Raw genomic sequence first — 57,671 nt, 5'->3', positions numbered from 1 at the left:
CCACTGCTCAGGAAAAGCGTGCCCAGACAGCGGGCTCTGCCGCGACCCAGGCGGAGATCAACCTGCTGGACCGGGAGTTTGGCGTGCAGAATATCAGCGGGCTGGTGCAGCGGAAGCCGGAACAGTTTCTCCTTGCGCTTGAGGCCAGCGGTTTTTTCACCTCAAATGCCGCATTGGTTCCCGGCCCGGAAAGTTCGGACTGGGTGAGCCGCACGGGCCTGCGCGGAGCGTGGTTTCCGAAGCTGACAGAGCGCATCAACCTGCTTGCCATGTCGTACTACTCGCTTTGGCGCTATGCAAATCTTCAGCAGCTCGATTTCGATGATTTTGGCGGCCAGTTTGGCTTGCAGTATCAGGTAGGGCGCGGAGAGCTTGCTGGGGGAAACTCCCGTTTCAGCGCATGGGGCCAGTACCGCTATCAGCGCCTGAGTTCACCTTGGAACTGGGGAAACCGCCTTTATGAAAACCATTTTCTGGAGGTCGGCTTGCGCAAAGGCTGGCGGCTCAGCCCGGATATCAGCGTCTGGCTGGGCGGCAATGCTGCCGTAAGTGTGTCTGGTGCGCCTGATTTTTTCCGACGCAGCGAATACAGCGCCCAGGCCGGGGCTGCATGGCAGGTGATGCCAAAGCTGACGCTCACCACCCTCTACCGCTTTGCATGGTTTGATTACGTCAATGTTAGCCGGAATGATCTGAATCACCTGCTGTTTATGGGGCTGGGCTACCAATTGACCAGCAACCTCATGACGCAGGTTTACGTCAGCGGCGTTTTCAACCACTCCGATGTCAACGCCTTCGACTACAAGGTGCTGAATACCGGCATGGGGGTGGTGTTCGCTTATGCCTGGTGACGCCAGGCTGCACCTTTCACCGTTTTTTGGCAGTGTCCGTTCCAATACCTGAAATAAAAAGACTCCCATGAAGCAACCAGTCCTCTTACTGTCTCTGATGGCAGTGGTGCAAACCACGGCTCTTACCGCAGGGTCCATCACGCTTTCAAGCGGCAGCGTGAAAACGGCAGGCAACCAGGTGACGACGGGGGGTGATGCCCGCGCTCAAGCCACAGTGGATCAGCGCGGCAGTGTCGTCCGGCTTGGTTCCAACACCTCCGCTCAGGTGGGTGACCGGGGTGATGTTTCGCTTTCCAAAGGAGTGCTGCTGATCTCCTCCGGGGATGGCTTTCTGCGCCGTCCGGCGGTGCACGTGACGACGCCGCAAGGTGAGGTCACGGTGCGTGGCTCCGCCATCGTGGCGGTCCTACCGGATGGGTCGGTCAAAATGACCTGTTTGGAAGGCGGTGTGCGTGGGGACTTGGGCGGCCAGAGCATGGCCTTGAATCCTGGCCACCTGATCGTTCAGCGTCCCGAAGGCACGCGCGACACCGTTCAGGTAAATCTCAACACGCTTACTCATTCCAGCCTGCTGCTGGACAACGCCAGCTTCAGGCAACCCTTGGCCGCAGCACCGGAAATCCGTCAGGAAGTGGCGCATCAGGCTCAGCTGTTTGCGGGCACGCTGACGCTTGCCCGCAGTGACAGCAGCGGGGGCAGCACCCAGAAAATCACCCAAGCTGCCGCCGGCGAATACAAGGCGGCTCAGGCGAAAAGTGACAGTCCGGGGCTGCTGACGCGCATTTTCGGCATTGGGGCCTCGAACAGCAGCGCTGGCAATGGCACTGATGCCTCCGCATCAACGGAGCAGGGGGGGAATCCACCACAGACACAAACGGGCAACTTTTTGTCTGTGTCCCCGGGCGGCACCAATCTGCTGCGGGTCTCTGGAGAAGTTTCTGGCAGCAATGTATTTCTCGTCAGCTCGGGTTCTTCCGGCAGCCTGGCGACGGGGTCGCTCTCCATATCTGCTGCGGATAACCAGACCCAGCGCATCCTCACGGTCAGTCCCAACGCGACCACCACGCTCTCCAATCAATCCGCCCCGCATCTGGTGCTGGCCAACGGCAGCACCCAGCAGCTTGTCACCCAGTCCTCTTTGACCTTTTCCGGAAATGCCACTGTGCTGTCAGGAGCCACTCTGACCAAAGCGGGGACCGGCACTCTCACGCTCGGCAATTCTGTGCAGGGGGCCACAGGGGTCACTGTAAGCAGTGGCAGTCTTGTGCTGCAGGGCCCGGCTGCCCAGCAGTACCTCAGTGGCAATCTGACCGTCACAGGCCCCGGGGGGGCTGCGATTACTCCCACGGGTGGCGGCGGCGGGGTTCTCACCTTCCAGCCCACCACGACCAGCACCACTTCGGGAAGCGGCACGCCTTGATTTCAGCTCCGGACAGAGAAGCAGGCTTGCGCTATTCCCGCACACCGCTACTCTCGCCGCCCTTATGCTCAGAGCCGGAATCGTAGGCCTCCCTAATGTAGGCAAATCCACCCTTTTCAACGCCGTCACCCGCACCCGCAAGGCGGAGGCGGCCAACTATCCTTTCTGCACCATCGAGCCCAACACAGGCGTGGTGACCGTGCCGGACGAGCGTCTGGCAGCGCTCTCCAAGCTCTCCGGCTCCCACAAGCTGGTGCCTGCCGCGATCGAGTTCGTCGACATCGCCGGTCTGGTGAAGGGTGCCGCCCAGGGCGAGGGGCTCGGAAACAAGTTCCTGAGCCACATCCGCGAGGTGGACGCCATCGTGCACGTCGTGCGCTGCTTCGAGAATGGAGACATCACCCACGTGAGCGGCACCATCGACCCCGTGACCGACATCGAGGTCATCAATACTGAACTCATCCTCGCCGACATGGAAGCCGTGCAGCGCCGCAAGGAAAAGGGCGAGAAGAAGGCCAAGAGCGGAGACAAGGAGGCAAAGGCCGAGATCGCCCTGTGTGAGAAGCTCATCCCCCACTTTGATGCCGGCAAACCAGCCGTGACGCTGGAGTGCACGGATGACGAGCGCAAGCTGCTGAAGTCATTCTTCCTGATCACCTCCAAGCCCTGCATCTTTGCCTGCAACGTGGCAGAGGACGAACTGGCCAGCGCCTCAAACGATCCGGACAACCATCCCTTCGTGGGCAAGGTGCGCGAGTATGTGCGCCATGCACATGAGGCCACTGCCGTGGTCGTTAGCGCCGCCATCGAGAGCGAACTGATCGACCTGAGCGAGGAAGAGGCCAAGGCCTACCTGGCGGACATCGGAGTGACGGACAGCGGTGTTTCACGCCTCATCAAAGGCGCGTATGATCTGCTGGGACTGCAGACCTATCTGACCACGGGCGAGAAAGAAACCCGCGCTTGGACGATTACCAAGGGCATGAAAGCTCCGCAGGCTGCGGGTGTGATCCATGGCGACTTTGAACGTGGCTTTATCGCGGGCGAGATCGTGCATTTCAATGACCTCATCGAGCTCGGCTCCACCGCCAAGGCCAAGGAGAAAGGCAAGTGGCGCATCGAAGGCAAGGAGTATGTCATGCGCGACGGAGACGTCGTGGAATGGCGCTTCAACGTGTGATGCCGCGGGGCGGGTGTTTCAGCCCGCCGCCGCTTTTCCATCGAAGCGCAGGTTCCGCATCACGGGTTTTCTCTCCAGATGCGTCCCTGGCCCGTGCGGAAGCTGCGTTCCAGGCTTCCATAGAGTGAATTGAGCCGGGTTTCTTCCTTGATCACAAATTCTACCGTGTGGGCATGGGTGGAAGCCGGATAATTTTTGACCACCTTGGGATTGGTCAGATCAGGTGACACGCGGCCCGCCGCCTGTTCGAAAAGCCCCTTGGCCCGATCCAGGGCCTGGGTGCCTGCGCCCACGGTGCTGCTGCCTGTTTCAGGCTTGTAGGGCTCCAAAAAATAGAAACGGATGATCTGAGCGGAGTTGAGCGTCAGGTTCACCTCGACCACCCGGGCGACGCCATCTGAAATATACTCGTGTTTGGACAGAGCAATGATCGCATTGCAGCGGACGAGGTAGTTGCCGCCCTGCAGGCGGGCATCCCAGAGGCCGTCACGCGTCACATCGTCCTGGGCTGTCGGAGTTGCAGGACTCTGCGCTTGAAGAGAAATCGTCAAAAACAACGAGAGGATAATGAGGAGAGTTTTCATGGGCTGAGTAGGAGGAAGACTAGCACTAAGGTGGCATGAAAGGACAACCCTTTATTTGGGGGAATGTTTCCGCCGAAAGAAAAAGGAGGCCGGAAAGGCCCATCTTCAAAAGTGGCATCATCCATTCAGTTTCCTGGCCGGAGCGCGTACTTTAAACCCAGACAACCCCTCACGCGCACCATGTTCAAGTTCTCCGGCCAAGGCTCCATCACCAATTGCGACGGCATCACGCGTCGTGACTTCTTGCAGGCAGGCGCGCTCGGCGCCATCGGGCTGACGATGCCTGGCTTTGCCAAACTGAAGGCGGAAGGGCGGGTGGACGCGAAGAAGAGCAACAAAGCCTGCATCATGATCTTCAACCTAGGGGCACCGAGCCAGCAGGACCTGTGGGACATGAAGCCGGATGCGCCGAGCGAGATCCGCGGGCCCTTCAAGCCGATCCGCACCAAGAGCGATGCGTTTGAGATTTCGGAAATCCTGCCGCTGCACGCAAAGATCGCGGACAAGTTCAGCCTCGTCCGCTCCTGCTACCATACTGCCGCCGCAGTGCATGACACGGGGCACCAGATGATGCAGACGGGCCGGCTTTTCACCGGCGGTGTGAACACGCCGCATGTGGGCAGCGCGCTGGAGTTTCTGCAAGGCCGCCGCAGTGACCTGCCCGCCCATGTGATCCTGCCGGAGTCGATGGGACCCACGGGCGGCAACATGCCGCACGGCCAGGACGCCGGATTCCTTGGAAAGTCTTACGACCCCTTTGTGCTGAACGCAGACCCTGCGGTGAAGGATTTCAAGGTGCCGGATCTGCTGCCGCCGAAGGAGATCGGCGAGGTGCGCCTGGAGCGCCGCCGTGAGCTGCGGGAGCTTGTGGACAGCAGCGTGCGCAATTTTGAATACAGCGAGCAGGCAAAGCTGATGGATTCCAACTTTGAGTCCGCCTACCGCATCATGACGAGCTCGCAGGCGCGTGAGGCCTTTGACCTGACCAAGGAGCCGATGAAGGTGCGCGAGCGTTACGGCCTGAACCGCTTTGGCCAGAGCTGCCTGCTGGCGCGTCGTCTGGTGGAGCGCGGCGTGCGTTTCGTGACGGTGAACACGTTTATCACCGTGTTTGGCGAGATCACCTGGGACATCCACGGCTCGAAGCCTTTCACCAGCATCGAGGGCATGCGCGACATCGTGGCCCCGATGTATGACCAGGGTTACAGCGCGCTGATCGAGGATCTCTTTCAGCGCGGCATGCTGGATGACACGATGGTCACCTGCCTCGCCGAATTTGGCCGCACCCCCAAGATCAATCCTGCCGGCGGCCGCGACCACTGGCCGAACTGCTGGACGGTGAATTTTGCCGGTGGCGGCGTGAAAGGCGGCCACGTGGTGGGCAAGAGCGACGACATCGGTGGCTACCCCACCGAACGCCCTGTGGCGCCAAAGGAGATCGTTGCCACGATTTATCAGGCCATGGGAATCGACCTCACCACCGAGTTGCCCGGGCCGCAGGGCAGGCCGTACCCGGTCGTGGATTTTGGAACGCAGGCGATCAAGGAGCTGTTTGCGTAACACGAGCCTTCGGACTCCCAACTTCATCACGTCTCACTCATGATGTTTCGTTCCTTCATTGTCCTTGCGGTTCTTGCGTCGGCAAGTGCGGCTGAAGTCCCGTCCTTCCGCAACACGATCCAGCCGATCCTCACACGCTATGGATGCGCCATGGGTGCGTGCCATGGTGCGGCTGCGGGGCAGGGTGGTTTTCGCCTGTCGCTGCGCGGGTTTGATGATGAGGGGGACTGGATCTCCATCACCCGCAGTGCCAATGGGCGCAGGCTCACGCTGGAAGATCCGGCGCGCAGTTTGTTTCTGCTGAAGGCGGTGAAAGCGGTGCCGCACAAGGGGGACAAGCGCTTTGAGGTGAACTCACCGGAGTACAAAGCGATCGCCGACTGGATCGCTGCGGGTGCGCCGGGGCCGAAGGCGGATGATCCACGCATCATCGCGCTGGAGGTGGAGCCGAAGCAACTGGTGACAAAGCCGGGCCTGACGCTGCCGCTCAAGGTGACCGCAAAGTTCAGTGACGGGCACAGCGAAGACGTGACCCGCTGGACCAAGTACAACGGCGTGAACGCCAGTGTGGCCGCCGTAGACGAGCAGGGCGTGGTGAAAACGACCGGGCGGGGAGAGACCGCCATCAGCGCGTGGTATCTGAGCCGCCTGGCGGTCTCGACGATCATAGTGCCGAATGACGGCAGGGTGGATGAGCCTGCGTTTGCGCAGATGAAGCCGCGCAATTTCATCGACGAGCAGGTGCTGACCAAGCTGCGCGCGCTGAACATCCCGCCGTCCGGACGTGCAGAGGATCATGAGTTTTTGCGGCGTGCGTTTCTGGACACCATCGGTGTTTTGCCCTCGCTCGAGGAAACGCGCGCCTTTCTGGCCGACAAGAGTGCTGACAAGCGTGACCGGCTGATCGAGGCGCTGCTGCAGCGGCCTGAGTTTGTGGATTACTGGTCGCACCGCTGGAGCGATCTGCTGCTGGTGAACGGCGACAAGCTGATGCCGCAGGCCATGTGGTCCTACTACAACTGGATCCGCCGCAACGTGGCCGCCAACACGCCCTGGGATATGATGGTGCGCGACCTGCTGACTGCCACCGGCAGCACGCTGGAAAATGGCGCGGGCAATTTCTTCATCCTGAACGACGAGCCGACCAAGTGTGCTGAAACGATCAGCGTGGCCTTCCTCGGCACGTCCATCGCCTGCGCGAAGTGTCACAACCACCCGATGGAGAAGTGGACGAACAATGAGTACTTTGCCTTTGCCAACATGCTCTCCCGTGTGCGCACCAAGAACGGCACGCAGGCCGATGAGCGGGTGCTTTTTTCCTCTGATGATGGCGAATTGGTGCAGCCGCTCACCGGCAAGCCGCAGCCTCCGCACCCGCTGGATGTGACCACGCCGGTCTCGATGACCTCGACTGAAGACCGCCGGGTGCCGCTGGCGAAATGGCTGACCGGCGCGGACAACAAGCTTTTCCAGCGCGCCATTGTGAACCGCGTGTGGGCCAATTTCTTCGGCTCCGGACTGGTGGAAGCCGTGGACGATCTGCGTGTGACGAATCCCGCCAGCAACGAGCCCTTGTTTGCGGCTGCCTGCGACCACCTTGTGCAGCACAAGTTTGATCTGAAGGTCCTCATGCGGACCATTTTGCAAAGCGAGACCTACCAGCGCAGCAGCGTCACGCAGCCGGAGAATATCACGGATCTTCGCTATGGCTCGCACTACGTGCCGCGCCGTCTGAAGGCAGAGGTGCTGCTGGACACGGTGTCCCAGGTGACCGCCGCGCCCACCACCTTCAAGATCGACAAGCGCAACGCCAACCGCGGCACCAGCGAGAGCTACCCCATGGGCTTCCGGGCGCTGCAATTGCCAGACAGCAACATCGCCAGCTACTTCCTCAAGAGCTTTGGCCGCGCCGACCGCGTGGCCACCTGCGAATGTGAACGCACCAACGAGCCCAGCATGGCACAGGCGCTGCACATCGCGAACGGGGACACGCTCAACCAAAAGCTCGCTCAAAAAGACAACCGCCTGGACGCGCTACTGGCTGCCAAGCTGAGCAACGAAAAGATCATCGAGGAGGCCTATCTCATCGCACTGACGCGCCTGCCCACCGAGCGTGAGGCTGCCAAGGCGGCTGACATGCTGGCCAAAGCCTCAGCCGATGACCGCCGCACCACTTTGGAAGACATATTCTGGGGGCTGATGAGCTCGAAGGAGTTTTTGTTTAATCACTAATAGGAGTGTTTCATGAGTTTTACGCGTTTCATTTTTCTCCTGTCGGTTTCCATGACGGCAGCCCGCGCCCAGACAGTGGACTACACCAAGCAGATCGTTCCGCTTTGGGAGACCTACTGCATCGACTGTCATGACGACACGGATGCAGACGGAGAGTTTCGGCTGGACACTTTTGCCAACCTGATGAAGGGCGGCAAGGAAGGGAAGGCGATCGTGGCGGGCAAGGCGGCTGAGTCGATGCTGGTGAAGTTTCTCGAAGGGCATTCGGGGCGCGGAGGCAAGAATGAATTCATGCCTCCGGGCAAGCGTGAAAAGCTCAAAGCGGAGGAGATTGCAGTGATCAAAACTTGGATCGACGCGGGGGCCAAAGGCCCTGAGGTGGCCGAGGCAAAGCCGATGCCGCGCGAGGTGATCACGCCGCAGATCAAACCGACGGTGCCGCCCAAGCATGCGGTGCAAGCGGTGGCGTTTTCGCCTAAGGTGCAGTTCATCGCCGTGGGTCGCTACGGAGAGGTGGAGCTGATCAATCCGGTGACACGGGTGGTGGTGCGCAAGCTCATGGGCTTCAAAGGGAAAGCCAACGCGGTCGCGTTCTCCCCAGATGGGGCGACGGTTTATGCTGCTGGTGGTGAGGCGGGCATCGTAGGTATGGTGAAGAGCTGGAAGACGAGCGATGGCACGGCTCTGCAGTCCTTTGAAGGACATCTGGATGCTGCGTATGCGCTGGCGGTTTCGCCCGATGGGAAGATGATCGCCACGGGGGCGTATGATCAGAAGATCCGGCTCTGGGACACGGCCACGGGCAAGGAGATCGCGCTGCTGAAAGGACACAACGGCGCAGTCAACGGCCTCTCCTTCCGGCCGGATGGCAAGGTGCTGGCCAGTGCCAGCGCGGATCGCACGGTGAAGCTCTGGAGCATTCCTAGCGGCCAGCGGCTCGACACGCTTTCGCAGCCAACGAAGGAACAGACGAGCACGGTTTTCAGCGCAGATGGCAAGCATCTCTTTGCCGCAGGCGGGGACAACCGCATTCGCCAGTGGAGCATCAGCACCGATGCCAAGGAGGGGACTAACAAGATCATCACCAGCCGTTTTGCTCATGAAGGCGGCATTTTAAATCTTGCGCTGTCCATGGATGGGCATCTGCTTGCCTCCACCTCGACGGACAAGTCACTCAAAATCTGGAGCACGGCAGACCTCACGGAGAAGGTGCCGCTGGAGAAGCAGCCAGACTGGTCTCCGGCACTGGCCTTTACGGACAAGGCACAGCTCGTGACGGGTCGTGTGGACGGCAGCCTCAGCGTGTATGAATCTGCCACCGGCAAAGTGGTGATGGCTCCTGCGCCAGCCAAGCCGGCGATGGTGGTGAAGCCTGAGCTGACACGGGTGGCTCCGCAGGCTGCGCATGTCGGCGGAGAGCTGATGGTGAGCATTGCTGGCAAAAACATCACCACAGACATGCAGGTCATGACTTCTTATCCCGGCATCAAGGCGCAGCTGGTGAAGAGTACGGTCAAGCCGACGACAGCGAGGGTCAAGATCACCGCCAGTTCCGAGGTGCCGCGTGGTGCCTACGAGGTGTGGCTCAAGAGCGCGGCAGGAGAGTCTGCGCGGATGAAAATCTATGCTGATGATCTAGCACCGCTGGTCGCCAAGGCGGCGGATTTCAAAGAAGGAGCTGTCAGCATTGCCGCTTTGCCAGCGAGCCTCTGGGGCACACTGACGGAGATCGGCCAGCATGATGCGTATCTGTTCAAGGCTAAGGCGGGGGAGGAGCTGGTGTTTGACCTCGCAGTGGCGCAGATCGGCAGCAAGGCTAAATCCCCCACGGTGGAGATCCTGGATGCACAGCACAACGTGCTTGCTGTGAACCGTGGACTGGAAAGCGGCAGCGATCCATTCCTGGCCTGGAAAGCGCCTGCGGATGGCGATTACCTCGCGGTGGTGAGCAACACCACGATGGACGGCAGTGCAGAGCATGCCTACCGGCTGACCGTGGGCGCACTGCCGTATGTCACAGCATGGGCCCCGCTGACAGCGCAGGCTGGCAAAGAGACCAAGGTCACGCTCATCGGTCATCACCTCGGAGGCAAGGCCACGGTCATGATGAAGGCCGAGAAGGAGGGCATGATGAATGTGCCGCTGGATGCCGGGGCGCTGAGATTCCGCTCCATGCCTGCGCTGCGCGTGGGCGCGCTGCCCCAGGCGGAGGAAGTGGAAGGGAACGACGATGTCGCCAAGGCGCAGGTAATTGCCGCGCCAGTCACCGTGGGGGCACGCCTGGCGCAGGCGCATGATGTGGACTGCTTTGCCTTTGAGGCCAAAAAAGGTCAGAGCTGGATCATTGAGACGCTGGCTGGCATGGCCGGCTCGCCTGCGGATACCAAGATCGAAGTGCTGCATGCCGACGGCAAGCCGGTGCAGCGCATGCTGCTGCAGGCCGTGCGCGACAGCTACAACAATTTCCGCAGCGTGGATGCCAACAACCCTGACATCCGCCTGCAAAACTGGGAGGAGATGGAGTTGAACGAATACGCCTATTTCAACGGCGATGTGATGAAGATCATCCGCATGCCCCGTGGTCCTGATGGCGGCTGCTTTTTCTACACCACGGGAGGCAAGCGCCGTGCCTACTTTGACACCACGGCCAATTCGCACTCGCTTGATGAACCCTGCTATATCGTGGAACCCAAGGAGATCGGAAGCCACATCGTGCCAAACGGGCTGCCTGTTTTCACCTTGAACTATGCCAACGATGACAGCGGCGACCGCAAGATCGGCAGCGATTCACGCCTGACCTTCAATGCGCCGGCGGACGGCAGGTATCTGGTGAAAGTTACCGATACCCGCAGCTGGGGCGGAGAGCGCTATGTGTATGCGCTCAGCATCCGTCAGCCGATGCCTGATTTCAGCGTGAAGCTCGCTGGCATGAACCCCACGGTGATGCCTGGCGCGTCCGTCGGCTTTTCTTTCCGCGCCGAGCGCGTGGATGGCTTCGATGATCCTATTCAGATCGACATCACGGGCTTGCCTGCCGGGTATTACGCTTCCAGCCCGATCATCATCGAAGCCGGGCACGACCTGATCAGCGGCAGCCTGCGTGCAGCTCCGGATGCCGCAGCGAATGCCGACTGGAGCAAGCTCAAGATCACGGCGAAATCCAAGGCTCTCACACACGACGCGGGAACCTTCGGTAAAGTCACGCTGGGTGCTGCGCCGAAGTTCATCATTGTCATGGAACCCGATGCGGGCGGCAAGGCGGTGATGCGGGAGATCAGGGATGAAATCAAGCCCCTCGAAATCACCTTGGCTCCCGGGCAGACGGTGAAGGCTTGGATCCGTGCCGTGCGCATGGGCAATGACGGCATCCTCAACCTGGACGTGCACGGCCTGCCTCATGGAGTGATCGTGGATGACATCGGCCTCAACGGCGTGCAGATCCGAGAAAAGGAAAACGAGCGCCCGATTTTCTTCCGCGCCGCGAACTGGGTGAAGGATCAGGATGCGCTCATCCACGCCGCCCTCAGCTCTGCACGCAATGAACACGACAGCGCGGGGCTGCAGACCAGCTTTCCGCTGCTGATGAAAATTCGGAAGCCGGCGGGTGTGGCGGGGAGGTGAGGGGCTGGTGGCTGACAGAGTTCAGCCAGGACTGGCGTTCACACTTCCCTCATGAACCGCCGCCATTTTCTCAAGCAGTCCTTTGCCGCATCTGCCGCCTACGTTTCCGCGCCAGCCATTCTGAGTGCGCGGTCGCCGAATTCGATGTTCCAGGTGGCGTCCATTGGGGTGGGTGGGATGGGGGCGGTGACGATGATGAGCGTGCTGCAGCACCCGAAGGTGCGGCTGGTGGGCATGTGTGATGTGGATGCCAGGACGCTGGAGCTCGCTCGCGGTGGCAATGCGACGCGGCGTAAGGAATTGCAGGACCCGGATGCAGCGAAGCGGCTGGAAGGGGCGGAGGCGTATCGCGACTACCGCGAGATGATCGCCAAGATGGGTGACAGCGTGGATGCGGTGACGATCGGCACGCCGGACCACATGCATGCGGCCATGGCGGTCACGGCGCTGCGGGCGAAGAAGCACGTTTATTTGCAGAAGCCGCTGACGCATCACATTCATGAGGCACGGATTCTGGGCGCGGAGGCGGCCAAAGCCGGGGTGACCACGCAGATGGGCACGCAGGGGCATTCCACCGTCGAGACCCTGCTGACGGTCGATCTCATCAAGAGCGGGGCCATCGGCAAGGTGAAGGAGGTCATCTGTTGGGAGAACAAAAAGGCCAACTGGTGGCCCAAGGTGACTGAGCGCAAGACACAGGCGGACGCAGTGCCAGCGAACCTCGATTGGAACCTGTGGCTGGGCGTTGCCAATGAAGTGCCGTTTCTCGAAGGCGCCTACCACCCGTCCATGTGGCGTTCCTGGGTGGATTTCGGCGTGGGCATGATGGGAGACATGGGCTGCCACTATTTTGACGTGGTCTCCTCCTGCCTTGGCCTTATGGCACCCACACGGGTACGGTGTCTGGATGAAGGCAGCAAGGGAGACTTGTATGCGTTAAAGCGCCATCTGGAGTATGAGTTTCCCGGCACTTCCTTGACCGCTGCCGACAAGATCAAGATGACCTGGACGGATGGCGGCTACCCGTATGATTCCCGTGTCATCAAGCCCTCGGTGCTGACCAAGGACACGCCGAGCGGCATCTTCTTCATAGGCGAAGACGGGAGCATCTTCAAACCGCACAGCCAGCGTCCCTGGCTGGTGCCAGAGGAAAAACTCACGGGCTTTACCTATCCGAAAAACCGCATCGCCAACCATTACACCGACTGGGTTGACGCCTGCATGAAGGGGGAGAAGGCCGCAGCCGACCTGCCCACCTACGGGTGTCCCCTGACGGAGGCCGTGCTCCTCGGGGTGCTGGCCGAGCGCAATCCGGGCGGCTGGATTGAGTGGGACGCAGCAGCAGGGCAGGTGACCAACCGGCCGGAGCTGAACCCTCAGCTGGTGCGCAAATACCGGGAGGGCTGGAGCGTGCCAGGGCTGGGCTGAAACGGCTAGCTGCTCGCAACGCAAGCACAAAAAAGAATGTAAGTTGTTTATCAGCGGCGTTGCACTCGTCCAATGTCGTCGTAGCATCGTATCCAAGATTTAATGAGCGCGCACGATCACAAACCGGACTCCCGCTTGAAGCAGGCTGAGAAGATCGCCACGCATCCCGAGCAGTATAAAGTCTGTGAAGGATGTGGCTCCATCGTGGTCGCGCGTGCCATCACCTGCCCGAGCTGCCACGCCTACCTCTTTGACGCTACCTCCGTGCGCGTGATAGCGCAGGCCAAGGAGCTGGCCCTGCGCGCGGCAAATTCGGTCCTGGCTTCGGATTTGTCCTGAGTTCTCTTTCGGTCAGCGTTTTGGCAGGGTATCCGACGTTTCTCCGCGCAGCAATGCGCCCAGCCTGCCGGTGAGCCATAGGTAGTGATCGCTGGGCAGATCCGGCTCGGCAAGGAAACGGCTTTCACCCACAGGCGGGTGGTTGTCAGTTTTGAAGATGGCGGTGCCTTCGTCCATCTCGTCAAACATAGCCACGTAGAGCATCTGCGCCCCGGCATGTTTGGCCGCAAGCGCCTGGGACCAGAGGAACTCGCCACCGAGACGGGGGATGGCATTGAACTTGGCCTCCTGGTTGCGCGACTTGGAGAGGTTCGTCCAGCTGAAGCCGGGGAAGATGACCGGGAGGTAGTCGAGCTTGTGCTCGGTGCACCAGGCGATGTCCGGCTTGAGGTATTTCTCCCCCCGGCTGGTGGCATCCTTGGGCGTGCCGTAGCGGCCCACCGTCCATGGACTGACGATGTCGGCACGAGCAATGAGCACATGCAGCTGGGGATCTTTGATGCAGTCGTGGTCCAGGGTGCGCCAGTAGTAGGGCACGCCGAGCATGATGGCGCAGCCGCCGAATTCAGGATCGTCCCTCAGGAACGAGATCAGGCGGGACCATTCTTCGAGCATGGGAGCGCGGTCATTAAAGCCGAGGCCCCAGAGGGCCACGAGGGGCTTGCCGTGGTGTTTGAAATAGCTGGAGGCTTTGAGGTCGAGGCGCTTTTCGGTGATGAGGCGCTTCCAGTCGCCGATCACGAGCTGGATGCCGTCTTCCTTGATGCCGCTGAGATCATACATCAGCGCGAGGCCGCGCCCATGGGCGGCAGCTGCAGTCTGGCAGTGAGTTAGCACCTGGTCCATGGGCTCGCGAAAGCGCTTGTCCCGCGTGGTGGCAGCAAAGCGCTGGAGGAAGGCACCGTCGATACCGTAGTCGCGCATCCATTTGAAGTGAAGCTGCACCACGGCGGGATGCACGGAGCTGAAGACTTCAGCGGTGCGGCCATCGGCATGCTTGAACGGCGTCTCCACACGGGCCTCCTTCGGGAGCTCGCTCACATCCGGCCACAGTTCGATATGCGAATGCCCGGGCTCGAAGGTCTTGCTGCCTGCGGCGTAGTGGTGCCAGCTGTTGTTGCTGCCATCGCCCTCGCAACGGAACCAGCCCTGGTAGCCGCAGACCACTTTGCCGGTGAGCGTGCTGGTGTCCACGCTCTGGGCTTGGGCGCTGAGAGCGAGCAGGGCGGACAGGAGAAGGGGGCGAAGCATGCGGGATGTTTTGGTTGACGTCAGCATGGCGTCAAGGTGTGATGTGTGCCGCATGAAACGACGCGCCTTTGTGAGTTCCCTGGCTGCATGGCCCGTGGCTGCATACGCACTGCCGCTGTCTGAAGAGCAAAAGATCCGCGCCATAGCTGAAGGATTCCTGCGCGAGCATGGCATCCAGGGCATGGCCATCGCGTATGGCAGGGACGGGAAGATCGACTTTGAGGCAGGCTACGGTTTTGCCGATGCGGATGGGATGGAAACAGTGACGCCGCAGCACCGCTTTCGCATCGCCAGCATTTCCAAGCCCATCACGGCCACGGCGGTGATGAAGTGCATTGAGGAGGGACGGCTGAAGCCGGAGAGCACCGTGTTTGGCCCGCAGGGCATTCTGGGTGGCGGCTACAGCGGAGAGGTGGCCGCCATCACAGTGGATCAGCTCCTGACTCACACCAGCGGCGGCTGGGCCAACGACAAGAATGACCCCATGTTTCAAAACCCGCAGATGAATCATGCGGAACTCATCGCGTGGGCACTGGCCAATCAGATGCAGACCCACAAGCCGGGAGAGCACTTTGCGTATTCCAACTTCGGCTACTGCGTGCTGGGCCGGGTGCTGGAGAAGGTGTATGGCCAGACTTACGAGACACTGGTTCAGAAGCGGCAGCTGGAACCCTGCGGCATTACCAACATGCAGATCGGTGGCAACACAGTTGCGGAGCGACGTCAGCAGGAGGTGATGTATGTCACGCCCAAAGCAGGAGCAGCCTACCGCATGAATGTCTCACGCATGGACTCGCACGGCGGCTGGATTTCCACGGCTGGAGACCTGGTGCGGTTTGCCTCTCAGCTTCCAGTCTTGCTCAAGCCGGAGTCGGTTCGCTCCATGACCACACCCGGAGCCTATAGTGGCTACGCGCGCGGCTGGAACGTGAACAAGGCGCCCAACTGGTGGCACATCGGTTCGCTGCCGGGCACCACTACAATCATGGTCCACACTGCCAAGGGGCTGTGCTGGGCCGGGCTGCTCAATGGTCGCAGCGAGGGACTTGGTCTCGCCTTGGACAAGCTGATGTGGCAGATGGGCGGCACGGTGAAGGCGTGGGGGCTGTAAGTTCCCGGGGCGAAGTATGAGTTCGTCTGCCAGTTTTCATTTTCCCGTCCGTATTTTGTGCTCCTTTCTCACCCACACCATGACACCCCAGCAAAAAGCAGAATCCCTCGGCATCGTCTTCACCAAGCAGCCTCCCGCCTACCTGAACCTCTGCATCCGCAGCGGCAATCAGCTCATCACCTCCGGCCATGTGAGCGACCTGAAGGGCAAGCTGGGCGCCGGTGTCTCCACGGAAGACGGCTACAAGGCCGCCAAGAACTGCGCTGAAAAGGTGCTGCGTTCCGTCTGGGACACCCACGGAACCCTGGACGGTCTGAAGGTCATCAAGGTGCTCGGCTGCGTGAACTCCACTCTGGAGTACTCTGACCAGCATCTGGTCATCAATGGCTGCTCCGACCTCCTGCACGAAATCTTCGGCAAGGAAGGCGACGGCTACCACGCCCGCAGCGCCTTGGGCTTTGCCCAGCTTCCTACCGGCGCGGCTGTCGAAGTTGAGGCCATCTTTGAGATCAAGGGCTGACCCCGACCCGGGGCCAAGCGCCTTAAGGTTGTGTTTTGGGCGGGAGTGGGTATGCTCCCGCCCCCCAAATGCCCCGCGTACACATCAAAACCTACGGCTGCCAGATGAACGAACGCGACACCGAGCAGGTGTCGCAGATGTTCGTCGAGCGCGGCTATACCATGACGGCGCGGGATGAAGACGCGGACGTGGTGCTCATAAACACCTGTTCCGTGCGCGATCAGGCCGAGCAGAAAGCCCTCGGAAAGATGGGTATGGTCCGCCGCCGGCGCATCCCGCTGGTCACCGGCTTCATGGGCTGCATGGCGCAGAGCCGCGGCAGCGAGCTGGTGGACAAGGCCAATGTGGATCTCGTCGTCGGCACGCAAAAGTACCACCGCGTGGTGGATTACGTGGACGAGATCATTCGCGCCAAGGAGGCGAAGCAGATGGACGATGAGCGCTTCTCCATCGTCGATGTGGAAGAAGAAACGGCCTCGCAAAACACCATCCGTGACCACACGCTGAAGGAAAAGCAGGCCAGCGCCTTTGTCAGCATCATGCAGGGCTGCAACATGAAGTGCACCTTCTGTATCGTGCCCTACACACGCGGTGGCGAGCGCGGCAGGCCCATCGCAGACATTGTTGAAGAAGTGAAACGCCTCGCGGATCGTGGCGTCAAGGAAGTGACCCTGCTCGGGCAGATCGTGAATCTCTACGGCAGGCACGAATTCCCGGCGGTGGATGGCAAGAGCCCCTTCGTCCAGCTGCTGGAGGCGGTGCATGAGGTGCCCGGCATCCAGCGCATCCGTTTCACCAGCCCGCATCCCATCGGCTACAAGAAAGACCTGATCGAGGCCTTCACCTACCTGCCCAAGCTGGCCGAGCATGTGCATCTCCCGGTGCAGAGTGGCAGCGATGCCATTCTCAAACGCATGCACCGGCCCTACACGGCGGCCCGGTTCACAGAGCTCGTCGAGCGCATCCGCTCGGCACGCCCAGGCATCGCGGTCACGACGGACGTGATCGTGGGCTTTCCCGGCGAGACGGAGGAGCACTACCTGGAGACACGGCAGATGTTTGAAAACATCCGTTTCGACAACGCCTTTGTCTTCCGCTACTCCAAGCGGCGCGGTACGCCCGCTGCCGACATGGATGATGCGATCCAGGTCCCTGAGCGGGTGAAGGAAGAGCGCAATCAGGATCTGCTTGGCGTGGTGAATCGCATCGCGCTGCCGATGTACGACGCGCTGGTAGGTCAGGAGGTGGAGATTCTCTGCGAAGGGCCCAGCAAGACCAATGAGGAGCGCCTCACGGGACGCACGGGCTCCAACCGCATCGTGGTTTTTGACGGCAATCCTGAGCGCCATGTCGGCGAGATGTTCAAGGTGCGCATCGCCGAGGCAGGGCACTTCACGCTGTTCGGGGATCCTGTGCTGCATGCATGAGCACGCGGCAGGCCATCCGGCTGCGGCCGCTCACACAGGTGCATGCGGCGGCGTTTTGCCGGCTGGTGGTGGCGCTGGCGGAGTTTGAAAAGCTGCCTCCGCCAGATGAGGCGGCACAGGCTCGGCTGATCGTGGATGCGCTGGGTGACAAGCCTCGCATCGAGGTGTGGCTGGCCTTTGTAAACGAGGCCTCCGAGCCCTGCGGCTACATGATCCTGGTGCAGACGTATTCCAGCTTTCTGGCGCTTCCCACGCTCTATCTGGAAGACCTTTTTGTCCTGCCGGAGCAACGCAAGGGCGGCGTCGGCGGCGCCTTGCTCAAAAAGGTGGTGAGCCTCGCTCATGAGCGGGGTTGCGGACGTGTAGAATGGACGGCGCTCGACTGGAACGTGAACGCCCAGCAGTTCTATGAGCAGCGCATTGGCGCCAGGCGCATGGGTGAGTGGTTCCTCTACCGCATGACACGGGAAGACATGCAGCGCCTGCTGGACCTCGACACGCCTTAGAAGGACATCGTCGGCACGTCGATCAGCGAATACACTTCCACAGGGTCAGGCTGGCCCTTCACAGGATGGATGCCGGCGTTTTGGTAGAGCCGCAGGCCTTCTTCCCAGCCGGTAAGAAACGGCGCTCCTGCTAGCACTGGCACCTGCAGCTTGCGCGTCAGGCTTTCGATACGGAAGGTGACGTTCACGGCTTCACCCACGGCGGTGTTCACGCCACGTCCCATGGCACCCAGGGCCACGTCGCCGATGTTCAGGCCGATGTGGCAGTGCACTTCCAGGTTCATGTTCTCCTTGAGCCATTTGCGCTTGGGAGAGTCGGAGTACTCAGGGCTGCTGAGGATTTTGGCGGCCTCGGTGGCCTTGATGCGGGAGGAAATGTCGTCTCCAGGCCAGTAGGCAAAGACGCCGTCGCCAATGAATTTGTCGATGATGGCATCGCGGGTCTTCAGGACCTTTTCACACTGGGCGTACCATTCGCGCAGCATGGCGGCCACTTCCTCGGCGCTGAGCTGCGAGGAGATGGTGGTGAAGTTGCGCAGATCTCCGACCAGCAGAGTGGCACGCACGGTCTTGACTGGCAGCGCGATCGTGTGCAGCGACTGCGTGCTCACGTTGCCAGACTCGCTCGGCGGGCGCTCTTCGTCCTGGCTGTCAAAAATAAAGGTGCTGGTGCCAAACTGCACTCGGTCACCATGCCTCAGGGCCCGTGCCGTGGTTACGGCCACATCATTGACGAAACTGCCGTTCGCACTGCCGAGATCGGACACCCAGAAAAGCTGCCCGTCACGCCGGATCGTGGCATGCTGGCGCGAAACACCGCCATCCACCAGCCGGATGCTGGCATCCGGGCTGCGTCCGACCAGATTGAAGTCCTCGAGAGTGATCTCGAGTTCTTTCTCCAGTGATTTCAGTGTGGCTCCCATTTAGATGGTTAAAGGAATACTCTTTTGAAGCAATTTACACGCCGTAAGTCAAGCGCGGTCGTCTTCCTGCTACAAGGTTTTTCGCAGGTTCTTTCCAAAGCATCATGCGATCTTGAAAATCAGTTCTTTCATTCTTAAGGGCAGATCCTCTCCCGTGACGATGCATTTGCCATCTCCGCAGGCATCTCCACCGTGTGTCATGATGCATCGGTTTTCTCGCAGAGCAGTCTTGGGAATCATCTTTCCGGCTTTATGGGCTTTCGCCAGCATCGCGCGTGCCCATGTGGTGCCAAACATGACTGTTGAGGCGGAATTTGACTCCGCAGGGGGCTACACTCTCCGTATCAACGTCGATCCGCGCACTTTCCTGGCCGCCGACCCCACGGCTTTGCCGCCAGTGCCAGCCTCGTGGTACTTGGAGCAGACGCCTGAACAGGTCACTGCAACCCACGAAAAAGCGCAGCAATATCTCACCAGATCTCTGGGCTTGCTCTTTGATGGTGGCAAAAAAGTCACTCTGCCTGTCTGCAAAATTCAGGCAATCGACGGCGCCGACAACACGCCCCTGCATGCAGACACACAGGAGGTCCACCTGCTCGGCACGGCCAGTGGCCGGTTGCCCTCCGCTGCCACCACTTTTCAGGTCGATTTTGCAAAAGATGCCAACACCAGCCTGATCTTGCTGCATTCGTTGGCGGGTAAGACTGAACTCCGCCCTCGGGTGGTGTTTCCGGGGGAAACCAGCCTGCCCTTTCGTCTCCAGACCACTCCTTCTGCCCCAGTCCCGTCCGAAAAAGCCCCTCCATCCAAGACCCATGAGATCTTCCTTGTTATCACTGTTTCAGTGGTTTGCATCGTGGTGATCGTCGGCTGGCTGCTGCTCAGCCACTACCGGCATCACCACCGCGCCCACCGTAAGGCTGGGGAGAGGAGAATGTGAACAACTCGCACTTGTTCATCCCTTCCATGCGGGGTTAATCCTCTCCCCCGCCACATGCCCGATTCCTTTGTCCATCTCCACCTCCATACCGACTATTCGCTGCTCGACGGCGCGGTGCGCATCGACGCGCTCATGAAACGGGTGAAGGAGCTGGAAATGCCTGCTGTGGCGATCACTGACCACGGCAATCTTTTCGGCGCCATTGACTTTTACATGGCGGCCAAAAAGGCCAAGGTGAAGAGCATCATCGGCTGCGAGGCCTACCTTGCACCCGGCTCCATGATGGACAAAAACGAGGTGCCAGGCCGCAAGCGTTCCTCCCACCTGACGCTGCTGGCCGCCAGCAACGAGGGCTTCGAGAACCTCTCCAAGCTGATCACCAAAGGGCATCTGGAGGGCCAGTGGTACAAGCCTCGCGTGGACAAGGATGCCCTGCGGGAGTACTCCAAGGGCCTGATCTGCCTGAGCGGCTGCATCAACGGGGAAATCAACGAACTCCTCCTCTCCGACCGCAAGGACGAGGCCGAAAAGAGCCTGCAGGAGTTTCGTGACATCTTCGGCCCGGAGAATTTTTACCTGGAGATCCAGGACCACAACATGGAGGCCCAGCGCAAGAGCGCCCGGCAGATGATCGAGTGGGGCAAGCAGTATGGCCTCAAGACGGTGGCCACCAATGACGTGCACTTTCTCAACCGCAGTGACCATGAGTCCCACGACATCATGATCTGCATCGGCACCGGCGCCAGCATCTATGACCAGAACCGCATGACCTATTCCCCGGAGGTCTATTTCAAGACCGCCGAGGAAATGCGCGCCCTCTTTGCCGAAGTGCCGGAGGCCTGCGACGCCACGCTGGAGATCGCCGAGCGCTGCGACCTGAAGATCCACCTCGATTCCACGAGCATCGACCGCTACCCGCAGTACCCCATGCCAGACGGCGGGGACCGCAACGAGTACCTGCGCCGCCTGACCACAGAGGGGCTGGAGCGCCGCTACGGCCGCGACCGTGCGCTGAATGACGAGGTGCTGCACCAGCGCATGGAGGTGGAGCTGGCCCTGCTGAAGGAGAAAAACTTCACCAGTTATTTCCTCATCGTCTGGGACTTCATCAACTGGGCCCGTGAGCACAACATTCCTGTGGGCCCGGGCCGTGGTTCTGCGGCAGGTTCTCTCGTGGCCTTCTGCCTTGGCATCACGGACATCGATCCGCTGCGCTTTGAGCTGGTGTTCGAGCGATTCCTCAATCCCGAGCGTGTCAGCCCGCCTGATATCGATATCGACTTCTGCCAGACGCGCCGTCCGGAGGTGATCCAGTACGTGCGCGAAAAGTACGGAGACCTCAGCGTGTCCCACATCATCACCTTCGGCACCATGGGTGCCAAGTCGGTCATCCGCGACGTGGGCCGCGTGCTGGGCTGGAGCTACGGAGACAGCGATGCGCTCTCCAAGATGATCCCGAACGAGCTCAACATCGACCTGGAGGAGTCGGTGAAGAAGAACCCGGATCTTGCCGCCAAGCTGGAGGCCGATGCGAATGCGCAGGAGCTCTGGAGGCACGCCACCTTCCTGGAAGGCCTCACGCGCGGCACTGGCGTGCACGCTGCGGGCGTGGTCATCGGGGATCGCAGACTGGACAACTTCATCGCCCTCACACGAGACAAGGAAGAGTCCATTCTCTCGCAGTATGCGATGAAGCCGCTGACGGAGCTCGGGATGCTCAAGATGGACTTCCTCGGCCTCAAGACGCTGACGGTGATCCATGAGGCCGAGTACTGGATTCAGAAACGAGTGCCGGGCTTTCGGGTGGCCGAAGCACCGCTGGAGGACAAAAACACCTTCGATCTCATCAAACGCGGCGAAACAGTCGCGGTGTTCCAGATGGAATCTGGCGGGATGGTCAACACCTGCAAACAGCTCGGGCCTGACACCATCGAGGAAATCATCGCTATTCTGGCGCTCTACCGTCCGGGCCCGATGCAGTTCATTCCCGACTACATCAAGCGTAAGAAGGGCGAGGAGAAGGTGGACTACCCCCACCCGCTGCTGGAGAAGATCTCCAAGGAAACCTACGGCATTCTGGTCTATCAGGAGCAGGTGATGCAGGCCGCCAACCTTCTGGCCGGCTTCTCACTCGGCCAAGCTGACTTGCTCCGACGCGCCATGGGTAAAAAGGACGCCGCCGAGATGGCGCGCCAGCGACTCATCTTCGTGGAGGGCTGCCTCAAGACCAATGACATCCAGGCCAAGCTGGCGAACTCGATCTTCGACTTGCTGGAAAAGTTCGCGCAATACGGCTTCAACAAGTCACATTCCGCCGCCTACGGGATCGTGACCTACCGCACGGCCTACCTAAAGGCAAACTTCCCCGTCGAGTTCATGGCGGCGGTGCTCAGCTATGAAATCAGCAATCCGGACAAAATTGCCAATTTCGTGAGCGAGTGCTTCGAGATGGGCATCAAGGTGCTTCCTCCTGACGTGAACAAATCTTCCCTCAAGTTCGCCCCCGAGCGCTTTGAGACGGAAGAAGATGCGCCCAACGCGATCCGCTACGGTCTCAGCGCCATCAAAAACGTCGGTGAAGGCGCCATGGAGGCCGCCATTGCCGAGCGTGAGGCGAACGGTCCCTTTGCCAGCCTGGAAGATTTCGCTGCCCGCCTCGACAACCGTGCCGTGAACAAGAAGCTCATGGAGTCCCTCGTCAAAGCGGGGGCTTTTGACTTCACCAAGGAGCCGCGCGCCGTGATGTTCGCCAAGCTTGAGCAGGTGCTCGCTTCCGCGGCCTCCATGCAGAAGGACAAAAAAGCAGGCCAGGGCGGGCTCTTCGATGACTTCGAACTCACCAAGCCCAAATCAAAGAAAAACGAAGCCTCCTCTCCCTCCGTGGTCTGGAGCACGGACGAGGTGCTCGCCTTTGAAAAAGAACTGCTCGGCTTCTACGTCAGCGGCCATCCGCTGGACAGCTATCGCGGCCATTTCGATTCGCCCAAGATCATCAAAATCGCTTCCATTGCGGACATCGACACCAAGGAAAAACCCAGCTCGCACTCCATCGCCGGCATCCTCAGCCAGCTCGAAGTGCGCTACTCCAAACGCGACAACCGTCCCTTCGCCACCTTCAAGTTTGAAGACTTCTCCGGCCAGATCGAGATGATGTGCTGGAGCGATGACTACGAGAAGGTAAAGGACGTGCTGGCCAATGGCGCTGTGCTCGGTCTCCGCATTCGTGTCAGCAAAGATCAAAAGACCGACGGCAACCGCGTCACCATGAACAGTGCCACGCCGCTCAAGCCCAAGGCGGCGAAACCGCGCAACGCTACCGATCCCGATCCTTCCGAACCACCGCCGCCGAAACCACCTGCGCCGCCCAAACCAGTCGTCTTGAGGCTCAATACCAAGCAGCACGACGAAACCGACCTCGAACGCATCCAGGAAGTGCTGCTCGCATACCCCGGCACGCTGCCCGTCTTCCTCGAAATCTCCCAGAACGGCCACAAAGCCCGGCTCGAGCTTGATGAAAGCTACCGCGTCACTCCAGGTCCCGATCTGCGTCGTGCGCTCACGGTCTGGTTGTGAGTTAATCCAGCGGTACGGGCACCTTTTCGCCAAGAAATTTGGGCTTGGTGCCGAGCACGGTCACATCCAGCACCGCTTTGACGCAGGCCAGTTTCTCCCGCAGAAACGTTTTCACGGAAAGTGCCACCGGAACGTCCTTGGCATCCAGCCCGTACGCTTCGATCCCAAAAGCACGCGCCAGGTAAATGGCCCGTGCATTGTGAAATCTCTGTGAAACAAAAATCACACGCTGCTGCCCAAAGACCTCTTTGGCCCGCACCACCGAATCCAGCGTGCGGAATCCCGCATAATCGCACACCACCTTTTCCGCCGGCACTCCCAACTGCATCAGCACCCGCTTCATGTCCGTAGGCTCATCGTAGCCTTGCGTGCCGTTGTCACCGCTCACAATCAGGGCCTTCACCTTTCCTGCTTTGAAGAGCATCGCCGCGGCCTCCATGCGAGGGAGAAAGAAGAGATTGGCCCTGCCGTCAGGCAAACGTTCCGCAGTGCCCAGTGCCACCGCCACAGGCGCAGAGGGCACCCCTTCCACCGCATCAAAGCACCGGCCTTCCGCGCTTCGCTCGACCCACCCCTCGCAGCCAAAGACGAAGCCCAGCCCCGCCACGGCCAAAACAGCGATCCACACCCACCGGCGCTTGAGGATTGTCTTCATGCCAGACCCCTCCCGCCAGTTCACACAGCCTGCAAGCTGCTGCTTCTATCATTTTGCCAAAACCCCATTCACAGCGCACTGTCAGCAAACACATGCGCCCAAACCGCCCAGAACAACCCGTCGCCCGCCAGAACCGTCATGCCCGCCCGGACAACCAGGTGCGCGTCTATGAAGAAGGAGACATCCCATCGATTCTTGAAGGCAAGGAAAGCCCGCTTGTCCTCATCCTCGACTGCGTTCAGGACCCTCACAATCTCGGCGCCTGCCTGCGCACCGCCGATGCCGCAGGCGTCTGCGCCGTCATCATGCCCAAGGACAAAACCGCACCCATCACCGAGACCGTCGTGCGTGTGGCCTGCGGCGGTGCGGAAAACATCCCCCTTGTCCGCGTCACCAATCTCGTCCGCGCCATGGACAAGCTCAAGGAGCTCGGCATCTGGCTCGTCGGTACGGCAGATGAGGCCACCAAGAGTCTTTACGACCTCGATCTCAAAGGCGGCATTGGCATCGTCATGGGCGCCGAAGGTCCCGGCATGCGCCGCCTCACCGGCGAGCACTGCGACTTCCTGGTCAAAATTCCCATGGCAGGGAAAGTCGAGTGCCTCAATGTCTCTGTCGCCACGGGCGTCTGCTTGTTTGAGTGTGTCCGGCAGCGGCAGCCAAAAAAATGAGTGCGGAGCGAAACATCGTCATTCTCACCGGCGCAGGCATGTCCGCCGAGTCCGGCGTGCCCACCTTTCGCGGTGTGGACGGTCTTTGGGAAGGCCATCGTATTGAAGAGGTGGCTTCGCCTGATGCCTTCAGACGCAACCCCGAACTGGTCCACCGTTTCTACAATCTGCGAAGAGCGGCATTGAACACGGTGGAACCGAATGCAGGACATCTTGCGCTGGCGAAGCTGGAACGCGAATGGCGTGGCAATTTTCTGCTGGTCACTCAAAACGTGGACGACCTCCACGAACGTGCCGGCAGTGAAAAGCTCATTCACATGCACGGCGAGCTCCGCAAAGCACGCTGCGAATGCTGTGGCGCGGTTTTCCCCTGGACTCAGGAGCTGTCGTCCGGCACACGCTGCCGCGCCTGTGGCGAGATCGGCGGCATGCGCCCGCACATTGTCTGGTTTGGCGAAATGCCTTTCGAGATGGAGACGATCATGAACGCCCTTAAGAGCGCCGATCTCTTTCTCTGCATAGGCACATCCGGCATGGTCTATCCCGCCGCCGGCTTCGCTCAAATGGCTGCACAAAACCGCGCATGCCGTCTGGTGGAGTTTAACATCGAGAGCACCGAGATTTCACGCCAGTTCCGTGAGCGCGTCATCGGCCCTGTGTCCGTGGAACTGCCCAAGTTCGTTGAGCAGCTTCTGTCGGACTCTCACAGGCAGGCCTGGTTAGAACGGTGACGGCCCCAGGATCAGGTCTCTGAGATCCTGCTCACTCACTTCGGCGCTGTCCCGGCGGCGCGGCGGCGGCCCGCCTGGCCCTCCGGGTCCGCGCCCGCGCTGCTCCGGCTCTTCAGGTGTGTGCCCGATCACGATGTCCCATGTGGCCGCCAGTTCCTTGCTGTCGCTGCTCATCGGCTTGAACTCACGGATGACGGAGAGCCTCTGCTCCTCTGTGCCCATGCTACGCAGAATGCCATCGCGGTCATTCTGTGGCACCCCGGCGATGAAAAGCTGCGTAGTCAGCATGCTTTTCTCATTCTGCTTCACCCGGATGTGATAGTGCAGAGTGCGCCCCGTATACAGGCCTGGCAGGATCGTGCGAAAGCGGTACTCGCCTTTCGCGTTCGTCTCCACCTTGCCATAGCCCTGAAAGTTTGGGTCGCGCTCTTTGCCCTGCTGGGTTCCGCGGCTGTGGATGTAGCACCCGTTGTTGTCAGATTGCCAAAGTTCGATCACTCCATTCTCGATTGGTTTGCCATCCGCATTCAGCAGGCGTCCGCCAAACTCGGTCACCACTCCGCGCGCAGGGGCCTTGCCGCCCAGAGCCATCGTGAGATCATTGTCCTGATCGAGCGGCAGATGATCTGGATAATAAGGGCCTTCGGTGGCGCGCGGAGTCAAAGTCAGGGCTTCGGCATACACGCCGCTTGTGATGATGCCGCCTGTGGTCAGCAGCAGGCTCTGCAGCAGCTTGCGGCGGCTCAGTGGAATATGAAAAGGATGGGGGATGGAGGACATGGGTAAGATTTGCCTATCAACCCGGTGATGTGACGACGGTTGCGCGCGAATGTGCCGGAGCTAATTTTTCAGAGCCTGGCTTTAGATCATCACCACGAAGGCTTCACCACCGAGGGCTTCATCCCCTTGGCCTGCACCTCATACCATCCCGGAAAGCCTCGCCATTTTGCGCACCCTTCTGCATCCGTCCGCAGAGTGACCTCCGTGTGCCATCTGCGTCCGATCCATTCTTCCAGCACCGCGCCACGCTGGCGTATGCTCCAGTCTTTGTTCCATGAGGCGGCTTCAGGTTTCCAGTGAGAGCCCTCCCAGAAACCCCACAGCAAGAAGCTGGTGTAGGCTGGGTGGCTGAACACCGAGATCAGAACATCCCGCGTGTAGTCTGCTGCCAGTTCTTCATCTTCCGTGGTCACGATGTCGTATTCCGTGATCGATTGATGCGGCACCACCCTGGCAAACTGGTCCGTCACTTCGAGCAGATGCTCCGGAGACGGCAGGTAGCTTTCGTGAAAGTGGGCCTGATTGCCCAGGCCGGCCACGGTCAGCCCCGCATCATTCAGCGCTTTAATGTAGGACAGGGTTTCATCGTGTTGCGGGCCTGGGCGGAATACCTGGTCTTCATTGACGAAGAAAGGCACTTTGGTCATCGGGCGTGCCAGCGTGAAGATCTCGCGGTCCAGATGCTCCAGGCCCGGGCGTTTGTTCAGCATGTCTGCACCGTTCCATGCGATGGGGTGATTGATCACATCCCACTCGGTGACGCGGTCTTTCACAAAGTCCAGCCGCTCCTTCACACTGGTGAGCGTGCGTTCACGGATGACGGCACTGTCCTTGATGTCCTGCAGATTGAACGGCGTGGCCACCTGCATGAGGTAATGCCCGCGTACGGAGATGTGATGCTCCGAAAGCCAGTCAAAGGCCCGGTTCAGCTCCTCGTTCCTCTGTGCTTTCCTCTTCTCGTCAAAATCCGGCGACCAGTTCCCATCCTTCAAATCATTCTCAAACACCACAATGCTGAAAAGCCGGTCAATGATTTCGCGATAACGCCGGTCGTCTTCGCTTTCCCCGCTCAAATGCTTTGCCGTCACGGCTGAGCCAAAACCAAAGGCATGACGGCGCAGGCTGAGCTTGACCTCGGTGCCCGCCATCGGCCTTCCGGCTTCATCCCTCATGATCAGCGAGAGATTCGATTTTCGGTGCTGTTCGATCCTCTCCAGAGCGGCCTTGCGCCAGGGCGCATCCGGTTCGCGGCCCGCATACGAGCGCTTGGCCAGCCGTGCCTTGGGGAAATCACGGGCATCCGTCTTTGCAGGGTATCTCAGCACCCGGATGCTTTCGACTTCGAGGCTTTGTTTCTTTTGCCCGCACAGCAGCACGACCGCCGCCTTTCCTTCCGGGACATCTGCGTCTGCGGTGAAGAGCACAGGCTGCTCCGTCCATTCACGGAAAATGGAGACGCCTGTAGTGCTGCCAAAGGAGGTGTAAGGTTCGGCTTTCAGCTGCAGTTTGGCCAGAACCTCTCCGGCTTCTGACTCACCCACAAGTCTTGCTTTGATGATCGCCAGCACATGCTCGCCTTTTGCGATCTCGCCTGTGATGGGGGCTGTAAACTGCGCCGAATAGGCCTTCGCGGGGTCCGGATTGGTGATGGTGATGCGCTGGACGGCTTTGAGATTCTCGGCTTTGCCGGCAGATGAAGAGGCATAGACCGCCAGGGGCGCCTCCCCACGGACATCATCACCTCCGGCAGGCACCTGCAGCGCCCGCAGGCCGCAGAGTGGGATGAGTGAAAAAACAGTCGGCAGTATCAGGCATCTCATGTGGGGCCGCATTTACCACCGCTGCACTTGAATTCAAGCCGTGCGGCTTACGGCGTCATGGCAATACGAAAGCCCACCGAGTGGTAGCCGCCGTTGCGGTTGCGTCCCTCCCCCGTGCACAGGCTCTGACCGCTGCGGCCGGTGGAGTACCAGCTCCCGCCCCGGACATCATTCACCTCTTTGCCTCGCTCGGCTCCATTCGTGGCCACGATGACGCTGCTGGTCCATTCATAGACGTTCCCCGCCATGTCGTAGCAGCCATAGGCGCTCCTGCCACTCTCATAAGTGCCTACCGCTGTCGTGAAGCCGCCGTTCTCCACGAGGTCACGGTAGATCTGCGTGTTGACGAACCCCGTGTTCGTGTTGTGGTCGATCCAGCCGTTCACGCCGCCGTCGCTGGTGATGCTGAAGACCTGGCCGTTGCCAGTCATGATGTCCTCCACCCGCCCCTGCTTGCCCGCTTCCTGGGATTTCTCCACATACCAGGTCACCGTCTTGACCTCTTTGTCCAGCATGTAGGCCGCGCAGACGGCATTGTAGTTGAAATGAGTTTGCAGCCTGCCGTTGCTGAACCGGCTGTCCTTGTCATTGCCCCATGGGTAAAGAAATGCCTTCGGCCCCCGCGCTGCCTTCTCCCATTCTTCGGCTGTTGGCACCCGGATCTTCCTGCCTGTCTCCTTGCTGATCCACGCGCAGTAAGCCTCCGCGTCCACCAGCGAGACAAAGAGCACGGGATGCGCCGCTTTTCCTTCAGGATGCATACCGCCTTTCCAGTGACGCGGCGTGCCACGGTGGCCGGTGGCCTCAAGGAAGGCCTTGTATTCTGCGTTCGTCACTTCAAACCGTGCGATGGCATATCCGGGAAGCTCACGCATCTCGCCTTGGCCAAAAGTGAAGCTGCCTGCGGGCACATACACCATGCCTTCGGGAATCTGGATCGTCTTGTCACCCTCTTTCACCACGGCAGTGGTTGTATCAGTGGGCGGCATGATCGGCATTCCATTGCCGGCTTTCGCAATCGGATCTGCTGCCCAAGCGCTCACTCCTGCAAGGATAAGATGGGCAATCGCATGGAGGCTGTGGCGGGTGCGGAGGTTCATGGGAGTCTGCACCCGATGAACCGCGCACTTCCGCAGCAGTTGCTCTTGTCGGAAAAAATATCCAGGGCGGATAGCTCGCCTGACTTTATTTGCGGGGAGTGATGCTGCCCTCTTTGCCTTCCGGCCAGTCGGCGCCTTCGTTGATCCACTGGCGGATCAGGTTCACCTCATCCTTGGGAATGCGGTGCCCGGTGGCTGGCATGGCTTTCTTGTCTTTAGGCGGCAGTGTCAGCACGAGATACAGCATGCTCTTCTCCGCGCTCTTCGGCACGATCACCGGCCCTGCCTTGCGCTTTTCAAAGGCGAGCGCCCGCTTCTGCAGATTCAGCTCGCCCAGCAGCGTCTCGGAGTTGTGGCATTCCACACAGCGATCCGCGAGGATGGGTTTGATATGCTTGACGAAATCCACCGGAGGATCTCCGGCGGCAGGGATCAGGGTGGCGAAGAAGACGCAGGCGGCCAGAGCGGAGATAGGTTTCATATTTCTGTTTGAGCATCCTAAATACGCGCGTGGACGTCAATCCTTCCGTTGGGACACACTGTGCGCATCTTGTCTCCTTCCCGGTTGCTCCCCTGCCTGCGCTCCTGCATCATGCCACATGAGCATCGAACAAATCACCGCCCGCATCTGTGCGTTTCGCGACGCCCGGGACTGGATGCAGTTTCACAGTCCCAAGGAGCTCGCCATTGCCATCACCGCTGAGGCGGGCGAACTGCTGCAGCACTTCGTCTGGCAGCAGCCGGATCAGATCGCGCAGCGGGTGCGGGAAAAAATGCCGGAGCTGAAGGATGAAATGGCCGATGTGGGCATCCTCCTCTTTGAACTCGCGCACAATCTCGGTGTGGATCTCGGTCAGGCGATGCTCGACAAGATTGAGCGCAACGAAACACGCTATCCCGTCGCAAAGGCACGCGGATCGAACGCCAAATACAACGAGCTGTGAGCGACGCCGAAGTTCCAACACCGCATCGTCGTCGTCCGCGTTATTCCGGCAAAAACCCGCGCCGCTTTGAAGACAAGTACAAGGAGCTCAATCCTCAGCGCTATGCCGAAACCATCGCGAAGGTGCGTGCGTCCGGAAAAACGCCTGCGGGGCAGCATGTCCCCATCTTGCTTGAAGAGATCATGCAAATCCTCTCTCCGCAGCCAGGCGACCGCGCCGTGGACTGCACTTTGGGGTTCGGTGGCCACGCGGGCGCATTGCTCAAAGCCGTGCAACCCGGCGGCACTTTGCTCGCGCTTGATCAAGACCCCATCGAGATCGTCCGCGCCGAGGCACGTTTGCGTTCAGCTGGCTGCGAAGATTCTGCCCTGGTCGTCAGGCGCATGAATTTCGCCGGGCTCTCCCGCGCGTTGGCAGAGGTCGGCTGGAGCGACGGCGCAGATGTGCTTCTCGCAGATCTGGGCTGCTCATCAATGCAGTTCGACAATCCCGCACGTGGCTTCAGCTTCAAACACGAAGGCCCGCTCGACATGCGCATGAATCCCCAGCGCGGCGTGTCTGCACGTGAGCTGCTGCACGGGATCAGCCCGGAAAAGCTCACCGTCATTCTCACGGAAAACGCCGACGAACCGCACGCCAAAGTCATCGCCCAGGCGCTCGCCGAAACAGATCATGCCACCACGCGCTCTCTTGCCGAGGCCGTGCGCCGTGTGCTCCCGCATCGCCTGGGGGAAGAAGATCGCGATGCTGCCGTCCGCCGCGTCTTCCAGGCCCTGCGCATTGCCGTGAATGAGGAGTTCACGGCGCTCGACACCTTTTTGCGCCAGCTGCCCGCCTGCCTCAGGCCCGGTGCACGTGTGGCCATCCTCACCTTCCACTCCGGCGAAGACCGCCGCGTGAAGCTTCTGTTCCGCGAAGGCCTCCGCAGCGGTCTCTTCAGCGCCACCAATGACGAAGTCATCCGCCCGACATCACAGGAGAGCCGCAGCAATCCCCGCGCCGCGCCGGCAAAGCTGAGGTGGGCCGTGAAGGCATGAAATGACCGGCGTTCGTTGCGCGAACGGGGGGCTTGCTGTCGTATGTGTGACACCATGTTCCCAGTTGTTCGCTACACCCTTTTCTCGCTCCTCTGTTTTTCCGGGGCCTCTTACGCAGCGCTTCAGGAAACATGGGAGACCGGTTATGCCAATGAGGATGTCACCGGAGCCCAGGTGCTGGGGTGTTGGAAGTTTGATCGCGAGTCCGCAGATGTCACGCTGCATGGGGCCGTTTTAAGCCCGGACGGCAGGTTCGGCGGTGCTTTGGAGTCTTTCCCCGGCTTCCCGGTCGAGGACAAACGGCATGCGGCGGTGACCACGGTCAAGCCCGTCAGTGGTGCCTTTACTCTCGAGATGTGGATCAAACCCAAGGCCTCATTCGAGCCAAAGCTGCGCTGTTTCCTGCTCGACAAAAAATACGTCGGCCACACGGACTACCAGTGGCAGATCGGCGATGCTGATAAAGGCGGCCTGCGGCGCATGTGGGTTTCACTTGGCTTCGGCGCGGAGTCAAAGACGATCTACTCCCTGCCCTTCAAGCTGGAGCCTGATGCGTGGCAGCATGTGGCATTCACCTATGACGGAGCAGGGGAGGGGCGCTTTTACCGCAACGGTATCGCGGCCGGCGGTGCCACGATGGCCGGATATGGCGCCGTGACTCCCGGCACCAAGCCGCTCAGCATCGGAGACCGGCTGGGCAGCAATTATGGCGGATTTCCCGGTTTGATCGACGAGGTGCGCATTTGCAACGGCGTGCTCAGCTTCGAACGTGTTTCGATGCAAATCGTGTCAGACCGCCATGTATGGCGTCGCATGGAAACGGCGAAACCTCTGGAAATTGTCTGCACCAATCTGCAGCGTGAGGCGCTGAAAGCAGCAAAGCTCAGAGTCAGCCTCGGTGGCAGGACGGAGGATTTCATCGTGCCAGATCTCGCGGCCGGAAAAAGCTTCACCGCCAGGTACGCCTTCAACACTGCCCTCAAGGCGGACGAGTATGAACTGCGGGCACGTTTTGAAACCGGCGCATATGCCACAGAGCAGTCCACCTCGCTCAGGCTGGTGCCGCGCACGCCTCAGCGCATGCCCGTGATCATGTGGGGTGCGGGAGGCGATGAGCTGGCCCGCCTGAAAGATCTCGGCTTCACACATTTCATCGGCCTCGGGGCTGACTATGGTGAAATGTGGCACCAGAAAAAGATTGTGCCTCCGGCCAAGCCGGAGGTGATCTCGAAGAACCGTGCCATGCTTGACCAGGCGCTTGCCAGCGGCCTTGAAGTCATCGCCAGCCTGTCCCCTGGCTCCACATTGGAAAAGGAGGATAAAAACCTCCGCGTGGGCCGCGATGGCAAACCCTACGCACGTCAGGACATCTGCGCCTCGTTGCCAGACTTCTCCTCCTTCTTCCAGGTGGTGGGCATGAGCATGGCCAAGGCCTATGGCGACCATCCTGCCTTCACCACCGCGCTGATTGACACCGAAGTCCGCGACAGCACCCAGGTGAGCTTTAATGCCGTGGATGTGGAGGCCTACAAAAAATTTGCCGGTACAGACATCCCGGCCGAGGTGACGGCCAAGTGGGGCGTGGACTGGACCAAGATGAAGGACTTTCCGGCAGACCGGGTCATCGCAGATGATCATCCCATCCTAAAATACCTGCGTTGGTTCTGGACGGTTGGGGATGGCTGGAACGGCCTTCACACCTCGTTGCACAAAGGTGTGAAGAGCAGCCGTGTCTGGACCTTTTTTGATCCCGCCGTGCGGCAGCCCAGCATCAGCGGGGCAGGTGGGGGCGTGGATGTGATCTCCCACTGGACCTACACCTACCCTGATCCGCAAAAGATTGGCATGTGCGCCGATCAGCTTTTTGCCATGAGCGCAGCCACGGGCAGAAATCAGCGGGTGATGAAAATGACACAGCTGATCTGGTATCGCTCACAGACAGCTCCCATCAGCAGCAAGCCCCCCGGAGAGGTTGTGGCATGGCAGGATCATGATCCTGATGCGGCCTACATCACCATCGCTCCCATGCATTTGAAGGAGGCGCTTTGGACCAAGATCTCACGGCCCGTTCAGGGCATCATGTACCACGGCTGGCAGTCTCTGGTACCCACAGACAGTCCGGGCGGGTATCGCTTCACAAACCCAAACACCGCACCGGTGCTCAAACAGCTGCTGCACGATGTCATCGAGCCTCTGGGGCCGGCGCTCATGGCCGTTCCAGATGAGCGCAGTGAAGTCGCTTTCCTCGAAAGCTTCACCTCGCAGATGTTTGCGCATCGTGGCGGCTATGGCAGCAACACAGACTGGGCCGCAGATGTTTGGCTGGCCCTGCAGCATGCGCATGTGCAGACAGACATTCTCTATGAGGAAACCTTGCTCAAAAACGGACTGAGCGGCCGCAAGGTTCTGGTGATGCCTTTCTGCGATGTGCTCACAAAATCTCTGGTGGCACGCATTCAGGACTGGCAGAAGAAGGGCGGCAAAATTGTGGCCGATGAGTTCCTCTGCCCCGCGCTCAAGGCCGACTTTGTGCTGCCAAGCTTCAAGCGCCAGAAAAAAGCTGCCGAAGACAAGGCCAAAGTTCTCGACATGGCGCGGGCCGTGGGCGGCTTCGCGCTGCCGCAAAAAGCCACATGCGACAACCCTGAGATCATCGTCCGCACACGAAAATTTGGCGATGCCACCTACCTGTTTGTTGTCAATGACAGACGCGAATACGGCAGCTACGTCGGGCAACATGGTCTCGTGATGGAAAACGGGCTGCCCTCCAGCGGCACGGTGGGTTTGAAAGCCGAATCGGCGAACGTGTATGAGCTCACAGGCACGCAGTTCATCGTGCCAAAGCGCGGTGCCGATGGCTTGATGAGCTGGCCGGTCGACCTTGGGCCCTGTGATGGCCGCATCTTCATGGTGCTTCCAAAGCCCCTGCTTGGCATGAAGCTTGATGTTCCTGAGAAAGCCGTGGCGGGAAACAGCGCAAAGATCGCCCTCAGCATCACCACCACCCAGGACGCACCGACAAAGGCGGTGATCCCAGTCCGCGTGGACATCCGGGATGCGACTGGAAAATCCGCCGAAGGCAGCGGGTATTACGCCGCAGAAAACGGTATCATTGACATCAGCCTGAACCTCGCGCCAAATGAAGATCCTGGCTCCTGGGAGATCCGCGTGAAAGAGCTGGCCAGCGGCATGGAGGCCCGGAAGTGGATGTACGTCACTTCTCCCCAATGAACATCCGGCAGGATGGTGCGCGGAGAGGGATTCGAACCCCCGACCAACTCGGTGTAAACGAGCCGCTCTACCACTGAGCTATCCACGCGTTTGCGGAGCGCATGTATGCAGCCATTGCCGCATTGCGCAAGCAGGCTGTTGCTCTCCAGTGTGATTTGCTGACGGCACGGGATGACTCCCGTCGTTCTCACACGTTGGCGCGCAGCCAGTCAAAGCTGCGCTCAGCCTCGCCTTTTTGGTAGGCGATTTCGGCGTCTTTCTTGCCGGGGCCCTCGTGCGCTTTGAAGCTGTCGATCTTCCTGCCCCGTTTGGCCATGTCGAGCCAGGCCTTGAACATGGGGGTGTCTCGGTGGTTCGGGAAGATGTTCCAGAACTCGTCCTTCTTCCATGCAAACGGACGGGCGAAACCGGAGATGGTCTCCACCTGCAGCGGCACGCCGGGGGCCAGCTCGGCAAATCGCTTGGCGTATGCCTTGTAGTCCACCAGTCCCTCACCGATGGCGGTCCACTGCACCATCGCGCCGTTTTCATCTTCCCACAGCATGCTGTCGCGCACACTGCTGCAGATCGTGAGCGGGCCGAGGACTTCGAGATGCATCATCGGTTCCTCCAGCGCCCACACGGCGTTGCCGGGATCAATGTTCGCACCCACGTAGCCTTTGCCCGCAGCCTCGATGAGCGCCTTCAGTTCGTGGGACTGCATGTCTCCCGCGTGATTTTCGACGGCAATCTTGATGCCTTCGCCTTCGGCTTTGGACTGGCAGGCCTTGATGGTATTGACCAGTGATTCGATGTGCTTCTGGATGCCACCATCGCCGCTGCGGTCTTTCTGATCACCGAGGTAGCAGCGTGCGACGGGGGAGCCAAGCGCCTTGGCAATGCGAATGGTCAGCTCCAGGTGCTCCTCCGCCGTTCCGTAAGTGTCCTTCCACCGGTTGGAAGTTTTGCAGACGCAGCCGGTGCCCACATACAGTTTCAGCCCAGCACGGTCGGCCTGCTCCTTGAGGCTTTTCAGGTAGGCCTCTTCGAAATTTTCAAACACATGCAGTTCCGAGATGAACATGGTGTCGAGCTTCAATGAAGCGGCGTAGTCGATGAACTGTGCCGCTTTCCATCCGGTCGCCCTCACCGCAAAGTGATCCAGGCCCAGGGCGAGTTTGGCACCTGTGGCAGCCTGGGAAAACGAAGCGGCTGCGGTGGCGGCGAGAGATTGCGTGAGGAAGTTACGGCGGTTCATGCCGCGCATGCTAGCGGAGCCGCTTGGTCTGTCGATAGTGAATCACCAAAGCGCTGAATCAGCGGATGATCAGCTTGACCGCCCCCTGCCCCTGGCGGTCGTCAGCAGAGGAGACCAGGATCTGCGCCAGGTGATGGCCGCTGCGCCATGGGGCACCATTGATCGGCTTTACCTGGAGCAGATACGCCCCGGTGCCTACATTGCGGAATGAAGTGATGTTGTTGCTGAAAGGTGCCTGCTGGCCGGGCACTTCAAAGTACTCCATCAGCGTAAAGTGGTCTTTGGTCAGGTCCGTGACAGGCCAGCCGCTGCTGCTGACGAGCACCAGGATGTTCGCAGGATGCGTGTTGCCGTTCGCAGCCGCTCCAGCAGACGCCTGGGCGGCAATGGTGAGTGCCGTGGCACCACCCGCCCCCGTTTTCATCACCACCTTCGTTGCTGCGGCGGTGGCTGGGGCGGTCGGTTTGGGATCAGGCGCTTCAAAGACAGGCTTCAAAACAGGCGCAGGCTCGGCTTTTTTCGCAGGGGCCACAGGCTTTGCTGCTGCCTTGGGTTTCACGGCACCCGCCTTCTTGTTGTTGGCGGCTGTGGCTTTCTTCACCGGTGCAGGTTTCTTTTTGGCCATGGCCGACTTTTGAGAGGCAGCGGGCTTTTTCGCAGAAGCCTTCTTGGGAGCTGATTTTTTAGCCATGGTGTCAAATGGTGCAGAATTGTTTCAATTTCCGCGAGGCTAGCAATACTCCCTCCCTCCTGTCGAGATTCCTCTTGGGATGGAGGCGCAAATATTAAGATGTCGAAAAAAGTAATGGCCGACTCTAGGCATGCCCAGCCGCTGCCAGTAGATGAATGGTGAGCTTTAGAGGAATAGAAGCGGGGTGTGTTCTAGCAGCGGTTTACCGCAGATCCGGTTTGAGGGTATCTCTAAAACCTCTGGTTGATCGAATGAACAGTATTCAAGTAATTCTATATGAGGGTGAAAATTCTGAAAATAGACGATTGCCAAGAACAAGGTCTGTCGATTATAAGGACTGGTTAGAATTTTAGGTTTACGGCTTTTCTGTCATTTTCAAACATCCGACAGCTCTGCAATTCCGTTTCTTTGATGAACGCGCTCTCAACAATCGGTTTCCCATTGTCGCGACTCTCCCCTCGGCCAGTTCGGTGGGAGCTGTCGTTCGTGAGGAAATGGTTGGCTGGGATTTCTAGACTGATTGAATTTTCTCAAGTCGGCGGGTGGGCTTGGTTCGGTGCTACAGACGCCATGGACGATATGATGCCCTGGGGGCGCGGTACTTTGGTTACACGGCAGGGCGCAGGAGGGGGGATGGGTTCATCGGAGCCGCCACCACCTGAGGCCGCAGTGCGAAATCTGCCCTTCTACCATGCCCCCGTGCTGCTGGCCGAAGTCGTAGCCATGCTGGAACCTGCTCCAGGTAAGCTTTTTTTCGACGGTACACTGGGCGGTGGCGGACATACCGAAGCTTTGCTCCAGCATGGATCGCGGGTGGTGGCCATGGATCAGGACCTCAACGCCCTGAAACACGCCTCAGAGCGCCTGAAGCCCTTTGCCGCCCAGTTCTGTGCTCTGCGCGGTAACTTTCGCAACTTCCCTCAGATCGTTGAAGAAACCGGCGTGTCCGGCTTTGATGGCATGCTGGTGGACATCGGCGTATCGAGCCATCAGCTCGATGATGCCGCCCGTGGATTCTCTTTTATGCGAGACGGTCCCCTGGATCTGCGCATGGACACTGAGTCCTCCCGCACCGCCGCAGACATCGTGAACACCGAAGATGAGGCGGAACTCGTCCGCATCTTTTTTGAGTACGGCGAAGAGAACAATGCACGTCGCATCGCACGGGCCATTCTCAAGGCCCGCACATCAGGCCCCATCCGCACCACTCTCCAGCTTGCAGACATCGTCGCATCCGCCTCGCCCAAGCGTGGCAAACGCCACCCCGCCACACTGGTGTTTCAGGCCCTGCGCATCGCCGTGAATGACGAACTCGCCGCTTTGCACGACTTCCTTGCGGCGGCTCCGCGCTGGCTCAAGCCCGGCGGCAGGCTTGCGGTCATCTCCTTCCACTCGCTGGAAGACCGCATTGTCAAACAGACGCTCCAGCACCTCTCGGCCCCCTTCATCGACCGCCCGGAATGGCCCGAAGCCCGCAAAAACCCGGACTGTGTCCTCAAACTGATCACGCGGAAGCCCATCCAGGCGACCCCGCAGGAAATCGAGCTGAACCCACGCGCACGCAGCGCGGTGCTGCGCGTCGCCGAACGCCTCCCTGCATGAAACCCCGCCCACGCAACCGCTACCGCAACAGCCTCGGCCTTTCCACGATCACGGCGATCCTGATCGTGGTGGCATCGCTCGCGCTGGTCGGCCTTGGCATCGTCGTGAGCAAAAACCGCGTGCGTGCACTGGGCGAGGAGCAGCGCAAGGTCGAAGCCGAAATGCGCCTGCTCAACGCTGAAATCCTGGCGCTGAACAACCGTATTGAAACGATGCTCACACGCGACCGCGTTCAGCCGCGCCTCACCAGCGCAGGCACGCTGCTGCGTCCCATCACGAAGCAAAGCATTCTTCTGCTCAAACCGCTGCCTGAACAGCCGGCGAAAGCCGCTGCACCCGCTGCGGACCCCTCTGTCGCTCAAATCACGTCCAAGGCCCCGTGAGTCAGCCCCTGCCCAATCAAATCCAGCTACGCCGGGATCGTCCGGTCTGCCGCCGCATGCTGCTGCTGCTGTTTGTGCTGCTGGCGGGCTTTTCACTCGTGACGTGGCGCCTCGCAGTCATTCAGATTAAGGAGTCGCCGCGCCTGACCCAGCTCGCAGCGCGCAAATACCAGCGGCATATCGTACTGCCAGCGCACCGCGGAGCCATCAAAGACCTGAGCGGGGAGTACCTCGCGCATGACGAAGACGTTCGCGAGCTCTACACCGACCGCACGCATCTGCGGGAGGTGGTCACCGTTCGCCACCACCTCGCCGCCATCCGGGGTGTGAAGGCGCTCGCTCTGCGCGAACAGCTGGATGATGCAGGCACCCTGGCCGCCTATCACGACCATGTGGCCAAGGTGCTGGCGGGCATTCTGCCCCAGTCCGAGCAGGAAATCCGCAGCCAGCTCGCCTCGGACAAACCCGAAATCGTTCTCGCCAAACAGGTGGATGAAGACACCGCCAAGCAGTGGAGCGAGCTTTTCAAGGACCGCCACATCTTTGGCATCTACATGCGTCCCACAGTGGCACGCCGTTTTCCGGCCCAGGACCGCCTCTCACTCGTTCTCGGCATCACAGACAGCAACAACAGAGGCCGCTGGGGGGTCGAAAAACTCATGGATGCCCGGCTCACGGGCATTCCCGGAGAGCAGCTGATCGAGCGCGACAAGTCCGGTCACGAACTCCCTTCATATCGCAGTCAAGTCATTGAGCCGCAGCATGGTAGCGACGCTCATCTGACCATCGATATGCAGCTGCAGGACAATGTCGAGGCCATTTGTGAGCGTGCCTGGAAGGCTAACAACGCCCGCCGGGCCGTCATCGTCGTCACCGAACCCTCCACCGGCACCATCCTTGCCATGGCAGCCCGTCCGCACCGCGATGCGAGCAACCCCGATGACAGCACCTGGACCAACTACGCCATCGCAGGCGCCTACGAGCCAGGCTCCATCTTCAAGGTCGTCACCCTGGCGGCGGCCCTGGACAACCGCAAAGTCACCCCCGGTGAGATGATCGACTGCGGCAACATGTATTACGAAGATCCGGTGCGCAAAGTGAAGCTCAGCGACGATGAGCCCCTCGGCATGCAGACTGTCAAGGGCGTGCTGGTCCACTCCAGCAACATTGGGATGTACAAAATCAGCAAACGTGTTGGACAGGACATGATGCTCGACTATGCCACAAGGTTTGGTTTTGGAGCTCCCACCGGAATCGGTCTCGTCGGCGAAGAAGCCGGCCGTTTCAATACCGGCAAATGGAGCAACACCACCTATTCACGCATGCCTATTGGATATGAAGTCAACGTCACCCCGCTGCAGATGTGCATGGCCTACGGAGCCATTGCCAACGGCGGTGTGCTCATGAAGCCCCGCCTTATCGACCGGATCGTCAAACCGAATGGCGAAACCGAAGTCATGCCGCCGCAGCCTGTCTGGCAGGTGTGCACGGCCAAAACCGCCGCCTCACTGCGCGATTTCCTCGAAGGCGTCGTCACGGAAGGCACCGGCAAGCGGGCCGCGCTGCCCGAAGTCCGGGTCGGAGGCAAAACCGGCACCACCCGCCGTTACGACCCGGAAAAGAAACGCTACATCGACGGCACTTACCTCACCTCTTTCATTGGCATGGCCCCTATCGACAACCCCAAGCTTGTCTGTCTCGTGATGCTGGACGACCCCAAAGCCGAAAGTTCTGCCATGGTCCGTGGGGGGCGCATCGCCGCCCCCATTTTCTCCGAAGTGGTTCGCGAGACACTCGACCACCTGGCCATTCGCAATGAGCGCCCTCTCAAAGTGGCGGTGAAAGGAGGCGTACAATGAAACTGCGTGACTTCATTCCCCATCTCGACAAGCCCGCTGTTTCCGGCAGCCTCGACACCGAGATCACAGGCTTTGCCTACGACTCCCGTCTCGTCGGCCCCGGCATCGCGTTCGTCGCCATTCGTGGCACGCATGCAGATGGGAATGCTTACATTGGCAAGGCGGTCGAACTCGGTGCTGCCGCAATCATTTCCGAGCAGGCCCCGGCAGAGGACTGCGCCGTGCCGTGGGTGCATGTGCGCCACTCCCGCATCGCGCTGGCCCAGGCTGCGGCAGCCCTTTACGGCCACCCGGCCAAGGCGCTGACCATTGCCGGCGTCACCGGCACCAACGGCAAGACCACCACCGCTTTCCTTCTCCACCATCTGTTCAATTCCGCCCAGATGCGCAGCGGCCTTCTGGGCACCATCTTTTACGATCTCGGTGGCGGCGAGCACGTCCCCGCCACGCACACCACGCCTGAATCCCTCGAAATCCAGGGCCTCCTGGCCAGCATGAGGGACAACGGCTGCCGTGCCTGTGCCATGGAGGTGTCCTCGCATGCGCTGGATCAGGATCGCGTCTTTGGCCTGCCTTTTGCCGCCGCCATCTTCACCAATCTCACCCAGGACCACCTCGACTACCACGGCACGATGGAGAAATACTTCGAGGCCAAGGTGCGCCTGTTCCAGATCACCGCCGACTCGTCTCCACGCTCCGCCCTCATCATCAACGGAGATGACGCCTGGGGGCGCAAGCTCGTGCAGCGTTTTGAGCACACCGGCCGCGTCGTCCGCTTTGGTTTCGGCGTTGGCTGTGAGTTCCGCGCCATCAACGTGCGCTACGACTTCACCGGTACCACGTTTGAGCTGGAGGCACGCGGGCGCAGCTTCCTCGTACGCCTGCCGCTCATTGGCGACTTCAACGTTTACAACGCCCTCGGCGCCCTCGCGGCGGCTCAGGCCGTCGGCTTGAACTTTCGGGAGGCCATCAGAAGCCTCCAGAACGCCCCCCAGGTGCCGGGACGCATGGAGCGCGTGTCCGAAAACTCCCGCTTCCAGGTCTTCGTCGACTACGCACACACGCCGGACGGTTTGGAAAACGCCCTGCGCACCGCGCGTGCGCTGCGTCCACGCCGCCTCATCACCGTCTTTGGCTGCGGGGGGGACCGGGATCGCTCCAAGCGTCCGAAGATGGCTGCCGCAGCAGAGGCCGGCAGTGACATCTGCGTCCTCACCTCCGACAATCCTCGCACCGAAGATCCCCAGCAGATTTTGAATGATGCCAAGGCTGGTTTTGCCCGCCCGCAAAAGCAGGCCATCATCGCGGACCGTCGCGAGGCCATCCTGACCGCTCTCCAAAACGCCCGGGAGGGCGATCTCGTCCTCATCGCTGGCAAGGGACATGAGGACTATCAGGACATTCAGGGCAAAAAGCATCCTTTCGATGACCGCAAAATCGCCCGTGCCATCCTCCATCAGCTCAAGGCTGAACGCGCGGCTGAGCGCGAAGAAAAAGCTGCTGAACGCGAAGCCATGCGCGGCGGGTTTGACCGCCCCCCTGACCGACCAGATCGACCTGACCGATTCAACCGATGATTCCCGTCTCACTCCAGACTCTTGCCCGATTCGCCGCAGGCACCCTGCGCGGCGATGGCACGCGCCTGGTGACTGACGTGAACACAGATTCGCGCAAAATCACCGCCGGGGAGGTGTTCGTGGCGCTGGTGGGGGACAAATTCGACGCCCATGATTTCATCCCCCAGGTGGCTGCGGCGGGGGCTGCTGCCGTCGTTGTCAGCAAAATCAATCCTGCCTGGGGTGCTCTTCCCTGTGCTGTCATCGAGGTGGGGGACACCCTTCTCGCGCTGCAGAGCATGGCGCGCGGTTATCGTGAGCACCACGCCCCGCTCATCATCGGCCTGACGGGCAGCAACGGCAAAACTTCCACCAAAGACCTCACGGCAGTCATCATGGCACGCAAGTGCCAGACGCGCGCCACTCTGGGAAATCTGAACAACCACATCGGCCTGCCGCTGACGCTGCTCTCCCTGCGTGAAGGAGATCAGTGCTGCGTCACCGAAATGGGCATGAACCATCCGGGAGAGATCAAAGTGCTCACCGACATCGCCAGGCCAGACGCCGGCATCATTACCAATGTCGGCATGGCTCACATCGAATACATGGGCACCCAGGATGCAATTGCCTGGGAGAAGGGCACGTTGGCGGCAAACGTGCGCCCCGGTGGCGTGGTCGTGCTCAATGCCAATGACAAATACACTCCGCTCATCGCCCGCCACTGCCAGGCCAGTGTGTCGACGGCGGGTGTCGGCTGCGGTGACGTGGCTGCCTCCGGTCTCCGCGCAGATGCCACGGGCACCACATTCACCCTCGACTTTGCCGGCGAAAAAGTCGAAACACGCCTGCCCATTCTCGGAGAGCACATGGTCGGCAATGCCGCGCTGGCCGCCTGCATGGGCTGGAGGCAGGGCATTGCGCCGGCAGACATCGCCGATGCGCTGAACCAGGCCAGGCTCACCGGAGGCCGCGTGGAGCCCAAGGTGCTTCGCGGCATCCATTTCATTGATGACTCCTACAATGCGAACCCGGACAGCATGATCGCCGGCTTGCGCACCCTCAGCACCCTGGGCGTGTCCGGCTGCCGCCGCGTGGCAGTGCTCGGTCGCATGGGCGAGCTGGGCCCGATCGCTGAAACCGAACATCGCCGGGTGGGCGAGTTTGCCGGAGCGCTCAAGCTCGACGCAGTCTTCAGCGTTGGCGGCAGCGAAGCCGCATGGATCACGGAAGCCTCGAAGGCCGTGCCCTCCGAACATTTCCCCGATCATGCCTCCTGTGCCGCACGGCTCCGCGAATGGCTGCGCGCGGGAGACGTGGTCCTGCTCAAAGGCAGCCGCTCCGCGCGCATGGAACAAGTTCTCACGCATTTTTCCGCTTCATGATGTACTGGCTTTACGAACTCAGGGAATGGCTCACCGCTCATCAATGGATCAGCGATGACGCAGCTCTGTACAAGATTCTCAACCTCTTCAAGTACCACACCTTCCGCGCCGGTGGCGCCGCAGTCACAGCCTTTGCGTTTTCGCTCATGTATGGCGACCGCCTCATCCGCAAGCTGATCTCCCTGAAAATCGGCCAGCCGATCCGCACCGCCGAGGAAGTCCACAAGCTTCATGAGCTCCATGGCAAGAAGGCCGGCACCCCCACCATGGGCGGCATTCTCATCCTTTCGGCCATCGTTCTCTCCACTCTGCTCTGGGCGAAGTGGGACAACATCATGGTGTGGACGGTGCTTTTCACCACCATCGGCCTCGGCGCCCTGGGCTTCCGTGACGATTACCTGAAAATCAGCAAAAAGAACTCCAAGGGCGTCAGCGCCCGCACCAAGCTCATCTGGCAGACATCGGTGGCCATCGTGGCGGGCCTGCTTTTTGCCTATGCTGTGCCAGGGGACAACGGCATCACTCTCCGTGCCCTCTACATTCCATTTGTGAAGGACGCGGTCATCTCTGACATGCAGTTTTTTGCCGTCGCTTTGTTCGCGCTGATCATTGTCGGTGCTTCGAATGCGGTGAATCTCACCGACGGTCTGGACGGCCTCGCCACAGGCTGCTCCATCACCACCTCGCTGGCCTATGCCGCATTTGGCTACGTCTGCGGCAACGCGAAATACTCCGAATACCTCGGTGTCGCCCACAACAGCCTGGCCAACGAGCTGCCCATCGTTGCCATGGCCATGGCTGGTGCCTGCCTCGGCTTTCTCTGGTTCAATGCACACCCTGCCAAGATGTTCATGGGAGACACCGGCTCTCTCGCTCTCGGCGGCTGCATCGCTGCGCTGGCCATCGGCTGCAAGCAGGAGATCGTGCTCGCTCTCGTCGGCGGTGTCTTTGTCATGGAGGCCATGAGCGTCATTCTGCAGGTCTGGAGCTTCAAAAAGCGTGGCAAGCGCATCTTCCGCATGGCTCCGATCCACCACCACTTTGAGCTCGGCGGCTGGCACGAAAACCAGGTCATTGTCCGCTTCTGGGTGCTCTCCCTGTTCTTTGCCATGCTCGGTCTCGCCACTCTCAAGCTCCGCTAAATCCTCATGCGCTTCGCCTCACAGCATTTCGCCATTCTCGGCGCCGGTCGCAGCGGCCTCGGTGCCGCGCGTCTGGCGCGCCTGCATGGCGCGGAGGTGACCATCTTTGATGAGGGGGACAAGGCGAAGCCCGTCGAGGATTTCCGCTGCGTGCTCGGCCAGCCTGCGCGCGACTTGGTCGTCAGGCCCGGCGAGTTTCAGCAGGTCATCATCAGCCCCGGGTTGGATGAACACTGGCCGCTGCCAAAAAAATTCACCGATGCCGGCGTTCCCCTGGTCGGTGAGACCGAGTTCGCTTTCCATCTGACAGACATGCCGCTGGCAGCCATCACAGGCACGAACGGCAAAAGCACCTGCACGGAGCTCATCGCCACTCTCTTCAACGGCTGCGGCATGAAATCACTTCCTTGCGGCAATCACGGCATGTCCTTGAGTGAAGTCGTCGCCAGCGGCGTACGTTATGATGTGCTCGCGCTTGAGATCAGCAGCTTCCAGCTCGAAACCATTCGCGACTTTCGTGCGCGGGCAAGTCTTTGGCTTAACTTTGCGCCGGACCATCTGGACCGCTACCCGGACATGGCGTCCTACTTTGCCGCTAAGGCACGTGTTTTTGAAAACGTCACGGCTGAGGATGTGGCCATCGTGCGTGCAGGGGAGAGCGTGTCCTCTGGGGCGGCGCAGCGCCGGACCTTCTCCGCCTACGGAGCAGAGGCAGACTTCACCTACGGCGACGGCAAATTTTACCATCACGGTGCCGAAATCGGCAGCGCTGGCGGGCTCAAGCTGCGTGGCAGGCACAACATGGAAAACGTCCTCGCCGCACTGATGACCGGGCAGGTCTTCGGTCTGCAGTTCTCCAGCATGCTGAAAGCCATGGAGAGCTACGACCCTCCAAGGCACCGCTGTGAGCTGGTGCGCACCCTCCGGGACCGCGAATACATCAATGACTCAAAGGCCACCAACCTGCACGCGCTCGAGGCCTGCCTCCGCTCCCAGGAGCGCCCCATCGTGCTGATCGCCGGTGGCAAGGACAAGGAGCTCGATTACACCCCCCTGCGTTCCGGGCTCAACGGCCAGGTCCGTGCCATGGTGTTCATCGGAGAGATCGCTTCCCAGCTTCAGCAGACCTTCGGTGATCTGCTGCCATGCCAGTGCGCCTCAGACATGGCAGATGCCGTGCTTCGGGCCACCGAAGTTTCGCAGGCTGGAGATGCCATCATCCTCAGCCCCGGCACCTCCTCTTTCGACATGTTCACAGGTTACGCCCAGCGCGGCGATGTTTTCCGCGATGCTGTGAACGCGCTCCATTGAATTTTTAGACTCCAGATTCCGACAATTTCACCCCAGGTCCTATGAAGATGAAATCCAAGACCAAAGAAACCAAGCTGCTGCTCAACCTCATGGATGGTGAACGGCATCGCCACCGTGTCGCGCTCGTCACGGAGGAAGGTGAGTGGAACCAGCATGAGCCAAACTCAGGCATGGCGCGCATGTTTGTCGTCATGCTGCTGATCCATGTCGTCCTCATTGGCGGCATCATCATCTATGATTTCATGGGGGACGACGAAAAACCGCAGCAGACAGTCACCCAGGCCGCACGTGCTCTGAGCACCGGCAATGGGCTGCCGGTGACTTCACCCGAAGTCATTACCGCCCAGGCACGGGCGGCGGCGGACACCGAGCAGTTTGACAACTATGAGATGCGCTCCGGGGACTCCATCAAGTCCATCGCTGCCAAATTTGGCTCCACCGAGGCGGAGATCACCCGTCTCAATATGATCGACAAAGGTCTGCAGATCGGTCCGGGGACCATGCTGCGTGTGCCCAAGCAGGCCGTTCCGAGCGCCATTCCCGTAAACCCCAAAACGTTGAAGCCCATGGCCGTCACAGAAGACGCGCCCAAGGCCCTGCCTGTGGTCAGAGACCAGCCACCGGCCACCAAGGTTCCCAGTGAGGCTGTGAAACCCTCCGAAGCACCGGCCAGCCTGTCTGCCGCCACCATGGAGCCCATCTCCCTCGTGGCCTTGAACGAAGCCCCTCCCGCAACAACTTCGCTGGTCGCTGCGGCAGACACACCGGCCACCGTTTCCGCGCCGCCTGTCAGCGCCGCGCTCCCGCCTCCTTCCAAGCCCAATGTCGTTTCACTGCTGCAGGAAAACGCACCGCCGGTGGAGTCGGGCAAGCCTGAGGCCGTCCGCCCCCGGGACAGGGATGAGCCGAAGCCCGTGGCCAAGGCAGAAGCCAGGCCGCTCGTGAGGCCGACTCCCGTGCCCCCCCCAACCCAGATGCTCAAGAAGATTGCGGAGGCACCTCCGGCGGCGAAAAAGGAAAAGGCGGAGCCTGCCAAAAAAGTGGCGGCGGACTCCCCGCCCAAAACCGTGCCCAAGGCATCAGCCGCACGCACGCACACGCTCAAGTCCGGCGAGACGCTCTATCGCCTCTCCACGAAGTATGGCGTCTCGGTTGCAGCCATTCAGAAGGCGAACAACATCAAAAACCCCAACGCCATGCGCGATGGGATGAAGCTGGTGATCCCGGCAAAGTAAACGCCCGTTTCCGGCGGACATGGCCAAATATTCCATCCTCCTCTTCATCCTTGCTGCGCTCTCACTGGTCGCGCTGGGCATCACCATGCTTGCGAGTACGACGTTTCAGGTCGCGCATGAAGGTGGGGAGGATTATGTGACCCTGTGGCGCCAGCTTGGCTGGCTGGCGGCCGCAACCGTGGTATGCGTCATCATGGCCGTCGTGGACTACAACGTCTGGATGCGCTGGCGCTGGCACATCTTGGTCGCCGCCGCCGTGCTGCTGGCCCTCTGCTACGTTCCCATGATCGGGGTCAAAATCAACGGTTCCAGGCGCTGGATCGGTCTGCAGGCCTTGGGCGTGGGCGGAGTGCGTGTGCAGCCGTCCGAATTTGCCAAGATCGCCCTCATCATCGCTCTGGCAGGCTGGTTTGGCACCCATCAGGCTCTGACTCGCACTTTCCTGCGTGGTTTTGTCCTGCCGGGCCTCATCCTCCTGGGCATCGTCGCCCTCATCGGCTGCGAATTTGACCTCGGCAGCGCTCTCCTCGCTTCGACGGTCGGTCTGGGGGTCATGTTTGTGGCGGGTACCAAAATGCGCTACCTGGCCATCATCGTCGTCCTTTGCGGGGGCGGTCTCGCTGCGGGCATCAAGTTCCTGCCAAACCGCTTTGAGCGCGTCATGGTCACCTTCGATCTCGAAAACCACAAGGAAGACCTCGGTTTGCAGCAGTGGGTTTCCAAGCTGGCCTTTGGCTCCGGTGGGCTGGAAGGGCGTGGCCTCGGGGAAGGGCGCATGAAGCTTTCCTACCTGCCTGAAGCCCACACCGACTTCATTTTCCCCATGGTTGGGGAGGAACTGGGGCTGCGCGGCACTGCCGCAGTCGTCCTGGCCTTTGCCGTGCTGGTGATGGCGGGAATGGTCGTTTCGGCCTATGCGCCAAACCGGTTTGGCAAACTTTTGGGGGCCGGACTGACTTTTTTGCTGGGAATGGAAGCGCTCTTGAACATGGGCGTGACTACTGCTTTGCTGCCAAACAAGGGATTGCCACTGCCCTTCGTAAGTTACGGAGGGTCCAGTCTCGTCGCCGCGATGGTCGCGGTTGGCATCCTGATCAACATCCACCGCCAGGGCGTCCATCTGACCTGGGATCAGCTTCCCGTGATCCGCAGAAAGCGCCGCTGGACCCCACAGCTTTAGCCTTTTGAAATTGAGTGAAACAGAAAAATTCGAAGTCCATCCACGCGCTTATTGCGTGCGGTGGCACCGGGGGGCATTTGTTCCCTGGCATTGCCGTCGGTGAGGTTCTCGCCTCCCGTGGTCACGACGTAACTCTCCTGATCAGCGAAAAGAAGATCGACACTCTGGCCGCCTCCGGGCACCCGGATCTGCGGTTCGAAAAGATGCCTTTTCTCGCCATGCCGAAACCCTGGTCGCCCAAAATGTTTGGCTTCCTCAAAGGTCTCTGGCAAGGCACCAAGGCCTGCCGCAAGATCATCGCCGATCACGATGTGGATGTGGTGCTCGGCATGGGGGGGTTCACCTCTTTTGCACCGTTGTACGCCGGGCGCAAAGAGGGCTGCCACACGCTGATTCACGAAAGCAACGCCATCCCCGGCAAGGCGAACCGCCTCAACGCACGCTACAGCGACATCGTTCTTTGCGGCCTCGACGCCTGCAAGGATCACTTCCCCAAGCATGGGGACGTCCGCGTCGTCGGCACCCCTGTCCGCAGCAGCATGCGCAAGCAAAACACCGATGACCCGCATGCTTTCTTCAAGCTCGACAAGGACAAGCGCACCCTCCTCGTCATGGGCGGCAGCCAGGGCGCGCGCGGTGTGAACCGCGCCGTCGGCATGGCTCTGGAGCAGTTTGAAAAAATGGGCATCCAGGTCCTCCACATTGCCGGCCCCACCGACTACGAGGAGGTCCGCAACGTTTACGCCAAGATCCCCATGCTCAAGCAACATGTGGCCGCCTTCTGCCACCGCATGGATCTCGCCTATCGTGTGGCGGATCTCGCCATCGCACGCTCAGGGGCCTCCTCCATGTCAGAGCTCGCCTACTTCGGCGTGCCCAGCCTGCTGGTACCCTATCCTCACGCCGCAGAGGATCATCAGACCCGCAACGCTGAAATCTTCGACAAGGCGGGTGCTGCCATGCTCATGCCTGAGAGCGATCTGAACGCCGACACCTTGGCCGATGCCGTGCGCAGCGTCTTCAACGACCCGCGCAAAGCCGGCGAAATGAAAAAGGCGGCCCAGAAGCTCGCGGTGAAGAATTCAGCCGAAAAAATCGCGGATCTGCTGGTCAAGGTCGCGGCCAGTTAAAAGGCTGCCGATTTTGCCAAATCCTGCGCCATCAGCGCCCCGGCTATGATCCCTGTTTGAAACACGGGGCGGAATCGTTATGTATCCACCCCTTCCAAACCCCAACCCGACCCCTTTATGAATCTCACACGAACAGCCTATGGCACCTGGAGCGGCGGACGCTTCATGCACTACGGAGAACAGCTCTCCGAGGAGCATTACATGCAGCTTATGCGCGATTCGTTTGAAAAAGGCGTGCGCACCTTTGTCACGGCGGATGTTTACGGCGTCGGCCGTGCGGACGCCCTGCTCGGCGAGGCGCTCAAAGGCATCCCGCGTGAAGAATACTGCCTCGTCGGCATCGTCGGTCACGACATTTACGAAGGCATCCGCCAAGGTTCCCGTGGCTACCCGCGTTTCACCGACCCCTCCCTGCGCGGTCCGGAAAAGTACTACGACTACCTCAAGATGGCCACCGAGAAGAGCCTGGAGCGCTGCCAGTCCTCCAAGTTTGATCTTCTCATGCTTCACAACCCGGACAGCATCAGCTACACCAGCGAAAAAGTCTGGGATGCCTTCACCGCCCTCAAAACCGACGGCCTCACCGACCGCCTCGGCATCGCCCCCGGACCCGCCAACGGCTTCACCCTCGACATGATCGAGTGCTTCGAGCGCTTCGGCGACCGCATGGACTGGGCCATGATCATTCTGAACCCCTTCGAGCCCTGGCCCGGCCAGCACGTCCTCGGTGCTGCCGCCAAAAACAACGTCGACATCCTCGCCCGCGTGGTCGACTACGGCGGCTTGTTCCATGACGACGTGAAGCCCGGCCACAAGTTCCGTGACGGCGACCATCGCACCCATCGCCCCGGCGGCTGGATCGAGCACGGCGTCGAAAAGCTCGAAAAAGTCCGCCCCATTGCCGAAAAACACGGCCTCTCCATGCTCCAGCTCGCCTGCCTCTGGACCCTCGGCAACACCGCCGTCAAGAGCGTCGTCCCCACCCTCATCCAGGAGCACGGCGAAGGCGCGCGCACCATCGAGAGCAAGCTTGACGATCTCGCCGCCCTGCCCGCGCAATGCCTGTCCTCTGAGGAGATCGAGACCATCCGCCAGATTGGTGACAACACCGGTTGCATGGCCCTCAAAGGCGCCAGCCACCGCCACGAAGGCCAGGAGCCGCGTGCCGATGAATGGCCCATGCGTCCCGACCTGCTCGACCTCGCCACACGCTGGAGTTTGGGCACCAGCTGGTAGTACATTTGCAAGTTGCCGGTTCCGCGACGAAAGAGTCACCCAAATTCATGATTGAGGCAGACTTTATCATCGTCGGGACCGGAGCGGCTGGGTTGGTGGCTGCGCTGCATGCCTCCGAGCATGGCAGGGTGGTCATGATCACCAAGCGTGGCGCACTCGACTCCAACTCAAACTGGGCGCAGGGCGGCATCGCCTGCGTCACGGCTGAAAACGACTCCATCGAAAAACACGTCAGCGACACCCTCGTCGCCGGGGCTGGTTTGTGCAAAGAGGCCGCTGTGCGCACCATCGTCAGCGAAGGCCCCGCCCGCATTGCCGATCTGGTGAAATGGGGCGTGCACTTTGACCAGCGCGAGGCCGTGGACGGCCACCTCGAGTTCGATCTCACCCGCGAGGGCGGCCATACGGCCCGTCGTGTGCTCCATGCGGCAGACGCCACCGGGCGCGAGATCACGGAAAAGCTCCTCGCCACGGTCCGTGCCCATCCCAGCATCACGATCTACGAAAACCATTACGCCATCGATATTCTCACCACGGCAAAGCTGGGGCTGGTCTCCGAAGACCGGGTGCTCGGTTTGTACGTGCTCGATGAAAGCAGCGGCGACGTCCACACCTTCCGCTCAGACCGCGTCATTCTCGCCACCGGCGGCTGCGGCCGTGTTTATCTGTACACCACCAATCCACTTGTTGCCACGGGGGATGGGGTTGCGATGGCCTGGCGCGCAGGTGCCACCATATCGGACATGGAGTTCATCCAGTTCCACCCGACCTGCCTCTATCATCCGCAAAAACGCTCCTTCCTCATCAGCGAGGCCATGCGCGGTGAAGGTGCCCGCCTCATTGGCAAGGACGGTCAGGAGTTCATGCACCGCTACGATCCGCGCGGCTCACTCGCGCCCCGCGACATCGTCGCCCGCGCCATCGACCACGAAATCAAAAAGACCGGCGGCCCCTGCGTCTATCTCGACATCAGCCACCGTTCTCCGGAGTTCATCGCCAGTCACTTCCCGAACATTCAGAAGGCCTGCCTTGATGTCGGCATCGACATCACCAAAGAGCCTATCCCTGTCGTGCCTGCCGCTCATTATCAGTGCGGTGGCGTGCTCACCGACGTGAACGGCGCCACCAGCATCCGGGGCCTCTGCGCCGTCGGTGAGGTGGGGTGCACCGGACTTCATGGCGCCAACCGCCTGGCCAGCAACTCACTCCTTGAGTGCTGCGTCACCGCTCAGCGCGCCGTGGCACACCTCATCAAAAAGATCCCGCAGGGAAAAGTCGCCGAGCAGAGCTACGAACTGCGCCCCTGGCAGACCAGCGGTGTCGTGGAAAATGACGAACTCGTTGTCATCTACCACAACTGGGACGAAATCCGCCGTCTCATGTGGGACTACGTCTCCATCGTCCGCACCAACAAGCGTCTGCAGCGTGCGGCTGCCAGACTTCGTAACCTCAAGCGTGAGGTGCAGGAGTTCTACTGGAACAATCACGTCACCAGCGAAATCCTCGAGCTCCGCAACCTCGTCGAAACCGCCTCCCTCATCGTCGAATGTGCCATCCGTCGCCACGAAAGCCGCGGGCTGCATTACACGCTCGACTACCCAAATACGGACGACACACGCCTGCCTCAGGATTCCACCTTGCGTCGTTATTGAATTGATTGTCAATCTTGTAAAGTTGGCCTCTGCATCGCAAGGACCGGCATATTGAACAGCAATGCAGCTTCCTTTGTCCATGCATTTGCGCAGTTATCCCAACCGACCGCTGCGTCTTGCGTGGCGAATTACAGATTGCAGTTTGCCATGGTAAGCTGCTACAATTCTGCGAAATCGGCCCCCATGTCAGTCCACCGTTCCATTCGTTCATTCGTCGTCGTCGCGTCACTCGTGACTTCCGTCTCTGCGTTTGGCCAGGGCGCTTCGTCGGTTTCTGCCACGGGAGCCGTGGCCGCTCTAAAGAAAGGCGCTGTGGCACCGCCTGCACAAAGCAAGCCCGCCGACGCTTCCAGGCCGCAGTCGTCTCCGCCCCGCAGCATTTCCGCCGCCCTGCCGACTTTCAGCTCTTCCTCGATGCCGCACCTTGGCTACGCCCGCTATCCTTGGAAGCTGGACATCGTCGCCACGGTCTTCTGGGTCGGCGAGCAGCCGACGGAAAACAACCCCACTCCCAACGACAAAAGTTCCTGGGACACGCAGTGGATGCAGAACTTCGGCGGCTACGACGATCCCGACCCCAACAAGCGCAGCGACAACTACACCCCCATCGGTTTCACGCCCAAGCAGAACCCTTTCTACGTGGCCCTGCCTTACAATGACGTGATCGATTTCGACTCTCACAAACCCGAGGCTTCCAGGGTCATCCCCTGGTTCAAGCAGCGCTTCGTTCGCTCAGGCAAAACGGTGCTCAAAGGCCAGTGGATCGCCATCCGCTACGGCAATCGTGTCTGCTACGCCCAGTGGGAGGACTGCGGCCCCTTTGTGACAGACGACCACGAATACGTCTTCGGCAACGCCCGCCCCAAGAACACCAGCAATCGCGGCGCAGGGCTCGACATCTCACCCGCCGTTCGCGACTACCTCGGCATTTCCAGCAGCGGCCGCTGCGACTGGCGTTTTGTGGATGTCAGCGAAGTCCCCGCCGGGCCTTGGCGTACCCTCGGTAGCAACAACCACTTCGTCACCCAGCAGAAGGCTGAAAAAGCACGCGAGCAGACGGAGATCTCATCACGTCTCGAAGAGCTCCGTCGCATGCGCGACGCCTACTTCCAGCAGAACGGCACCGGCGCGCTCCGTTGATTCAACGCCAGCAGGGGCTGCACGCTCTTCACTGCGGCGGAGTTTGAAAGTCCAGCCGCCCATCTTGATGCACATGGGGAAGGGCCGCCCCGGCTTTCGTTGGGAGTGAGGATACGGGTTTTGCCTCCAGGCTGCGTCCGGCTCCGGCCTTGGGCTCGTTCGTGCAGTCTTGCACATAGATGACGGCGCTCAGCGGTGACTTTGACGCCAGTTTTTCCTCAGGAGCACCGAAGGTGCATTTTTCAAACACGCAGTTCCTGGTGGCGAGGGCAAAGCTTTCAGGCACCCGGCAGTGGATGAAACGGCAGTTCTGGATGCTGAGCCATTCCTTGGTCACTTCAGTCCCCGCGTCCTCTTTGAACAAAATTGGGCACAGATCCACATCCTGCAAGGTGCAGGATTCGAGCTTCATGCCCACACTGCCCACTGTCCAGTTTTGGATGAAGGCACCGGTGAGCACGCAATTGGTAAATTGCCACTTGGAGCTGAAGTAAGCCGTGAACCAGGCCCCCTCCTTCACAAACTGGCAGTCCTGAAACACGCTGTCACGCGCCTCAAAGCTGCCGCCCAGATCGGCGGTGATCCTCACGTCCTGGAAACGGGCGCCCGAAGCCTTCCAGCTGCCTTCCCGCAAATGAAAGCGCACGTTTTCGATCCTCATGCCCGGCAGGCTCGTCACGTCGCCACGCTGCTCGTCGTAGTTGGCTCGCGGATCGTTCTTCCCCGGCGCCCCGATGTCGATGCGGCGTAGCGGCCGGTAGTTGCCTGCGGGAATCGTGATCTTGCCTGTCCACTCGGCTTTGTTCAGAAACAGCTCGCGCATCGCCGGAATGCTGGCCGCCTGATCTTCGAGAGTCTGAAGGTCCTGCACCTTCGCTTTGGCAGACTGCACCGTGACGACATCGTTCAAAGGGAAGATCTCCAGCGGGCTGTTTACTTTGGAGTAGTCGCCAAAGTGGAGGTAGCGTCGCCTCCCATCGACGCTGATGCTCTGCATGTGCGGCAGGATGAGCCACTGGATGCTGACAAACGTGTCCTCCGGGATGCGGCCCATGCCAGGTGCATGGTGGCCGCCGGCCGGATCGGCATCGATGCGCAGCTCATCCTGATTTTTTTCCCAGTTGAAGATCACCTGCCGGGCGGTGTAGGCCAGCCGCAGGTCGTCTTTGCGAGTTTTCACCACCAGTGTGAACTCCACAGGGGGCGTGAATTTCTCTGCGGAGACAAATCGGTCGTTCCTTTGCAGCACCAGTTCCCGTCCATCTGGGAGAAGCTGCTTGGCCTCATTCAGCAGCGCCGCACGTTCGCGGGTTAGACTGGCGATCTTCTCTTCGGCGAGTCTTGCGTCATCCATTTTTGCACCCTGGGTCCACTCTGCCTGCGCGGCTTTCAGAACTTCCTCATATTTCAGGAAGAGAGTGGCGATGCCGCTGCTACGGGCATTCTCAATGGGACGCAGGCTGGAGCGGTAGGTGCTGCGCAGCGTTTTCAGCGGCAGTGGCAGTTCCGGCGCATCGTCCGCTGGCAGCGGGCGGTGGTTGGTGATGAGCTGCTGCTCCTCACGCAGCGCCAGCGCTCCTGGCAGGCGTGCGGCCGCCGTTTCTGCGGCCAGCGCACGTTCCAGCGCGGCAAGGTATTTGCTGTTCAGGTCATGCAGCGCGTTGCGGTACGTTGCCAGGACGTCACGCTCCAGCGCCGCATGAAAGCTGGTGTCCAGTTCGCGCAGGCGTTTGGCTCCTTCGCTTTCAACCACAGGCCGAGGAGGAGGGGCTTCTTTGGGTGTTGTCTTCGACGGGGCGGCGTCCCATTCGAGGACAAAGGCACGCCCTGCCGTTTCGCCCCCCAGTCCCCATTCCGCTTTGTCATCGGCTGTCGCAGTCAGCTTGAGAACGAGCTTTTTCTCCGGCTCAGCCGCAGCGGACGCAGCATCTTCCCAGCGGGTGAATTCGAAAGGCTCGCCGGTGATCCACTTCCATGCCCCTCCATCTCGCACGCCGCCAATGGTGGCCATCGATTGTGAGACCTGCTTCAAATAAGGCGGCAGCACGCGGTTCATCCAGTCCTGCTCCCCCTGGCTGTTGATCGTGGCCAGGTGCGCGCCCAGGCTTTGCGCGTGCTTGCTCGCGTTGGGCTGGTTCATCCGTTCCTCCACCATCTGGTAGTAGTGTCCGTTGTGGCTCAGCACCGGAAATTTGGACAATGGGCTGCCCTTGGGGGCATGGGGATCTGCCGGTGGGATGACCGGTGTGAGGGGCGTGGAAGCTGGCGACCGTGGAGCCGATGGCGGCTCGGTGGGTGCGGTTTCCACAGACTTCTCAGTCATGGTCGCCGCCTGGGCCGCTACCGGTGCCGGTTTTGAAGTTTCACCACCCCGCATGAGGAGCACCGCAGCCGCACCGATGACGATCACACCGGCCGCGATCATGCCCCACGGGATTCCGGGCGGCGGCGGAGGTGGCGGTGGCTGGCGTGGCAGCATGCCGCCCGCTGGTGCCTTTCGCGCCGGCTGTTCTTTCGGGACGGGCACAGTGAGGATCTGATCCAGATCACGCCGGATCTCACGGGAGGACTGGTAGCGCCTTTCAACGTCCTGCTCCATCGCCTTGCGCACAATGGCGTCGAAGCGTGCGTCACAGCCTGTCCGTTCACTGGGCGTTTGAAAATTGCCTCGCGGGATTTTGCCCGTGAGCATGTTGTACAGCATCACACCGACGGCATAAAGATCGGCACGGCCATCGACCTGCATGCCGATGGTGAGCACTTCAGGAGCCACATAGTCGGGCGTTCCCATCGTGGTTCCTTCCTGGGTCACGCTGCCGGACTGCCCAGGGTCCAGCATGCTGGCCAGGCCAAAGTCCGCCACTTTGACCGCACCGTCCATGTTGATGAGGATGTTCGCGGGCTTGATGTCGCGATGCACCACGCCGCGCTCATGGGCGTAGGCCAGCGCATCGCAGACATGCGCCGTGATGGCCAGCGCGTGCTCCGGCGGCAGTTTTTTCTGCGCATGGATCATTTTAAAAACGTCCGTGCCATCGATGAACTCCATCACAAAGTACAGCAGCCCGTCCTCGGTTTCGCCAAAGTCATACACCGCTACGATCGCGGGGTGGTTCATCCGCGCCATCGTTCGGGCTTCGTTCTTGAAGCGCTGCACATACTCCGCCGCATCCTCTGCCACCTGGGGCGGCAGCACCTTGATGGCCACCGGGCGGTCGAGTGAAATCTGCCGCGCCTTGTAAACGGCCCCCATGCCCCCGCAGGCGATCATTTCCCACAGGTCATACTGCGGCAGCATGGCCTGCAGATGCTCCGGGGCCGGCGGCGTCCACCCAAGGGCTCCGTCCTGACGGGAATGATCATTCATGGCCTGTGGACACGGTCATGGTGCGGATCGTAGCCTTACGCTCACAAATGGGAACAGGAAAATCAAACCAGCCCGCGGCGTGCCAGAGATTCCTCCATCGCACGGTCGATCAGCATCACCGCCAGAGATTGGGTCGCGTCATCCAGCCGTTGGGTCGCGGCTTTGAGCGCCCGGGCATCATGCTCTGCGGCTTCAAGCAGTGCGCGAACCGTTGCCGCTTGGTGGACCACCTCGGACTTCTCCTCTGTGCTCAGCGCATCCCCGAGTTGCCCGAGCGCGGCATCCACGGCAGGCAGCAGCTCCTCCGCCTTCAGCTTTGCCTCCGTCCACACTCGCTCGTTCATGTCCTCAAAGGCAAAGTCCACGCTCTCGGCGATCATCTGCTCCACACGCTCGTCCGCCACATCCACCGCCGTGCCTCGGATCTCCAGCATCGTGTCCTGGTTCGTGGCAGTGTCCCGCGCCAGCACATGCAGAATGCCGTCGGCGTCGATGCTGAACTGCACCCCCACACGCGCACTTCCTTTGGGGCCTGCGGGGAAGGGGACTTCGATCCGCCCCAGCTCCCAGTTGTCCTTTGCCAGCTCACGTTCACCCTGGAGGATGCGGATCAGCATGCTGTCCTGGTTGGCCACCGCATTCGTAAACATCTCACCGGCCTTCGCTGGTATCGTCGTGTTGCGTGGAATGATGATGTTCATCAGGCCGCCGAAGGTCTCGATGCCTAGCGACAGCGGCGTCACATCCAGCAGCAGCACCTGCCGCAGGCTGCCGCTGAGGATGCCCGCCTGGATCGTTGCCCCCAGCGCGATCGCTTCGTCAGGATTTTGCGTGGTGTTGGGCTCGCGGCCAAAAATCTCGCGCACATAGTCGCGCACCAGCGGCATTCGCGTGCTGCCACCCACTAGGATCACCTCATCCAGCTCCCCGGGTTTGACTCCCGCGTCACTCAGCGCACGCAGGCAGTGAATGCGCGTGCGTTCGATCCATGGACGGGCGATTTTTTCGAGGTCGGCTCGCGTGATCTCCAGCCCGTCAAAGCTGGCGCTCTCGTCCGCTGAGAGCCGCTTTTTCACGGCCTCTGCGGCTTCGAGCACGCGGATGTCTTGCGCAGCAAGGCCGAGGCGTTGTGC

General features: G+C 60.5%; 44 protein-coding genes and 1 tRNA gene (2 of these 45 cut by a window edge). 32 read left to right on the top strand and 13 right to left on the bottom strand.

Translation table 11 applies throughout. The features are described 5' to 3' along the window. The 3 genes from ACFQDI_RS09530 to ychF form a co-directional block, all read left to right on the top strand. Nucleotides 1-851, top strand: the 3' portion of a protein-coding gene (locus ACFQDI_RS09530; RefSeq protein WP_377165839.1) for a porin family protein. The gene continues 136 nt to the left of window position 1, outside the view; only the last 851 of its 987 coding nucleotides appear in the window; the start codon falls outside the window, past its left edge; the stop codon is at nt 849-851. Nucleotides 852-918: 67 nt separating this feature from the next. Then, complete coding sequence (locus ACFQDI_RS09525; RefSeq protein WP_377165837.1) at nt 919-2,271, top strand: FecR domain-containing protein; 1,353 nt, start codon at nt 919-921, stop codon at nt 2,269-2,271. Between the two features lie 64 nt (nt 2,272-2,335). Further along, complete coding sequence (gene ychF, locus ACFQDI_RS09520; protein WP_377165835.1) at nt 2,336-3,451, top strand: redox-regulated ATPase YchF; 1,116 nt, start codon at nt 2,336-2,338, stop codon at nt 3,449-3,451. A 59-nt stretch (nt 3,452-3,510) separates the two neighbouring features. Here the strand turns inward: ychF and ACFQDI_RS09515 are convergent, their stop codons facing one another. Beyond that, entirely contained in the window at nt 3,511-4,035 is a 525-nt protein-coding gene (locus ACFQDI_RS09515) for a hypothetical protein (RefSeq protein WP_377165833.1), read from the bottom strand. A 180-nt stretch (nt 4,036-4,215) separates the two neighbouring features. On the opposite strand from ACFQDI_RS09515, the gene ACFQDI_RS09510 reads away from it, so the two are divergent. The 5 genes from ACFQDI_RS09510 (at nt 4,216) to ACFQDI_RS09490 (ending at nt 13,215) form a co-directional block, all read left to right on the top strand. Next, nucleotides 4,216-5,595 carry a DUF1501 domain-containing protein gene (locus ACFQDI_RS09510; protein WP_377165831.1) on the top strand — a complete coding sequence of 460 codons (1,380 nt, stop codon included), beginning with the start codon at nt 4,216-4,218 and terminating at the stop codon, nt 5,593-5,595. 39 nt (nt 5,596-5,634) lie between these two features. Next, nucleotides 5,635-7,827, top strand: coding sequence for a DUF1549 domain-containing protein (locus ACFQDI_RS09505; protein ID WP_377165829.1), 2,193 nt, complete (start codon nt 5,635-5,637; stop codon nt 7,825-7,827). 12 nt (nt 7,828-7,839) lie between these two features. Next, the gene (locus ACFQDI_RS09500; RefSeq protein ID WP_377165827.1) at nt 7,840-11,448 is read left to right on the top strand and encodes a c-type cytochrome domain-containing protein; all 3,609 of its coding nucleotides are present in this window, start codon (nt 7,840-7,842) and stop codon (nt 11,446-11,448) included. Nucleotides 11,449-11,499: 51 nt separating this feature from the next. Then, nucleotides 11,500-12,876, top strand: a complete 1,377-nt coding sequence (locus ACFQDI_RS09495; RefSeq protein WP_377165825.1) for a Gfo/Idh/MocA family protein — start codon at nt 11,500-11,502, stop codon at nt 12,874-12,876. Between the two features lie 102 nt (nt 12,877-12,978). Beyond that, nucleotides 12,979-13,215, top strand: coding sequence for a hypothetical protein (locus tag ACFQDI_RS09490; RefSeq protein WP_184341684.1), 237 nt, complete (start codon nt 12,979-12,981; stop codon nt 13,213-13,215). A gap of 12 nt (nt 13,216-13,227) precedes the next feature. On the opposite strand, the gene ACFQDI_RS09485 is transcribed toward ACFQDI_RS09490, so the two are convergent. Further along, nucleotides 13,228-14,466 carry a glycoside hydrolase family 99 protein gene (locus ACFQDI_RS09485; RefSeq protein WP_377165823.1) on the bottom strand — a complete coding sequence of 413 codons (1,239 nt, stop codon included), beginning with the start codon at nt 14,464-14,466 and terminating at the stop codon, nt 13,228-13,230. Between the two features lie 52 nt (nt 14,467-14,518). On the opposite strand from ACFQDI_RS09485, the gene ACFQDI_RS09480 reads away from it, so the two are divergent. The 4 genes from ACFQDI_RS09480 (at nt 14,519) to ACFQDI_RS09465 (ending at nt 18,030) form a co-directional block, all read left to right on the top strand. Beyond that, nucleotides 14,519-15,577, top strand: a complete 1,059-nt coding sequence (locus tag ACFQDI_RS09480) for a serine hydrolase domain-containing protein (RefSeq protein ID WP_377165821.1) — start codon at nt 14,519-14,521, stop codon at nt 15,575-15,577. Between the two features lie 79 nt (nt 15,578-15,656). Further along, nucleotides 15,657-16,097, top strand: coding sequence for a RidA family protein (locus ACFQDI_RS09475; RefSeq protein ID WP_184341678.1), 441 nt, complete (start codon nt 15,657-15,659; stop codon nt 16,095-16,097). A gap of 68 nt (nt 16,098-16,165) precedes the next feature. Next, nucleotides 16,166-17,524 carry a tRNA (N6-isopentenyl adenosine(37)-C2)-methylthiotransferase MiaB gene (miaB, locus tag ACFQDI_RS09470; RefSeq protein WP_377165819.1) on the top strand — a complete coding sequence of 453 codons (1,359 nt, stop codon included), beginning with the start codon at nt 16,166-16,168 and terminating at the stop codon, nt 17,522-17,524. Next, the gene (locus ACFQDI_RS09465; RefSeq protein WP_377165816.1) at nt 17,521-18,030 is read left to right on the top strand and encodes a GNAT family N-acetyltransferase; all 510 of its coding nucleotides are present in this window, start codon (nt 17,521-17,523) and stop codon (nt 18,028-18,030) included. The genes miaB and ACFQDI_RS09465 overlap by 4 nt, the downstream gene beginning before the upstream one ends. Here the strand turns inward: ACFQDI_RS09465 and ACFQDI_RS09460 are convergent. Then, nucleotides 18,027-18,953 carry an FHA domain-containing protein gene (locus ACFQDI_RS09460; RefSeq protein ID WP_377165814.1) on the bottom strand — a complete coding sequence of 309 codons (927 nt, stop codon included), beginning with the start codon at nt 18,951-18,953 and terminating at the stop codon, nt 18,027-18,029. The genes ACFQDI_RS09465 and ACFQDI_RS09460 overlap by 4 nt on opposite strands. Nucleotides 18,954-19,065: 112 nt before the next feature. On the opposite strand from ACFQDI_RS09460, the gene ACFQDI_RS09455 reads away from it, so the two are divergent. Continuing rightward, nucleotides 19,066-19,893: a hypothetical protein gene (locus tag ACFQDI_RS09455; protein WP_377165812.1), complete on the top strand. Its 828-nt coding sequence runs from the start codon at nt 19,066-19,068 to the stop codon at nt 19,891-19,893. Between the two features lie 54 nt (nt 19,894-19,947). Next, nucleotides 19,948-23,466, top strand: a complete 3,519-nt coding sequence (dnaE, locus tag ACFQDI_RS09450) for a DNA polymerase III subunit alpha (RefSeq protein WP_377165810.1) — start codon at nt 19,948-19,950, stop codon at nt 23,464-23,466. A gap of 1 nt (nt 23,467) precedes the next feature. Here the strand turns inward: dnaE and ACFQDI_RS09445 are convergent, their stop codons facing one another. Continuing rightward, nucleotides 23,468-24,121, bottom strand: coding sequence for a SanA/YdcF family protein (locus tag ACFQDI_RS09445; RefSeq protein ID WP_377165808.1), 654 nt, complete (start codon nt 24,119-24,121; stop codon nt 23,468-23,470). Between the two features lie 92 nt (nt 24,122-24,213). Between ACFQDI_RS09445 and rlmB the strand changes: the two genes are divergently transcribed. Both rlmB and ACFQDI_RS09435 read left to right on the top strand, forming a co-directional pair. Continuing rightward, a complete protein-coding gene (rlmB, locus tag ACFQDI_RS09440; protein WP_377165806.1) occupies nt 24,214-24,792 on the top strand; it encodes a 23S rRNA (guanosine(2251)-2'-O)-methyltransferase RlmB in 579 nt (192 codons plus the stop codon). Next, nucleotides 24,789-25,523: an NAD-dependent deacylase gene (locus ACFQDI_RS09435; RefSeq protein WP_377165804.1), complete on the top strand. Its 735-nt coding sequence runs from the start codon at nt 24,789-24,791 to the stop codon at nt 25,521-25,523. Before rlmB ends, ACFQDI_RS09435 begins: the two co-directional genes overlap by 4 nt. Here the strand turns inward: ACFQDI_RS09435 and ACFQDI_RS09430 are convergent. The 4 genes from ACFQDI_RS09430 to ACFQDI_RS09415 form a co-directional block, all read right to left on the bottom strand. After that, nucleotides 25,512-26,303 carry a dioxygenase family protein gene (locus ACFQDI_RS09430; protein ID WP_377165802.1) on the bottom strand — a complete coding sequence of 264 codons (792 nt, stop codon included), beginning with the start codon at nt 26,301-26,303 and terminating at the stop codon, nt 25,512-25,514. The two genes, ACFQDI_RS09435 and ACFQDI_RS09430, sit on opposite strands and share 12 nt — an antisense overlap. A gap of 89 nt (nt 26,304-26,392) precedes the next feature. Next, entirely contained in the window at nt 26,393-28,123 is a 1,731-nt protein-coding gene (locus tag ACFQDI_RS09425; protein ID WP_377165800.1) for an endo-1,4-beta-xylanase, read from the bottom strand. A gap of 47 nt (nt 28,124-28,170) precedes the next feature. Continuing rightward, entirely contained in the window at nt 28,171-29,112 is a 942-nt protein-coding gene (locus tag ACFQDI_RS09420; RefSeq protein ID WP_377165798.1) for a formylglycine-generating enzyme family protein, read from the bottom strand. 196 nt (nt 29,113-29,308) lie between these two features. Beyond that, nucleotides 29,309-29,704, bottom strand: coding sequence for a c-type cytochrome domain-containing protein (locus ACFQDI_RS09415; RefSeq protein ID WP_377165796.1), 396 nt, complete (start codon nt 29,702-29,704; stop codon nt 29,309-29,311). A gap of 118 nt (nt 29,705-29,822) precedes the next feature. Between ACFQDI_RS09415 and ACFQDI_RS09410 the strand changes: the two genes are divergently transcribed. From ACFQDI_RS09410 to ACFQDI_RS09400, 3 genes are read left to right on the top strand one after another with little or no spacing between them, the layout of a single operon-like run. Next, nucleotides 29,823-30,167 carry a nucleotide pyrophosphohydrolase gene (locus ACFQDI_RS09410; RefSeq protein WP_377165794.1) on the top strand — a complete coding sequence of 115 codons (345 nt, stop codon included), beginning with the start codon at nt 29,823-29,825 and terminating at the stop codon, nt 30,165-30,167. Further along, nucleotides 30,164-31,204 carry a 16S rRNA (cytosine(1402)-N(4))-methyltransferase RsmH gene (rsmH, locus tag ACFQDI_RS09405; RefSeq protein ID WP_377165792.1) on the top strand — a complete coding sequence of 347 codons (1,041 nt, stop codon included), beginning with the start codon at nt 30,164-30,166 and terminating at the stop codon, nt 31,202-31,204. Before ACFQDI_RS09410 ends, rsmH (ACFQDI_RS09405) begins: the two co-directional genes overlap by 4 nt. 54 nt (nt 31,205-31,258) lie before the next feature. Beyond that, a complete protein-coding gene (locus ACFQDI_RS09400) occupies nt 31,259-34,435 on the top strand; it encodes a LamG domain-containing protein (RefSeq protein WP_377165790.1) in 3,177 nt (1,058 codons plus the stop codon). A gap of 13 nt (nt 34,436-34,448) precedes the next feature. On the opposite strand, the gene ACFQDI_RS09395 is transcribed toward ACFQDI_RS09400, so the two are convergent. The 3 genes from ACFQDI_RS09395 to ACFQDI_RS09385 all read right to left on the bottom strand — a co-directional run bounded on the left by ACFQDI_RS09395 (nt 34,449) and on the right by ACFQDI_RS09385 (nt 36,363). Beyond that, nucleotides 34,449-34,523, bottom strand: a tRNA-Val gene (locus ACFQDI_RS09395). Between the two features lie 99 nt (nt 34,524-34,622). Then, a complete protein-coding gene (locus ACFQDI_RS09390) occupies nt 34,623-35,672 on the bottom strand; it encodes a sugar phosphate isomerase/epimerase family protein (RefSeq protein ID WP_377165788.1) in 1,050 nt (349 codons plus the stop codon). A 58-nt stretch (nt 35,673-35,730) separates the two neighbouring features. Beyond that, the gene (locus tag ACFQDI_RS09385) at nt 35,731-36,363 is read right to left on the bottom strand and encodes a hypothetical protein (protein ID WP_377165786.1); all 633 of its coding nucleotides are present in this window, start codon (nt 36,361-36,363) and stop codon (nt 35,731-35,733) included. Between the two features lie 669 nt (nt 36,364-37,032). Here ACFQDI_RS09385 and rsmH (ACFQDI_RS09380) point away from each other — a divergent pair. From rsmH (ACFQDI_RS09380) to ACFQDI_RS09320, 13 genes are all read left to right on the top strand, one after another. After that, entirely contained in the window at nt 37,033-37,965 is a 933-nt protein-coding gene (gene rsmH / locus ACFQDI_RS09380) for a 16S rRNA (cytosine(1402)-N(4))-methyltransferase RsmH (RefSeq protein ID WP_377165784.1), read from the top strand. After that, nucleotides 37,962-38,348: a hypothetical protein gene (locus ACFQDI_RS09375; RefSeq protein ID WP_377165782.1), complete on the top strand. Its 387-nt coding sequence runs from the start codon at nt 37,962-37,964 to the stop codon at nt 38,346-38,348. Before rsmH (ACFQDI_RS09380) ends, ACFQDI_RS09375 begins: the two co-directional genes overlap by 4 nt. After that, complete coding sequence (locus ACFQDI_RS09370) at nt 38,345-40,207, top strand: peptidoglycan D,D-transpeptidase FtsI family protein (protein ID WP_377165780.1); 1,863 nt, start codon at nt 38,345-38,347, stop codon at nt 40,205-40,207. The genes ACFQDI_RS09375 and ACFQDI_RS09370 overlap by 4 nt, the downstream gene beginning before the upstream one ends. Continuing rightward, nucleotides 40,204-41,784, top strand: a complete 1,581-nt coding sequence (locus ACFQDI_RS09365) for a UDP-N-acetylmuramoyl-L-alanyl-D-glutamate--2,6-diaminopimelate ligase (RefSeq protein ID WP_377165778.1) — start codon at nt 40,204-40,206, stop codon at nt 41,782-41,784. The genes ACFQDI_RS09370 and ACFQDI_RS09365 overlap by 4 nt, the downstream gene beginning before the upstream one ends. Continuing rightward, nucleotides 41,781-43,145 (top strand): UDP-N-acetylmuramoyl-tripeptide--D-alanyl-D-alanine ligase, encoded by a 1,365-nt coding sequence (locus ACFQDI_RS09360; protein WP_377165776.1) that lies wholly within the window; start codon nt 41,781-41,783, stop codon nt 43,143-43,145. The genes ACFQDI_RS09365 and ACFQDI_RS09360 overlap by 4 nt, the downstream gene beginning before the upstream one ends. Next, nucleotides 43,142-44,287, top strand: a complete 1,146-nt coding sequence (gene mraY / locus ACFQDI_RS09355; protein ID WP_377165774.1) for a phospho-N-acetylmuramoyl-pentapeptide-transferase — start codon at nt 43,142-43,144, stop codon at nt 44,285-44,287. The genes ACFQDI_RS09360 and mraY overlap by 4 nt, the downstream gene beginning before the upstream one ends. A 6-nt stretch (nt 44,288-44,293) precedes the next feature. Further along, a complete protein-coding gene (gene murD, locus ACFQDI_RS09350; RefSeq protein ID WP_377165772.1) occupies nt 44,294-45,598 on the top strand; it encodes a UDP-N-acetylmuramoyl-L-alanine--D-glutamate ligase in 1,305 nt (434 codons plus the stop codon). A gap of 47 nt (nt 45,599-45,645) precedes the next feature. Beyond that, nucleotides 45,646-46,833, top strand: coding sequence for a LysM peptidoglycan-binding domain-containing protein (locus ACFQDI_RS09345; protein ID WP_377165770.1), 1,188 nt, complete (start codon nt 45,646-45,648; stop codon nt 46,831-46,833). A gap of 19 nt (nt 46,834-46,852) precedes the next feature. After that, nucleotides 46,853-48,013 carry an FtsW/RodA/SpoVE family cell cycle protein gene (locus ACFQDI_RS09340; protein WP_377165768.1) on the top strand — a complete coding sequence of 387 codons (1,161 nt, stop codon included), beginning with the start codon at nt 46,853-46,855 and terminating at the stop codon, nt 48,011-48,013. Nucleotides 48,014-48,027: 14 nt separating this feature from the next. Continuing rightward, nucleotides 48,028-49,143, top strand: a complete 1,116-nt coding sequence (gene murG / locus ACFQDI_RS09335; protein ID WP_377165766.1) for an undecaprenyldiphospho-muramoylpentapeptide beta-N-acetylglucosaminyltransferase — start codon at nt 48,028-48,030, stop codon at nt 49,141-49,143. Between the two features lie 117 nt (nt 49,144-49,260). After that, nucleotides 49,261-50,379, top strand: coding sequence for an aldo/keto reductase (locus ACFQDI_RS09330; protein WP_377165764.1), 1,119 nt, complete (start codon nt 49,261-49,263; stop codon nt 50,377-50,379). A gap of 47 nt (nt 50,380-50,426) precedes the next feature. Continuing rightward, a complete protein-coding gene (gene nadB, locus ACFQDI_RS09325) occupies nt 50,427-52,031 on the top strand; it encodes an L-aspartate oxidase (RefSeq protein ID WP_377165762.1) in 1,605 nt (534 codons plus the stop codon). A 183-nt stretch (nt 52,032-52,214) separates the two neighbouring features. Then, nucleotides 52,215-53,171, top strand: coding sequence for a hypothetical protein (locus ACFQDI_RS09320; RefSeq protein WP_377165760.1), 957 nt, complete (start codon nt 52,215-52,217; stop codon nt 53,169-53,171). A gap of 28 nt (nt 53,172-53,199) precedes the next feature. On the opposite strand, the gene ACFQDI_RS09315 is transcribed toward ACFQDI_RS09320, so the two are convergent. Both ACFQDI_RS09315 and ACFQDI_RS09310 read right to left on the bottom strand, forming a co-directional pair. After that, nucleotides 53,200-56,538: a protein kinase domain-containing protein gene (locus ACFQDI_RS09315; protein WP_377165758.1), complete on the bottom strand. Its 3,339-nt coding sequence runs from the start codon at nt 56,536-56,538 to the stop codon at nt 53,200-53,202. 62 nt (nt 56,539-56,600) lie between these two features. After that, a protein-coding gene (locus ACFQDI_RS09310) for an Hsp70 family protein (RefSeq protein ID WP_377165756.1) crosses the window boundary here: on the bottom strand, nt 56,601-57,671 show its 3' portion. 666 nt of this gene lie beyond the right edge of the window; the window shows 1,071 of its 1,737 coding nt (coding positions 667-1,737); its start codon lies off the right edge, out of view — the gene reads right to left on this strand; its stop codon occupies nt 56,601-56,603.

The sequence above is a fragment of the Prosthecobacter fluviatilis genome (genome assembly GCF_042655725.1).
Classification (GTDB): Bacteria; Verrucomicrobiota; Verrucomicrobiia; order Verrucomicrobiales; family Verrucomicrobiaceae; genus Prosthecobacter; species Prosthecobacter fluviatilis.
Note: the sequence above shows the minus strand (reverse complement) of the source record. Positions and strands in the feature narration are given on the sequence as shown.

Coding starts and splice junctions, on each gene's coding strand:
- ACFQDI_RS09525 (WP_377165837.1), top strand. CDS start 919: ATGAAGCAACCAGTCCTCTTACTGTCTCTGATGGCAGTGGTGCAAACC.
- ychF (WP_377165835.1), top strand. CDS start 2,336: ATGCTCAGAGCCGGAATCGTAGGCCTCCCTAATGTAGGCAAATCCACC.
- ACFQDI_RS09515 (WP_377165833.1), bottom strand. CDS start 4,035: ATGAAAACTCTCCTCATTATCCTCTCGTTGTTTTTGACGATTTCTCTT.
- ACFQDI_RS09510 (WP_377165831.1), top strand. CDS start 4,216: ATGTTCAAGTTCTCCGGCCAAGGCTCCATCACCAATTGCGACGGCATC.
- ACFQDI_RS09505 (WP_377165829.1), top strand. CDS start 5,635: ATGATGTTTCGTTCCTTCATTGTCCTTGCGGTTCTTGCGTCGGCAAGT.
- ACFQDI_RS09500 (WP_377165827.1), top strand. CDS start 7,840: ATGAGTTTTACGCGTTTCATTTTTCTCCTGTCGGTTTCCATGACGGCA.
- ACFQDI_RS09495 (WP_377165825.1), top strand. CDS start 11,500: ATGAACCGCCGCCATTTTCTCAAGCAGTCCTTTGCCGCATCTGCCGCC.
- ACFQDI_RS09490 (WP_184341684.1), top strand. CDS start 12,979: ATGAGCGCGCACGATCACAAACCGGACTCCCGCTTGAAGCAGGCTGAG.
- ACFQDI_RS09485 (WP_377165823.1), bottom strand. CDS start 14,466: ATGCTTCGCCCCCTTCTCCTGTCCGCCCTGCTCGCTCTCAGCGCCCAA.
- ACFQDI_RS09480 (WP_377165821.1), top strand. CDS start 14,519: ATGAAACGACGCGCCTTTGTGAGTTCCCTGGCTGCATGGCCCGTGGCT.
- ACFQDI_RS09475 (WP_184341678.1), top strand. CDS start 15,657: ATGACACCCCAGCAAAAAGCAGAATCCCTCGGCATCGTCTTCACCAAG.
- miaB (WP_377165819.1), top strand. CDS start 16,166: ATGCCCCGCGTACACATCAAAACCTACGGCTGCCAGATGAACGAACGC.
- ACFQDI_RS09465 (WP_377165816.1), top strand. CDS start 17,521: ATGAGCACGCGGCAGGCCATCCGGCTGCGGCCGCTCACACAGGTGCAT.
- ACFQDI_RS09460 (WP_377165814.1), bottom strand. CDS start 18,953: ATGGGAGCCACACTGAAATCACTGGAGAAAGAACTCGAGATCACTCTC.
- dnaE (WP_377165810.1), top strand. CDS start 19,948: ATGCCCGATTCCTTTGTCCATCTCCACCTCCATACCGACTATTCGCTG.
- ACFQDI_RS09445 (WP_377165808.1), bottom strand. CDS start 24,121: ATGAAGACAATCCTCAAGCGCCGGTGGGTGTGGATCGCTGTTTTGGCC.
- rlmB (WP_377165806.1), top strand. CDS start 24,214: ATGCGCCCAAACCGCCCAGAACAACCCGTCGCCCGCCAGAACCGTCAT.
- ACFQDI_RS09435 (WP_377165804.1), top strand. CDS start 24,789: ATGAGTGCGGAGCGAAACATCGTCATTCTCACCGGCGCAGGCATGTCC.
- ACFQDI_RS09430 (WP_377165802.1), bottom strand. CDS start 26,303: ATGTCCTCCATCCCCCATCCTTTTCATATTCCACTGAGCCGCCGCAAG.
- ACFQDI_RS09425 (WP_377165800.1), bottom strand. CDS start 28,123: ATGAGATGCCTGATACTGCCGACTGTTTTTTCACTCATCCCACTCTGC.
- ACFQDI_RS09420 (WP_377165798.1), bottom strand. CDS start 29,112: ATGCCGCCCACTGATACAACCACTGCCGTGGTGAAAGAGGGTGACAAG.
- ACFQDI_RS09415 (WP_377165796.1), bottom strand. CDS start 29,704: ATGAAACCTATCTCCGCTCTGGCCGCCTGCGTCTTCTTCGCCACCCTG.
- ACFQDI_RS09410 (WP_377165794.1), top strand. CDS start 29,823: ATGAGCATCGAACAAATCACCGCCCGCATCTGTGCGTTTCGCGACGCC.
- ACFQDI_RS09400 (WP_377165790.1), top strand. CDS start 31,259: ATGTTCCCAGTTGTTCGCTACACCCTTTTCTCGCTCCTCTGTTTTTCC.
- ACFQDI_RS09390 (WP_377165788.1), bottom strand. CDS start 35,672: ATGAACCGCCGTAACTTCCTCACGCAATCTCTCGCCGCCACCGCAGCC.
- ACFQDI_RS09385 (WP_377165786.1), bottom strand. CDS start 36,363: ATGGCTAAAAAATCAGCTCCCAAGAAGGCTTCTGCGAAAAAGCCCGCT.
- ACFQDI_RS09375 (WP_377165782.1), top strand. CDS start 37,962: ATGAAACCCCGCCCACGCAACCGCTACCGCAACAGCCTCGGCCTTTCC.
- ACFQDI_RS09365 (WP_377165778.1), top strand. CDS start 40,204: ATGAAACTGCGTGACTTCATTCCCCATCTCGACAAGCCCGCTGTTTCC.
- ACFQDI_RS09360 (WP_377165776.1), top strand. CDS start 41,781: ATGATTCCCGTCTCACTCCAGACTCTTGCCCGATTCGCCGCAGGCACC.
- mraY (WP_377165774.1), top strand. CDS start 43,142: ATGATGTACTGGCTTTACGAACTCAGGGAATGGCTCACCGCTCATCAA.
- murD (WP_377165772.1), top strand. CDS start 44,294: ATGCGCTTCGCCTCACAGCATTTCGCCATTCTCGGCGCCGGTCGCAGC.
- ACFQDI_RS09345 (WP_377165770.1), top strand. CDS start 45,646: ATGAAATCCAAGACCAAAGAAACCAAGCTGCTGCTCAACCTCATGGAT.
- ACFQDI_RS09340 (WP_377165768.1), top strand. CDS start 46,853: ATGGCCAAATATTCCATCCTCCTCTTCATCCTTGCTGCGCTCTCACTG.
- ACFQDI_RS09330 (WP_377165764.1), top strand. CDS start 49,261: ATGAATCTCACACGAACAGCCTATGGCACCTGGAGCGGCGGACGCTTC.
- nadB (WP_377165762.1), top strand. CDS start 50,427: ATGATTGAGGCAGACTTTATCATCGTCGGGACCGGAGCGGCTGGGTTG.
- ACFQDI_RS09320 (WP_377165760.1), top strand. CDS start 52,215: ATGTCAGTCCACCGTTCCATTCGTTCATTCGTCGTCGTCGCGTCACTC.
- ACFQDI_RS09315 (WP_377165758.1), bottom strand. CDS start 56,538: ATGAATGATCATTCCCGTCAGGACGGAGCCCTTGGGTGGACGCCGCCG.